Source organism: Micromonospora sp. NPDC005161, assembly GCF_053599855.1.
The window spans coordinates 1-53,701 of sequence record NZ_JBSFYQ010000024.1; the positions used below are offsets into that span (position 1 = coordinate 1).

Below are 53,701 nucleotides of genomic sequence, written 5' to 3' on the forward strand. Positions count from 1 at the left end.
GCGACCGGCCAGCCCTCATCCACGATCAGACGCGCCAAGCGCAGACGTGCGCGAGGAGTCAAGGCAGCGTTAGCGTGGGACACGAAGGCCTCCTGGTTGGCGGAGCGGTTCCTCGACAGCTCCACTCCACAACCGGAGGCCTTCACCTACCTACGACATCAGATCGTGTCGTCACACAACCTCGACCAACATCCCTGGACAGCACACCTAGTACGTGCCGTCGAGCTGGCCGCGCAGCTTGGTGAGCGCCCGGGCCAGCAGCCGGGAGACGTGCATCTGCGAGACGCCGATCTGCTCGGCGATCTGCGACTGCGTCAGGTTGCCGTAGAACCGCAGGGTGAGGATCTTCTGCTCCCGCTCGTCGAGCGTGGCCAGCGCCGGGCCCAGGGCGACCCGCAGCTCAGCCAGCTCGAACTCCGCGTCCTCGCCGCCGAGCATGTCGCCCAGCTCGGTGGCGCGCTCGCCGTCGCCGGACGGGGTGGACAGCGACACCGCGTTGTATGCCCGGGCGCCTTCCAGACCCTCCAGCACCTCTTCCTCGGTGAGCCCGAGGTGGGTGGCGATGTCGGCGACCGTCGGCGACCGGCCGAGGGTCTGCAGGAGTGAGCTGTTGGCGTCGGAGATGGACAGCCGCAGCTCCTGGAGCCGGCGGGGCACCCGGATGTCCCAGGTGCGGTCGCGGAAGTGCCGCTTGAGCTCGCCGATGATCGTGGGGATGGCGTACCCGGCGAAGTCGACGCCGCGGGACGGGTCGAACTTGTCGATGGCCTTGATCAGGCCGACCGCGGCGGTCTGTGCCAGATCGTCGGTGGGCTCGCCCCGCCCGCTGTAGCGGTGGGCGAGGTGGTTGGCCAGCGGCAGCCACGCCTCGATCGCCCGGTCCCGCAGCGCGGCGCGCGACGGGTGGGTGGTCGGCAGTGCGGCCATGGCGTTGAGCAGATCCGTGGCGCTGTCGGTGAGCGCCCGCGGGTCGAGCTTCACGCTCTTGGCGGTGCCACTCGGCTGCTCGCTGATCGTTGGCGCGGTCATTGGGTGGTCCTCCCTGCACCTCGTCCGCGGACAAAAAGACGTGACGCTTTGGTTTAGCTTCGTATGGGCCGTTCGGGACTCACCTTAACCTGATCGTCTCCCCGAAATCTAGCCGAAAGGCTGATGTACTTAAGCCGTTTCTGGTCGCAAAACGTACAAAATGGGTGACTGTTCTGACTGTTGTGAGGTCTCTTACGGGTTGCGGCACCCATTGCTCGGCCGCCCGGCCACCCCGCGCCGGCCTGACCGGTCGGCCCACGGCAGCCGGCCAAGCGGTCAACATGAAATCCGACATCTGGGCCGAGGTTGTCTACTATCCGTCGTTGTCCCGCCGGTGGGACTGGCCGTAACGTCGCCTCTACATACCCGGTTCGGAGGCACCGTGCTCGATCCAGCCGCTCCCCAGCTAGTCGTGAACAGCCGCACGCTCTACTTCAGCTGGTTGCCGGCGGATCCGGACGCGGTGGCCGCTCTGGTCCCGGCCGGCCTGCGGCCCCGCCCGGACCGGCAGGTGTTCCTCAACCAGTACATCGTCGACGACGAGACGCAGACCTCCGGCTTCGGCGCCTACTCGCTGACCTACCTCGGCGTCTCGCTGACCGGCGTGGACGCCCCCGGCGGCCTCAGCCCCGGCGGCTGGTGGACCCACTACGTGGCGTCCAGCCGCACCGTCCGGGAGTACGCCGCCGCGCGCGGCGCTCCGGCGATCACCGGCCGCACCAGTATCGAGGTGCGCGGCGGCGACCTGGTCTCGGTGACCGAGGCCGACGGGGCGCCGCTGATCCGGGCCCGCTGCCAGGTCGGCGAGACCGGCCATGTGATCAACAGCGGGCACCACCGCTACTTCACCCGCCGCGACGGTCAACTGCTCAGCGCCGTCTACCCGTTCGTGGCGGAGCCGGTCGCACCGTTCGAGATCGAGTCGGTCGAGTTCCTGGAGCCCGGCCACCCGATGTACGCGCTACGGCCGGCCAACCCGCTGACCATCGGCTTCGGCTACTACTCGCCACGCTCCTCGTTCGCCTACCCCGGCGGGCTGAGCGTGTATCCGGGCGCGAGCGGCCCGCCACCGGCGACGGCCCGGCCGGCTCACCATGTGCCGGCCAACCTGGCCCGCAGCGGCCTGCCGTCCGGGTCGTAGACCAGCCGGTACACCGGCAACGCCCAAATGCGGGTGTACCGGGGCAGTCGATCGGGACGATGCGGGCGTAACCGGCCGGGAGGACGGGTGCCCACCTGGCCGCCGTCGTACCACTGTTGCAGCGCGTCGGCAGCGGCCGTGACGGCCGCGACGGCGTCGGTGGGGTCGAGCAGGTCCGTGTCGTCCGCGCCGCCCGGGTCGCGGTCCAGGTGTTCGCGCCAGAGCCGCAGCCGCAACTCCCGGGCGAAGACCCGTGCCCCGTCGCCCTGCCCGGCCGGGTCGGTGGGCTCCCGTTGGTCGCGGGTGTCGTCGAGCACCGCACAGGACAACTCGCTGTCGTGCGTCCACGAGCGGCGGTTGAAGTTGTCGCTGCCCACGCTGGCCCAGACGTCGTCGACCACGCAGATCTTCGCGTGCACGTAGACCGGGTCGCCGGCGTGGTTCTCCACGTCGAAGACGTGCACCCGGTCCGGCGCTGCCCGCTCGCACAGCGACAACGCCTGCTCACGGCCGACCGTGTTCGGTGGCAGCGCGAGCCTGCCGTCCACGTCCGGGTGCCGGGGCACCACGGCGATCAGGTGCAGCTCCGGGTTGTCACGCAGGGCGTGCGCGAACAGGTCCGCCACCTCGCTCGACCAGAGGTACTGGTCCTCCAGGTAGATGAGCCGGCGGGCACGGCGTACCGCCTTGGTGTAGCCCCGGGCCACGGACCGTTCGCCGTGCGGCGCGAAGGAGTAGCGCGGTCGGACGGCGGGGTAGGTGCGCAGCACCTGGATCTGGTGCGGACCGCAGGGCTGCGGGTCGGCCGGCTGCTCGGGCAGCGGGTCGGGGCGCAGGTCCGCGCCGCGCAGTCGGTCCCGCAGGTAGGCCATCGGGTTCTCCGAGTCCAGCGGCATCGGGTCGGTCCAGCGCTCCCGGAACACGGTGTCCAGTGCACCGACCACCGGGCCGCGCACCGCGAGCTGCACGTCGTGCCAGGGCGGGTTGGGGCCGTACCGGGGAGACATCCGCACCGGCTGCGGGTCGCCGTGGTGCCCGGCGTCGTCCCGCCGGCTGTGGCACAGGTCGATTCCGCCGGCGAACGCGATGTCCCGTTCCGGGGCGCTCGGATGCCGCAGCACCACCAGCTTCTGGTGGTGCGAGCCGCCACGGCGGACCCGCTGGTCGAGCAGCACCTCCCCACCGGCCGCGGAGATCACCTCGCTGAGGTCGCGGTTCTCCGCTTCGCTGTAGGCCAGCGCGTCGAGGTGCGAGCGCCAGATCAGCCCCTTGACCACCACCCCGCGCTGCGCGGCCTGGGCGAAGAGCTGGGCCACGGTCGGGCCGTCCGGGCGTAGCCGCTGGTCCGGATCGCCCCGCCAGTCGGTGAAGAAGAGGTGGTCGCCGGCCGTCAGCGCCTCCACCTCGTCGACCAGCCGGTCGAAGTACGCCGCACCGTGAATTAGTGGCTCGGCGAGGTTTCCGCTGGCCCAGACGGGTAACCCAGAGATTGGGTTGGCCCGTTCCTGCGCGGTGAGGAACCAGTCCTGCAACGGCAACGTCCAGCCCCCCGGAGGTCGGCAACGTCCTCACCGTAGGACCCCCGACCCGGGTCCGCACGCCAGGGCCGGCAGACCGGCGACCTGGCCGACGCGACAACAACCGAGGAGGCCACACCATGCCCCGCGAGACGACGAACCCCGTGACCGAGTACCGCGAGCCGGCGGTGGAGAGCGAACGGGGGGCGTTGGTAGCGGTGTTGCTCATGGTGATTCTCGGCGTGGCTGGGATTTTCGCCGTCTCCTGAGGCGGCGCCGGCGCCCCGGGTGTACGGGGGCGCCGGCGCCGATCTCAGCGGTTGACCGTGGTCAGGGCCGGGCGCCCTGGCCGCCGGTGTGCGGCAGCCGCTCGGTGGGAATCACGCCGAGCCGACCGGCCTGGTAGTCCTCGAACGCCTGGACCAGCTCGTCCCGGGTGTTCATCACGAACGGGCCGTACTGTGCCACCGGCTCCCGGATCGGCTGGCCACCCATGATGTAGAGGTCCAGTGCAGGGGTGTTGCTGTCCTGCGTGGTGTCCGCGCTGAAGCGCAGCGCGTCGCCCGGACCGTGCACCGCGAGCTGCCCGGTCCGTACCGGCCGACGGTCGGCGCCGACGGTGCCGCGCCCGCCGAGCACGTACACCAGGGCGTTGAACTCCGGCTGCCACGGCAGGTCGACCTGCGCTCCCGGCTGCACGGTGACGTGCGTGATGGTGATCGGGGTGAAGGTGGAGCCCGGGCCGCGGTGCCCGGCCACCTCACCGGCGATGACCCGGATCAGCGCACCGCCGTCGGCCGTCGTGAGCAGCGCCGACTCCCGGCCCCGGATGTCCTGGTAGCGCGGCGGGTTCATTTTGGCCGCGCGGGGCAGGTTGACCCAGAGCTGGGTGCCGTGGAAGAGCCCACCGCTCATCACGAGGTGCTCCGGCGGGGCCTCGATGTGCAGCAGTCCACTGCCGGCGGTCATCCACTGGGTGTCGCCGTCGGTGATGGTGCCGCCGCCACCGTGCGAGTCCTGGTGGTCGAAGACGCCGTCGATGATGTAGGTGACGGTCTCGAAGCCACGGTGCGGGTGCCAGGGGGTGCCCTTCGGCTCGCCCGGCGCGTAGTCCACCTCACCCATCTGGTCGAGGTGGATGAACGGGTCCAGGTCGGTCGTCGGCACCCCCGCGAAGGCCCGGCGGACCGGGAAGCCCTCGCCCTCGAAGCCGCTGGGCGCGGTGGTCACCGTGCGGACCGGGCGGATCTTGGCGGACTCGTCGAGCTGCGGCAGGCGGGGCAGGACGAGGACGTTCTCAACGGTGATCGCGGGCATCGAAGGCTCCTAGTTCGTGGCGTGGGTGGTCGACGTGGCCCGGGCCGCCCGCAGGCGGTCGCCGAGCCGGCCGAAGACCCGGGTGAGGCAGGCGACCTCGGCGTCGTCGAGGTCGTCCATCAGGTGGGTGCGCACCGACGCCAGATGGTGCGGCGCGGCTTCCCGTAGAGCGAGCAGCCCAGCGGCGGTGAGCACCGCCTCGCTGCCCCGTCGGTCGTCCGGGCAGGACTCCTTGCTGACCAGGCCGCGGCGTTGCATTGAGGAGATCTGGTACGTCAACCGGCTGGGTGAGAAGACGAGTCGGCCGGCCAGCTCACCCATCCGCAGCCGCTGCCCCGGTGCCTCGGAGAGCAGGACCAGCACGTGGTAGTCGGCGAAGCTGAGATCGCTGTCGGCCCGAAGGTCGTCTTCCAGCTGGGTGTAGAGGCGCTGGCTGGCCTCGATGTAGGCGCGCCAGGCGGCCTCTCGGGTGCTGTCCAGGCTCTCTGTCACGTCCACGACGATAGCACTCTTTCAAAATTTAACTAGTGCCCTTGAGCGTCGTCTGGATCACGTCCACGCCGCCCTGGTACAGCGCTCGTACAGCTTTGAAAGGAGTCGTCGGTGGTCCGGCGGTGGAGCCGGCGGGTGATGTGCCAGACTCCGCCCTCGTGGAACACGTGGAGCTCACCGCCGCCGACCTGTTGCTGCGCCCGTGGCGGGACGCGGACGCCCCCTCGGTGCGCGACGCCCTGCGCGACCCGGCCATCGCCCAGTGGAACCCACACCGCGGCGGCCCGATCGACGACGAGGCCGCCCTGTCGTGGGTACGCCACCGGGCCGACTGGTCCGGCGGCGACCACGCCTCGATGGCGGTAACGGCCGCGGTCGGCGGGGAACTGCTGGGCTCGGTGTCCCTGTACCACATCCACCATGGCGACGCGTCCATCGGCTACTGGACGGTGCCGGCGGCGCGCGGGCGCGGGGTGGCGGTGCGGGCGGTCGTTCGGCTCACCGACTGGGCGTTCGCCGACCTCGGGCTGCACCGGGTGGAGCTGTGCCACGCGGTGGCCAACCAGGCGTCCTGCCGGGTCGCCCACCGGGCCGGCTACCTCGCGGAAGGGACGCTGCGCGAGTCGTACCGGTACGGCGACGGCCGCCGCCACGACGAGCACCTGCACGCCCGCCTGTCCACCGACCGATAGGCCCTCGGTGGACGGCGGCTCACTCGATCACCCTCCGCAGGAACGCGCCGAGGGTGGTCGTCGTGCGGTCGATCTTCTCCTCCAGGGTGATCGTCTCGTCCAGGCGGCGCCCGGCGTCCTTCTTGCCCCGCAGGTAGTACGAGCAGGCCAGGTCGGAGCAGATGTAAACGCCGACGGAGTTGCCCTGCCGCCCGTCCCGGCCGGCTCTGCGGGCCGTCATCAGCGCGACGCCGTCCCCGGTGTGCGTGGTCAGGCACAGCGAGCACATGCTGCGCCGGGCGCGCCCGGTGTGCGGGGCCACCCGCAACGCCACCCCGACCAACCCGCTGTCGGACTCGGCGACCAGGTAGGCCCGCTGCGGGGCGGCGCCGTCCCGCCACCCGAAGAAGTCGAGGTCGTCCCACGGTCGCACTTCGAGATCGTTCGGTACGGCCAGCCGCTTCGCCTCGCCCTGGGTGCAGTTGACGAAGGCCGCGCGGATGGCGCGCTCGGTTATCGCTAGCATAGGTAGTAGCCTAGCTCTCCTAGGCAAGCAAATAACACGACTAGGTTGGGAGTGTGCGGCATGGCACGTGCGGGGGTGACCGCCGAGCGCCTGACCCTGGCCGCGGCCGAGCTGGCCGACGAGATCGGCATGGAGAACGTGACCGTCGCCGCGCTCGCCCGGCGCTTCGGCGTCAAGGACGCGAGCCTGTACTTCCACATCAGGAACGCACACGACCTGCGGGTAAGGGTGGCGCTGCTGGCGCTCGCGGAACTTGCCGACCGGGTCGCCGCCGCCCTCGCCGGCCGCGCGGGCAAGGACGCGCTGGTGGCCTTCGCCAACGCGTACCGGGACTACGCGACGCGGCACCCGGGCCGGTACGCCGCGATGCAGATCGACCTCGACCCGGAGACGGCCGCCGCGAGCGCCGGCGTCCGGCACGCGGAGATGACGCGAGCGATCCTGCGTGGCTACCGGCTCTCCGAACCCGACCAGACCGACGCGGTACGGATGATGCACAGCACGTTCCACGGATTCGTGAGCCTGGAGAAGACCGGCGGCTTCCGGCACACCCCCCGGACGACGGACGCCTCCTGGGCTCGAACGCTGGACGCTCTCGACGCGGTCCTCAGCAACTGGCCGTCCACGGGGAGCACCGGTGCGGAGACCGCTCGGTGACGGACGGCGACCGCCTAGGCTCGACGGCGTGGACGAACTGGAGCTGGCCGACTGGCGGGAACGGATAGCCCGGCTGTACCTGTCCGACGTCGACCTGGCCGGGTTCCGCGCCGGTCGTGATCAGCTCTTCGCCACCCACCCGCAGAGCCCGATCCCGCCGGCGGAGCGACCCGGCTTCACCGGAGTGCGCTACTTTCCGCCCAACCCGGCCTCCGTGGTGGAAGCACCCCTGCGCCCGGCCAGCGGCGAGCTGCGGATCGACACCGGCGGCCCGGACGGGGTGGTCGCGTACCGGCGGGTCGCGGTCGCGCAGACGTCGTGGGGGCCGCTGACCCTGTGGTGGATCGAGGCGTACGGGGGCGGGCTGTTCGTGCCGCTGCGCGACGGGACCTGCGGACAGGACACCTACGGCGGAGGTCGGTACCTCACCGACACGGTGAAGGGCACCTTCGGCCGGGGCGTCGAGCTGCTGCCCGGCGACCGGGTCCGGCTGGACGCCAACTATCTCTACAACCCGAGCTGCGCGTACGACGACCGCTGGGCGTGTCCGTTGGCGCCGCCCGAGAACCGGCTCGACGTGCCGCTGCGGGCCGGCGAGCTGGCGTACCACGACTGAACGGCCGTCCCGGCGTGCTGCCGGGACGGCCGTTCGAACCGCTCTCAGCCGGCGTTCGTCGCCGAACCGGACATCTGCATCCGACCCAGCAGCTGCCGGGCCTGGTCGGCGAGCTGCGCGTCGACGATCACCGCGTACTGGCCGGCGCGGAGCGAACTGGCCGAGGTGAAGTCCCGCTGCCCGCCGGTCATCGCGTGCGCGACCGCGCCGAACACCGCACCCCAGATCGCGCCGATGACCAGCCCGACCAGGATCACCGCCAGCCAGTTGCCCACGGTGAAGATGCCGAACAGCAGGCCGATGAAGAGCCCGAACCAGGCGCCGGTGCCGGCGCCGAGCAGGGCGGACCGACCGGTGGTCATCCGCCCGAGCACCGTCTCCACCAGCGTGAGGTTGGTCCCGACGATCGCACTGTGCTCCACCGGGAAGCGGTTGTCGGCGAGATAGTCGACCACCCGCTGTGCGGCCGGATAGTCCGGATACGAGCCGATCGTCACGGTGGGTGGGCCGGTCTCCGGTCCGTGCCCGTCACCGGACGGTGCCGACGGACGGCCGGCCGGGCCGGACGGCAGCAGATCGCCACCCTGTGTGCCGGGCCGCCACGCGGCGGCCGGCCCCGAAGCTGACGTCATGAGCATCCTCCCTCGTCAAGTCGTCCGGGTTCCCGCCCGCGCCGGCCGGTAACGCCAGCAACCAGGGTGGATGCCGTGCCGCCCGCCAGGAATGCGCATGGATGCCCCGGGTAGGTAACCGGGTGCGGAGCGGACAGATCAGCGACCACGGCTTCCTCGCCGACGGCCGCAGCGCGGCGCTGGTGGACCGCTCGGGCTCGGTGAACTGGTGGTGCCCGGGCCGGTTCGACGCGCCGTCGGTGTTCGGGCGACTGCTCGACGACGACGCCGGGCACTGGTCGATCCGGCCGGAGGGCGATTTCAGCGTCGATCGCTGCTACCTCGACGACACCCTGGTGCTGCGGACCGTCTTCCGCACCGGGCAGGGGGAGGTGGCGCTGACCGACGCGCTCGCCTTCGAGCCCGGGGCGCGCGGCCACGACATCGGGATGCGCTCGCCGCAGGTGCTGGTCCGCAGCGTGCGGGGCCTCTCCGGCGAGGTCCCGATGCGGGTGCACTACCGGCCACGCTTCGAGTACGGGCGGACCACCGCGTTCCTCGTGGAGCGGGGCGGCATGCTGGATGCCGTCGCCGGGGCGGCGCGGCTCACCCTGCGGGGAAGTGTGCCGCTGTGCTGTGGCGAGGGCGAGGCCACCGGCACCTTCACCGCCCGCGCCGGTTCGATCCACAACTTCACGCTCGGGTACGCCCCGACCTACGACGCGCCGGCGCCGGAGGTGCCGGACGCCGATCGGACGATCACCGACACGGCCGCCGGGTGGCGGTCCTGGGTCGAACAGCACGAATACCGGGGGTGTTACTCCGAACAGGTGCGACGCAGCGCGCTGGTGGTGCAGGGCATGACGTACCGGCCCAGCGGAGCCGTGGTGGCCGCGGCGACCACCTCGCTGCCGGAGAAGCTCGGCGGAAACCGGAACTACGACTACCGCTACGTCTGGGTGCGCGACTTCAGTCTCACCCTGCGGGCGCTGTGGCGCTCGGCCTGCTTCCACGAGGTGCAGCGGCAGTTCTCCTGGGTGAGCCGGGCGATGGGCCGGATCGGCGACGAACCGGTGCCGATCATGTACGGGGTGCAGGGGGAGCGGGACCTCACCGAGCACCGCCTGGAGCACCTCGCCGGGTACCGCGGCAGCCCGCCGGTGCTCATCGGCAACGACGCGTGGCGGCAGCGGCAGACCGACATCTTCGGCGAGGCGCTGGACGCCGCCTGGCTGATGCGCGACAAGTTGGAGCCGATGGAGCCGGACGTGCGCAACGTGCTGCGGGTGCTCGCCGACCAGGCCGTGGTGGACTGGCGGAAACCGGACGCGGGCATGTGGGAGGAGCGCGGGATCGAACACCACCACGTGTCCTCGAAGGTGCAGTGCTGGGTCGCGCTGGACCGCGCGGTCCGCTTCGGTGACGAGCTCGGTGGACCGGAGGACGTGGAACGCTGGGCGGCCGCCCGCGACGAGGTGCGCGCGACGGTGCTGGAGCAGGGGTGGAGCGACCAGCTCGGTGCGTACAGCGGGAGTTTCGGATCCGACGACCTGGACGCCTCGGTGCTGGTGATGCCACTGGTGGGTTTCCTGGCGGCCGACGACCCACGGATGCGCGCGACGGTCCGAGCGGTGGAGCGGCGGTTGTCCCACGACGGCCTGCTGCGACGCTGGGACGGCGACCCGGCGGGCTTCGTCATCTGCTCGTTCTGGCTGGTGGGCTGCCTGGCGATGGGAGGGGAACTGGACCGGGCGCACGGGTTGTTCCGCCGGCTGGCCGGGCGGGTCAACGACCTCGGCCTGTTCGCCGAGCAGATCGACCCGCTGACCGGCGAGCAGATGGGCAACTTCCCCCAGGCGTTCTCGCACATCGGCCTGATCAACGCCGCCGGTCAGCTCACGGACGTCGAACGGGACCCGGCGCTGCGGCATCGTGGCGTGCCACCGCCGCACTTCACCCCGACGCGGTCCTGAGCGGGCTGGGGGACAATGCCGGGATGCGGCTGGTGCTCACGGCGGACACCCACCTACCGAAGCGGGCCCGGGATCTGCCCGGGCCGCTCTGGCAGGCGATCGAGGCGGCGGACGTGGTGCTGCACGCCGGCGACTGGGTGGACGAGTCGCTGCTCGACGCGATGACCGCGCGCTCCCGTCGGCTGATCGGGGTGTACGGCAACAACGACGGCCCGGCGCTGCGCGCCCGGCTGCCGGAGGTGGCCCGGGCTGACCTCGACGGCCTGCGGGTGGCCGTGGTGCACGAGACCGGCCCCCGGGCCGGTCGCGAGCAGCGCTGCGCGGCCCGCTTCCCCGACGTCGATTTGCTCCTCTTCGGGCATTCGCACATCCCCTGGGACACCGAAGCCCCCGGTGGCCTACGCCTGCTCAACCCCGGCTCACCCACCGACCGCCGCGCCCAGCCCCACGCCACCTATCTCACGGCCGAGGTGGACGCCGGCCGCCTGACCCGGGTCGAGCTGCACCGGCTGCCCCGCCGCTGACCCCGGTCGCGCTTGGTTGGTGCGGTCCGTCAGCGTCATCACCCTCTCTTCGAACAAGCGTGCCAATACCCGGATCTTCGCGCGTTCATGCCTGCTCGGCGCGTCCGCCGGCACCTACGATCACCCGATGAGCGTGGACCGGTCAGGTGTGGTGGTGGTCGGGGCGGGCATCGCCGGAGTGGCCTGCGCCGTGGAGCTGGCCGCGGCCGGGGTGCCGGTGCAGGTCCGGGAGCGGGGGCACGTCCGCGGCGGCCGGATGGCCAGCAAACGCTTCGACGGCCGCCCTGCCGACATCGGCGCCGCATACTTCACCGCCAGCGATCCCGACTTCGCCGCGCTGGTCGAGCAGTGGCGCGCCGCCGGCCTGGTCCGCGAATGGACCGACACCTTCCAGGCGTACGACCGGGACGGGCGCCGCGACGTGCCCGGGCCGATGCGCTTCGCCGCGCCGCGCGGACTGCGTTCACTGGTCGAACACCTGGCCGGCGCGGTGCCGGTGACCGTCGACCGGTTGGTGCTCACCGTGGAACCCGGGCCGGTCGTGGACGGCCAGCCGTGCGCGGCGGTCGCCCTGGCCATGCCGGGCCCGCAGGCCGCCCTGCTGCTCGACCCGGCCCTGGCCGACGCCACCCGCGTCGCGCAGGCGCAGCGCTGGTCGCCCTCGCTGGCCGCGGTGCTGCGCTTCCCGACCCGGCGCTGGCCGGACTTCCGGGGCGCGTTCGTCAACGACCACCCGGTGCTCAGCCTGGTCTGCGACGACGGCGACCGGCGGGGCGACGGCGCCCCGGTGCTGGTCGCGCACACCGTGCCGGAGTTCGCCGCCGGGCACCTCGCCCAGCCCACCGGAGCCGGCCCGGTGATCGAGCAGGCGGTCCGGGACCTGCTGGGGTTGCCCGAGGTGGCGGCCGACGTGCACGTGCACCGATGGACGTACGCGAAGCCCACCACCGCCGGGGGCGGCACCCATCACCTGGACGCCGACGGGATCGGCCTGGCCGGCGACGCGTTCGGCAAGCCCCGGGTGCAGAGCGCCTGGCGCTCCGGTCGGGACCTCGGCCGTGCCCTGGTGGCCCGCCTCAGCTGAGGACGCCGACCGCCGGCTGGCCGCCGGTTTCCGATGGGCCGGGGCTCAGGCGTGGCCGGCGACGCGCTGGGCGGGCACGCCTCGTTCGGCCGGGTCGCTGGTCCGTGCGCCCTTACGGTCCAGCAACTGCATGACCGGGGTCGCCGCGACGCCGTGCACCACCACGGAGACGAGCACCACCAGCCCGACCGTGGCCCAGAGCAGCTCCGCCTGCGGGAAGTCCGCCTTCGTGGTCGCGTACGCCAGGTAGTAGAACGAGCCCACACCGCGGATGCCGAACAACGAGATGACCCAGTGCTCGGCCGGCCGGCCCGGCGCGCCCCGCAGCGACAACCAGCCGACCAGCGGCCGGACCAGGAACACCAGCGCCACCCCGACGGCCGCAGCCGGCCAGGTCAGCGGAGCGAGCAGGCCCCCGACGATGGCGCCGCCGAGCAGCAGCAGCAGCACCAGGGTGAGCAGCCGTTCGATCTGCTCCGCGAAGTCGTGCAGCACCGAGTGGAACTCGTGGGTCCGCTCGGCGGCCCGGATCGCGCGGGCGGCCACGAACACCGCCAGGAACCCGTACCCGCCGACCACCTCCACCAGCCCGTACGCCAGGAAGGTGGCGGCCAACGCCAGGAAACCCTCGGCGTGCCGGGCCAGCCGCAGATGGCTGGGCGCCCGGAAGAACAGCTTGCCGAGCAACCAACCGATGAGCAGGCCGCCGCCGACCCCGACGCCGACCTTCCAGAGCACATCGACGGTGAACCAGTCGACCAGCCAGTCCCGCGGCGCGAGGCTGGTCGAGGCGATGGCGATGGCCGCGTAGACGAACGGGAACGCCAGCCCGTCGTTGAGGCCCGCCTCGGAGGTCAACGCGAAACGGACCTCATCCTCGGAGTCCTCCACGTCGGTCGGCTCGCCGACCTGCACGTCGGCCGCGAGCACCGGGTCGGTCGGGGCCAGGGCGGCGCCCAGCAGCAGCGCACCGGCCGGCACCAGCCCGGCCCACCACCAGCCGAGCAGCGCCACCGCCGCGATGCACAGCGGCATCGCGATGACCAGCAGGCGCCACGTGGACGACCACTTCGCCCAGCTCAACGGTCGGTCGATCTTGAGCCCGGCGCCCATCAGGGCGACGATCACCCCGATCTCGGTCAGGTGGGTGGTCAGCTCGGGGTGGGCCAGCGGGTCCGGTGTGGGCAGTCCGACCGGCAGCAGGAAGACCAGCATCCCCAGGGCGAGGAAGGCGATCGGCATGGACAGCGGCCGCCGCTCCAGCACCCGGGGCAGGATCCCCGCGAGCAGGGCGCCCAGGCCCACCAGCGCGAACGCCACGTCTACCGGCTCCACCGTGCCACCCTCCGGCCGCGCCCACGGGTTGCGGGCAGGTGGTGACACACCATGCCCCGCGAGTCGTACGGGTAAGCCTCCGCGACGAGCCGAACGGGAGGGTCCTCAGCGCGGGCGGGTGACCGGCGAATCGTCCAACGTGGCCAACAGCGCGGCCGGGTCGTCGTACACCGCCACCGCGCCGGCGCCGGCCAGCTCGCCCCGGCTGGTGCCGCCGCAGGTCAACCCGACGCACGGAATGTCCAGCTTGCCGGCCGCCGCGACGTCCCAGACGGAGTCGCCGACGAAGACCACCCGCTCGGCGGCCAACTCGGACTGCTGAAGCGCGGCGACCAGGATGTCCGGGGCCGGTTTGCTCTGCTGGGCGTCCGCCGACGAGGTGACCGTGTCGACCACGTCGTCGGCGTTCAGCGCGCGGCGCAGCGCGCCGACCTCGTGTTCCGCGGCGGAGGTGGCCAGCACCACCCGCAGACCCCGCTCGGCGCAGGCCCGCAGCAGGTCCGCCGCCCCGGGCAGCGGCGTCAGCCGTTCCCAGTACTCGGCGTACAGGGTGTCGTGCGCGTCGCGCAGCTTCGCGTCGGCGTCGCGGTCCCGCTCCGGGCCGAGCAGGTGGTCGAGGAGCTTGTCCGAACCCATCCCGATCGACCGGTGCACGGTCGCCATCGGCACCGGCTGGTCGGACTGGCGCAGCGCCTCCCACCAGCTCACGGTGTGCAGATAGTTGGTGTCGACGAGCGTGCCATCGACGTCGAAGAGGACCCCGGCGGGTCGGTCGGTGCGCATGGGCGTCCTCCTACCCGTTCGGTGGCCGGCCGACCCTCCGGCCCTGGCGCGTTCGACCCGGGTCTCAGTGACCCTCGGTCGGCGGGACGAGGATCTCGAACCAGACCGTGGAGCCGCGGACCGACGGGTCGGTGCCCCAGGCGTCGCTGAGCTGCTCGATCAGGCCGAGCCCTCGCCCGCGACTGCTCAACGTGTCGGTGCGGGCCCGGGTCACGGTGCCCCGGGTGCCGGAGTCGGCGACCGAGACCAGCAGCCGCTCGGGGCTGAGGTCGATCTCCACCCGGGCGGCGGTGCCGGCGTGCAGCAGCGCGTTGGTGGTCAGCTCGCTGGTGCACAGGACCGCCGCGCCGATCACCGCCTCGGGCACCTGCCACTCGGCGAGCTGGCCGGTCATCCAGTGCCGGACGCGGCTGGGGGCGGTCGGCTCCGCCGGCACCTCCATGCTCGCCGAGCGGCTCGGCTTGAGCGCGTGCTCGACCGCCAGCACGGCCACGTCGTCCTCGGTGCCGCCGGGGACCGCGGCGGTGGCCACGGCGCAGAGCGCACGGGGGTCGCTGCCGCCGGCCTTGGCGACCGCGTCGCCGAGCGCGTCCAGCCCGACGGTGAGGCTCTGCCTGCGGCGCTCCACCACACCGTCGCTGAACAGCAGCAGGGTGTCGCCGGGGCGGAACGCGACGGTGGTGGTGGCCGGCCGGCCGCCGAGCCCGAGCGGGGGGCCGATCGGCATCTCCACGTACTCCGCGTGTGAGCGACCGTCCGGGGTGCAGCGGCGGATCAACGGCGCCGGGTGCCCGGCGCTGGCCAGCGTGAACTCGCGCCGATCGGCGTCGACCACCCCGAACACCACGGTGACGAACAGTTCATGCGTGCCGGCCTCCGCGCCCAGGCTGGTCACCAGCCGGTCCAGCCCGGCCAGCACCGCGTCCGGCGCCGGGTCGGCCAGGGCCAGCGCGCGCAGCGCCGCCCGGACCTGTCCCATCCGTGCGGCGGCCTGTACGTCGTGCCCCGCGACGTCGCCCAGCACGACACCGAGCCCGCCGGTGTGCAGCAGGAACGCGTCGTAGAAGTCCCCGCCGGCCGCGTTGCCGTCCACGCCCGGGTCGTAGCGGGCCGCGATCCGCAGCCGGGGCAGGTCCGGCAGGTTCGCCGGCAGCATGCTGCGTTGCAGCAACTGGGCGGTGCCGTGCTGAGTCTCGAACCGTCGGGCCCGCTCCGCCGCCTGGCCGATCAACTCGGCCGAGGCGGCCAGCAGCGCCCGCTCGGCGGCCGACCAGGTGTGCGGCACCTGGTAGCCGACCGCCAACCCGCCGCGGACCACCGAGGTGCCCAGCGGCACCGCGGCCAGCGAGCGGATCTTCTGGTCGTGGCGGTCCACCGCGGTCTCCCGCAGCGGCTGCCCGTCCCGGGTGAACGACGGACCGCCGGAGCGGGCCGCCTCCACCACCGGGGTCGACCAGTCCGCCGGGATGCGCCGCCAGAGCGGTGGCAGGCGCTCGTCGGCCTCGTCCATCAACTCACCGCGCACCCGGCGCACCATCCGCCATCCGCCGCCGCCCTCATCGACCGCGAACGCGATCTGGTCGGCGTCGAAGGTGGTGATCGCGTAGCGCAGCGCCACCCGGGCCACGTCGTCGAGGGTGAGGGTGCCGGCGAGCGCGGCGGCGACCTCGCTGAGGCTCTGCAGCTGCCTGGTGACGGGGGTGGTTTCGGCGGCGACCGTCAGCATCCCGACGATCTGTCCGGTGCTGTCGCGGACCGGGGAGAAGCTCCGGGTGAAGACAGCCTGCTCGGCGACGCCGGAGCGGCCACGGACCATCGGGAGGGCGCTCTCCTTCTCCAGGGACGGCACGCCCTGCCGGTAGGCGTGCTCGATCACCTCGCCGACACCGGGCAGCGCCCAGATCTCGGCGTACACCTCGGCGGAGGGGCGGCCGAGGGCCGTGGGGTGCTTACTGCCCAGCAGTTCGGCGTACCCGTCGTTGTAGAGCAGGACGAGGTCGTCGCCGTACGCCAGCGCCATCGGCATCGGGGCGGCGAGGATCAGATCGACCACGGCCCGGATCGCCGGGTCCCACCGCTCGGGCGGGCCGAGCGAGGTGCCAGCCCAGTCATGGCCGAGCACGGCGGCAGCGCCCCGTCCGGTGGATGCCCCCGGCACCGGAGTTGCTGGCGTGGGGACTCGCCCGACCGTTCCTGGCATGTTCGCAGCCTAGCCGGCTGCCGGAGAGCCGCATCCGATCATGGCCGCGGGGCGTGGCGAGCGCCGACGCGGTGCCTGTTCGAGCAGTTCACAGCCCCTGTCCGGCGACTTGTCGGAAAAAACGTGGCGACCCGCGCGGACTGCCGCACCGGTGGCCGGGTATGCGCCCGACGCAGTCCATGCGACAGGAGGGACATCATGCTGAAAACCCTCGCGGTCGGGCAGGCCGACATCGGTGACGCCATCGCCGACACCTGGAGGTCGGTGCTGCTCTTCATCCCGAAGGCCGTGGCCTTCATCGTGATCCTCGTGGTCGGCTGGCTCATCGCCAGAGCGGTCCTGAAGATCGTGGACACGGTGCTGGAACGGGTGCGCTTCGACGACGCGGTCGAACGCGGCGGCATCAAACGGGCACTGGAGAGAACGAAGTACGACGCGAGCGACATCCTCGCCAGACTGGCGTACTACGCGGTACTGCTGTTCACGCTGCAGTTCGCGTTCGGAGTCTGGGGACCCAACGCGATCAGTGACCTGATCAGCGGCGTGGTGGCCTGGCTGCCGCGCGCGTTCGTGGCGATCGTCATCGTGGTGGTGGCGGCCGCGATCGCGAACGCCGTCCGGGATCTGGTCACCGGGGCGCTGGGCGGGCTCTCGTACGGCAAGGTCCTGGCCGACCTGACGGCGATCTTCATCATCGCGCTCGGCGTGATCGCCGCGCTGAACCAGGTGGGTATCGCCACCACGGTGACCACGCCGGTGCTGATCGCCGTGCTCGCCACGGTCGCCGGCATCCTGATCATCGGTGTCGGTGGTGGCCTGGTGCGGCCCATGCAGAACAGATGGGAGGGCTGGCTGAACCGGGCGGCCGAGGAAGCTCGGGCGGTGCAGGAGAACCGGCGGGCGACCACGGCCGGTCGCGGTGACATGGAGCGGCAGATGGCCGACCGTGCGGGCGACCGCACCCAGGCCATGCCGCAGGTCGAGGAGCAGGCGACGCAGTACCGCCCGTAGCGGGGTGGAGCAGCACGCGGTCGATGGGAGGGTGTTCCGCGCACGGTGCGGGCGCCCTCCCCGCGCGCTACCGGTCGGTGCCCGGTGCTGCGGCCGGTCGACCCTGCGGCAGCGGCCGGCCCGTTCGGCAGATCGTCAGGTTCGGTCCAGCGCGCGAGCCAGGGCGCAGACCGCGACCAGCCGGGTGAGCGGCCACTCCGGCTCGCTCCAGTCCACCGGGCCGCTCGGCGGCACCCACCCGTGCTCGTCGGCGGCGGCGCGGACCCCCTCCGCGTAGCCGGCGAGCGCCGCGGCCGTCAGCGGGCGGCGGTCCCCGTCGAGGCTGTCCCGCACGGCGGCGGCGTGCTGGTCGACCAGCGCCAGCAGCCCGGGGCGCGCGGCGGCGGCGGCGAGCCCGGCGGTGCCCACGGAGACGGTGAGAGCGGCCAGGGTGGACCGCGCCGAGTCGACGGCGGTACGGGAGGCGACCCGGTTGAACGGCACACGCATGGTGACCGAGGCTAACCGACCGGTGACCGGGCCGACCTCGGCCGCTCGGCGGGTGTCGGCTGCGCCACCGGCCGACTCGGGCTGACCGCGAGGGTTGATCCGGCACAGACGGGGCAGCAGGAGAACCACGGCACACGGCGGCACAGAGCACCGGAGGAACGGATGGGACAGCAGGCGGACGGGCCGGACGAGCAGCACCGCCGGCCGGCCGGGGTGAGCGACGCGACGGTCGCCGCGCTCGGCAAGCTCAGCGAGGCGCTGGAGTGCGTCGAGCGGGCCCGGGGGCACCTGTACTCGCTGCACCAGCTGATCGGGCACGCCGACCTGATGCTCGACGACGCGGTGCAGCAGTTCCGCGCCGCCGGACATCCGCGGCTCGCCGACCGGATCGACACCGAGCTGCTGGGCCGCAACGTCATCGCCGGCCGGTGGACGTTCCAGATCGTCGAGGACTTCGACGACGGATACCACGCGCTATTCCGGGAGCTGGACCGGCAGGCCCGCGAGGAGCTGGTGGGCGGGAGGCGCCACCTCTACGAGGCGGAGATGAAGGAGCGACGCCGCAGCCGGGGCCGGCCAGGGCACGAGGCCCGGCCGGGCAGCGAAGGCTAGTCCCCGGCCGTGTCCGCCGGTCGGCGCCGCGCCGCGTCGTCGGCGATGATCACGGTGGCCACCATCAGCGCGACGCAGAGGCTGAACAGCCAGGACTCGTCGGCGACGAGCCAGGCGGAGACCGGTGCCTGCAGTGCGGCGAGCAGAAAGCCGAGCCAGGCGAGTCGGCGCTGACGCGTGGAGAGGATTCCGGAGCCTTGATGCATCCCGAAAGTCTTGCGCGATCCGGTCGGCTTGCCGTCGTCCGATCGGCCGATTCTGGATGAGCTGTCCGTTTTCTCGACCGTCCGGGCACCACTTCTTGTCACCGCGGGCGACCGGCCGGAGCTGGCGGTAGGGTGCGGCTGCGGCAGGATGATGTTCCGTGTCCACCGCACCTGCGCCACCCCGCGCCTCGCTGCTCCTGCTGGCCTATCTCGCCTTCGTCAGTCTCGGCCTGCCCGACAGCCTGCTCGGCGTCGGCTGGCCCTCGATCAGCGCCGACTTCGGCGTACCGACCGAGGCGGTCGGTCTGCTGCTCACCGCGGGCACCGTCGGCTACCTGACCTCCAGCGTGCTGGCCGGGTTCACGCTGGCCCGGGTCGGGGTGGGCGCGCTGCTCGCCGGTAGCACCCTGCTGTCGAGCCTGGCGCTGACCGGGTACGCCACGAGCCCCGGGCTGGCCGTGCTGGTGGGCTGCGCGCTGGTGCTCGGTCTGGGCTCCGGCGCGATCGATTCCGGGCTCAACGCGTACGCCGCCGGGGCCTTCGGTCCGCGCCACATGAACTGGATGCACGCCTTCTTCGGGCTGGGGGTGGCGATCGGCCCGCTGATCATGACGGCGGTGCTGAGCGCGGGGCTGGCCTGGCGGTGGGGGTACGGCATCGTGGCCGCCGCCCAGCTCGCCCTCGCCACCGCGTTCGCCCTCACCGTGCGGGCCTGGCGGCGCCGCGTTCCAGGCCCCACCGAGCCGGGTGCCGCGCCCGCCCCGCCAGCCGTGAAGGTCCCGATCCGGGCCACGCTGCGGCTGCCCGCGGTCTGGTCGGGGGCGCTCGCCTTCGCGCTGTACGTGGCCATCGAGGTGTCCGCCGGGCTGTGGGCGTTCCTGCTCCTGACCGAGGGGCGCGGGCTGAGCGCCGTGGTGGCCGGTGGCTGCGTCTCCGCGTACTGGGGCAGTCTCTTCGTCGGCCGGGTGGTGCAGGGCGTGGTGGCCGAGCGGCTGGGGGCCCGGTTGGTGCTGCGCGGCAGCCTGGCCGGGATGGCGGCGGGTGCGGTGCTGATCGCCGTACCCGGGCCGGGCGCGTTGGCCGTGCTCGGTCTGGTCGTGGTCGGTTTCGCCGCCGCGCCGGTGTTCCCGCTGCTCACCCTCACCACCGCCGACCGGGTCGGTGCGGCGCACGCGGACCAGGCCATCGGGCTCCAGATCGGCGCGGCCGGCCTGGGCGCCGCGTTCGTTCCGGCCGCGCTCGGCGTGCTGATCGGCAACGTGTCGGTGCAGGTGCTCGGCCCGGCCCTGCTGGTGCTAGCGCTGGCCCTGATCGTGCTCTACGAGTTGGGCGCCGGCCGGCCCGGCCCGGAGCGGCCGGTGCCCGCCGTGGCCGGGCCGGATCAGCCCACGTCGCCCGCTCCGGCCGGAACCGGTACGGCGGCCGGTGCAGCCGGTGAGGCCAGTGGGGCTGGTCAGCCGGTGTCCGGTCCGGTCCTGCCGGTGGTGGAGGGGCGGTAGGCGCGGTCCGGGTCGGTCGGCTCCCGGCCGGCGCCCCTGGCCTGACCGCCGCGGTCCGCTGCCGCCGGCCCGTGCCCGAACGCGGCCTCCTCGCCGGCGTCGTTGCCGGTCACGTCGTCGGCCTGCCCGTCGATGCTGGAGCCCGCCACGGCCCGTTCCAGTTCCTCCAGCGGAATCCGTTCCTCGTCGCGCCACACCCTGTCGTCGGTCATGCCTTCAGCGGTACCCGGGCGCGATGATCGCAAACGGATGGTGCTTGGTCCGAGACACGGCGATGGCCGCCGGGGACTCCGGCGGCCATCGGATATCGGTGCTGGGGATCACGGCTGCGGGCGGTCCACCCTGCCGCGCCAGGCGCCGGTCTCCTGACCGCGCCGCTCGATGTAGGTCTTGAACCGTTCCAGGTCGCCCTTGGCCCGCCGGTCGACGATGCCGAGCTTGTCACCGGCCTGCTCGACCACCCCGTGCGGCTCGAACTCGAGCTGGAGGGTGACCCGGGTCTTGTCCTCGTCCAGCCGGTGGAAGGTCACCACGCCGGCCTGCTGGGTGCCGCCGGTGGAACGCCAGGCGACCCGCTCGTCCGGCAGTTGCTCGGTGATCTCCGCGTCGAACTCGCGCTTCACCCCGGCGATGTCCACCGTCCAGTGGGTCATCGTCTCGGAGAGCTGCCGGACCTCCTGCACACCCTCCATGAACTCGGGGAACTCCTCGAACTGCGTCCACTGGTCGTACGCGGTGCGAACGGGGACTGACACGTCGACATGTTCGGTAACGCCACTCATCAGAAATCCTCCTTCGGCCGCCGGTCGTACGGATCGGGGGACGATCCGGTCACCAGCGGGTTGTCTCGTTCTTGTTGCCGAGCGCGGCCCACACCTCGGAGACCGTCTGGTAGCGGGTGCCGTCGGGCAGCCGCTCCAGCGCGGCCACGATGTCGTCCGGCGCGTCGTTGTCGCGCGCGTTGGCGACCAGCGTTTCCCGGTCGCCGGGCAGGGCGCTCATCGTGATGAACCGGCCCAGCCGGCTGCGCTGTTCGACGTCCTCGGAGCTCATCCCCTGCGGGGAGCCGGTGCGCAGTTCACCGGCCGGGGCGGTGGTCGCCTCGGGCTGGTCCTCGCCGGCCGGTTCCGGCACGCGGGACTCGTCGACCCGAGAGCCGCCGGTCCCCGGCCCCTGCACGAGGCCGCTGACCTCCTGGCTCATCTGCTCGTCGATTCTCGGTCCGTGCTTGCTGTTGCCACGCTCCATGCCTTCTGCGCTACCCGGCACCCCGGCCGGTAAACCGGCACCGGGTCACGAACGGGCCCTCGGGCCGGCCCCGGATCGGACACGAGGCCCGGTACGGCGCTCAGGACTCGGCCGGCTTCCGCGGCGGCAGCACCGGCTCGTCCGGGTCCGGGTCGCCGGCCTGCAACCGCCGACCACGTTGCACCTCGGCGTTGATCTGCACGCCCAGCATCAGGGCCGAGTTGGACAGGTAGAGCCAGACCAGGAACGCGATGGCCGCTCCCAGGCTGCCGTAGGTGGCGTCGTACGAGCCGAAGTTGGCGACGTAGAGGCCGAAGCCGAGGGAGGCCACCGCCCAGGCGAACAGGGCCACCGCGCCGCCCGGGGTGAGCCAGCGGAACCGGGGCTGCCGCACGTTCGGGGCGATCCAGAACAGCAGTGACAGCAGCACCATCATGATCAGGGCGAGCACCGGCCACTTCGCCACGCTCCACACCGTGCGGGCCAGGCCACCGGCGTTGATCAGGTCGCCGACCGCGTCGGTGACCGGACCGCTGACGATCAGCCCGAGGGCGACCACCGCGAGCAGCACCAGCGTGATCGCGGCCAGGCCGATCTGCAACGGCCGCAGCCTCCAGACCGGCCGGCCCTCGGTCACGCCGTAGATGGCGTTGGAGGCGCGGGTGAACGCGCCGATGAAGCCCGACGCGGACCAGAGCGCGCCGAGCAGGCCGAAGCTCAGCAGCACCTTGGCGTTGCTCTGCTCGACCACCACGGCCCGGATCACCCCGACCACGCCGTCGTCAGCCACGATCGACCCGGCGCCCATCTGCTTGGCCAGGTCGACCACCGTGTCCACGGTCCGCTCCCCGGTGGAGACCAGGCCGACCAGGGCCACCACCACGATGGCGGACGGAAAGAGCGCGAGCACGCCGTAGTAGGTCAGCGCGGCGGCCCAGTCGGAGCAGTTGTCGGTGACGAAGTTCTGCGCGCTACGGACCACCACCCCACGCCAGGTTCGCCAGCTCAGCTGCCGTATCCGCCGGGGTACCCGCGTGCCGAGTGTGCCGCCGAGCGTCGTACCGGGACCCGTGGTCGTCATGCCCGCTCCCTGCGCCCCGGCCGCCGGATGACCGGTCATCCGGTCGGGCCTGGCCCGGCCGGTACCCGCGCGGGGAAATCGACAAACCCGCCCTCCGTCGGCTGGCCGCCGCGTATGGTTTGCCGCCCCGTCACCGGGGAACGGTCATGGGTGATCCTGTCGACACGGAGGAGGACGAGATGCCCGGGCGCGAGGACCTGCCCAGCACGCTGCGACGCTCCCCGGACAAGGCGCAGCGCACCTGGGAGAAGACGCACGACTCGGCGGTGGAGACCTACGGCGAGGGGGAGCGGTCGCACCGCACCGCCTTCGCCGCGGTGAAGCACCAGTTCGAGAAGGTGGGCGACCACTGGGAACCGAAGGGCCGCAAGGGCCCGAGCGATCGCCAGGCGGCCGGCGGCGGGCCGGAACGGCGGGCTCCCACCGCGGGTGGGGTGGACGCCAACGCCAGCAAGGACCACCTGATGTCGGTGGCCCGCGAGCTGGACGTGGCCGGCCGGTCCAGCATGTCCAAGCCGGAGCTGGTCAAGGCGATCGAGAAGGCCAACGATCGGGCCACCCGCAAGGCCCGCGGCGACTGACCACCGCGACGCGGCGCGGCCCGCACCGGAGGCACACGCATGCGGTACGGGCGGACGCGGCGACCCCGCGCCCGCCCGTGCCGTTCACCAGTGCCCGCCGCCCGGCGCCTCGATGTGCACGGCCTTCGTGGCGGTGAACTCGTCCAGCAGCTCCGGGCCGTACCCGAAGCCCTGCCCACTGGCCCGGCGCGGGTGCGCGGCGCCGCCCGGTGCGCCCCCGAACACGGAATTGATCTTCACGGTGCCCACCGGCAGCTCACGCCAGGCCCGCTGTGCGTGGCTCATCGACGCGGTCAGCACCGTGGCGGCCAGCCCGTACGGGGAATCCGCGGCGCAGCGCAGAGCCTCGTGGAACGAGTCGACCACCACCACCGGGGCGACCGGCCCGAACGTCTCATCCCGCACCAGCGGCATGTCGTGCCGGCAGTCGGCGACCACGGTGGCCGGATAGAACGCGCCCGGACCGTCCGGCAGCTCACCGCCGGTGCGGAGCCGCGCGCCCGCCGCCACCGCCGCGGTGACCTGACCGTGCACGTGGTCGCGGTGCCGCCGGTCGACCAGCGGACCCAGGTCGGTCCCCGGGTCGCGGCCCGGGCCCATCCGCAGCGCCTCGGCCCGCTCCACCAGCGCGGCCACGAACTCCTCGGCCACGTCCCGGTGCACGTAGATCCTCTCCACCGCGACGCAGATCTGCCCGGCATTGGCGAACGCGCCCCGCGCCGCCTGCTCCGCCGCCCAGATCGGGTCCACGTTGGCGTCGATCACCAGCGGGTCGCTGCCGCCGTTCTCCAGCAGCGCCTTCGCGCCGGTGCCGGCGCAGGCCGCGGCGATGGCCCGGCCGGTCGCCGTGGACCCGACGTGCGCCACCAGGTCCACCTCCTGGCCGGACAGCGCCGCGCCGACCTCGGGGCCGCCGGTGAGCAGGGACAGCACCCCGGCCGGCAGGGCCTGGTCCAGCGCCCGGGCCAGCAGCCAGCCGGTCGCCGGGGTGCGCTCGCTGGGCTTGTAGAGCACCACGTTGCCGGTGACCAGGGCCGCGCCGAGCAGCCCGCAGGACACCGCCACCGGGTCGTTCCACGGGGTGATCGCGGCCACCACGCCACGCGGCTGCGGGGTCATGAAGTCCAGCGCGTCCGCTACGCCGTGCAGCGTCCGCCCGCCGCGCAGCGGGGCCAGCTCGGCGTACTGTCGCAGGGTGCCAATGCCCGCCTCGACACCGCCGCGGGCATCCGCCAGTGGCTTGCCCATCTCCGCGGTGACCGCCGCGGCCAGGTCCTCGGTCACCGCCGCCACCGCGTCCGCGGCCCGGTGCACCGCCGCCGCCCGCGCGGCCGGGGCGGTCGCCGCCCACTCCGCCGCCGCTTCGCGCGCCGCCCCCACCGCCTTGGCGACCTCGTCGGCCGTCGCCACCGGCACCGAGCTGACCGGCGAACCGTCCGCCGGGTCATGGACGACCAGCTCACCACCACCGCCGCCGGCGCCCCACACCCCGCCTATCAACTGCGCAACCGTGTACATGCGGCGCTGGATGCCCCGGCCCCGGCGAGGCAAACGCGTTTCGCCCGGTTCCACGCCGGGTAGGCGGATCGGATGACCACCACCGGCGCGGAGAGCGCGGACGCCGTCGTCGTCGGCGCCGGCCACAACGGCCTGGTAGCGGCCAACCTGCTGGCGGACGCCGGATGGGACGTCGTGGTGCTGGAGGCGACCGCCGTGCCCGGCGGCGCGGTCCGCTCCGCCGAGGTGACCGCGCCCGGCTACCTCAGCGACCTCTACAGCTCCTTCTACCCCCTCGGGTACTCCTCGCCGGTGCTGGCGGGGCTCGACCTCGACCGGTACGGGCTGTCCTGGCGGCACTCGCCGGATGTGCTGGCGCACCTGCTGCCGGACGGCCGCGCCGCGGTGGTCAACCGGGACCCGGACGTCACCGCCGCCTCGCTGGAGCAGTTCGCGCCCGGCGACGGCAAGCGTTGGCTCAACGCGTACACCGACTGGCTCGACGTGGCCGAGCCGATGCTGACGACCATCACCGCGCCGTTCCCGCCGGTGCGGGGCGGGCTGGCTCTGCTGCGGCGGTTGCGGGTCGCAGGAGCGCTGCGGCTGGCCCGGCGGCTGGTGGTACCGGTCCGCAAGCTCGGCGACGAGCTCTTCGACGGCGACGGTGGGCCGGCGCTGCTCGCCGGCTGCTCCCTGCACACCGACCTGTCCCCGGAGGAGGCCGGCTCCGGGGTGTACGGCTGGCTGCTGGCCATGCTCGGTCAGCAGGTCGGCTGGCCGGTGCCCGACGGCGGCGCGCAGCAGATCACCAACGCGCTGGTGGCCCGGCTGCAGGAGCGGGGCGGCAGGATCGTCTACGGGGCACGGGTCGACCGGGTGCTCACCGCCCGGGGCCGGGCGATGGGGGTACGCACGGAGGGCGGCCTCCTGTGGCGGGCCCGGCGAGCCGTGCTCGCGGACGTGCCCGCGCCGGCGCTCTACCTCGACCTGGTCGGCGCGGCCGCGCTGCCGTCGCGCCTGGTGGAGGACCTGGCGCACTTCCGGTGGGACGGCTCGACGCTGAAGGTCGACTGGGCGCTCAGCGCGCCGGTGCCGTGGACGAACCGGGAGGTGGCCGGCGCCGGCACCGTGCACCTGGGCGCGGACCTGGACGGGCTCACCCGGTACTCCGGTGAGCTGGCCCGCGGCGAGCTGCCGCGCGACCCGTTCCTGCTGCTCGGGCAGATGTCGGTGGCCGACCCCAGCCACTCCCCGCCGGGCACCGAGTCGCTCTGGTCGTACACCCACCTGCCGTTCCGCCGGGACTGGCGGGCCGAGGAGGTCGCCGGGCACGTCCAGCGGATGGAGGACGTGCTGGAGGCGGCCGCGCCGGGTTTCCGGCAGCTCGTCGTCGGCCGGCACGTGGCCGGTCCGGCCGACCTGGAGAAGGGCAATCCGAGCCTGGTCGGCGGCACGCTCGGCGGTGGCACCGCCGCCGCGTACCAGCAGCTGTTCCTGCGCCCGATCCCCGGCCTGGGCCGGGCGGACACCCCGGTGGACCGGCTCTTTCTGGCCAGCTCGTCGGCGCATCCCGGCGGCGGGGTGCACGGCGCGCCCGGCGCGAACGCGGCCCGTGCGGCGCTCGCACGCGACCATGCGCTGACCGGCCGCGCCTACGCCGCCACCATCGCCACCGCGCACCGGGCCGTCTACCCCGACTGACCCGCCGCGCCCTGGCCGGCCCGCCCCGTGAAGGGGCGGGCCGGAGGCCAGGTCAGCTGGTGATGTTGCGGTGCTTGCTGCGCAGGCGGAACGGCATCAGAGCACTCTCGATCTTGGTTGCCGTGGTCATCTTGGATTCGCCGTCGCGCCGCTCCTCGAAGCGGATCGGCACCTCCAGGATCGTGTGCCCCAGCTTGGTGGCCAGGTAGTGCATCTCCACCTGGAAGCTGTAGCCGTTGGACTGCACCCGGGTCAGGCCGATGTCCCGCAGCGCGTCGGCCCGCCAGATCTTGAAGCCGGCGGTCAGGTCCCGGATCCGCACCCTCAGCAGCGTGTGCACGTAGAGGTTCGCCCAACCGCTCAGCGCCCGGCGGTACAGCGGCCAGTTCTCGTCCAGCTCGCCGCCCGGCACGTACCGGGAACCGATCACCACGCCGGCCTGGGTGGAGAGCAGCGCGCCCAGCATCCCCGGCAGTGCCTCCGGCGGGTGGGACAGGTCCGCGTCCATCTGCGCCACGTACTCGGCGGCGCCGTCGAGCGCCCGCCCCATTCCGTCCACGTAGGCGCGGCCCAGGCCCTCCTTGCCAGCCCGGTGCACCACCTCGATCCGGTCCGGGTGCTCGATGGCCAACTTGTCGGCCACCTCGCCCGTGCCGTCGGGAGAGTTGTCGTCGGCAACGAGGATGCGCAGCCCCGGCAGCGGCAGTGCGAGCAGCCGCTCGACCAGCGCCGGGAGGTTGCCCGCCTCGTTGTAGGTGGGCACCACGACGGTCAGGCGCGCGTCCCGCCACGGCGACGGCAGCTGCACGGGCTCGATCATGTCGGACATCCTCGGTTTGCGGACAGGGCTACCTGAGAGGGTAGCCAGTTGCCACGTCCGGCTTGGAAAGGCTCCCCTTCCGGGCGTTGCGGACGGTGTCCCTCCGCTGGGTGCGAGCCCTGCTCCGCTGCTCCGGGCGCAGGTCAGCGAGGGCGTCGGGCGGCGGCGGCGAGGGCCAGCGCCACGCCGACGAGCGCGAAACCGGACAGCGCCGGCTTGTGGGTGCCAACCCAGAGCGCCGCCGAGCGACCGCGCGCCCGGTCGGTGAAGACGCCCGCTGCGCCCCGGTCGCGGTCCTCGTCGCCGGGGTGGTCGAGATTGTCCCGCCAGGTGGCCGGGTCGATCTCGTCGCCGGTCTGCTGGCTGTCGTACCCGTCCCGGGCAAGCTTGCGGTCCAGCAGGCCGGGGATCAGGATGTCGCCCAGGCGGGCCCGCCAGGTCGGGCCGCCCACGTTCAGCTCCCGGGTGCCGTGATCGGCGGCCCAGACGATCGCCCGCGCGGCCAGCTCCGGCGTGAAGATCGGCGGCACCGGCTGCGGATGCCGGGGCAGCCGGGTGCGGACCCAGGAGAACTGTGGCGTGTTCACCGCGGGCAGCTGCACCATCGACAGCTTCACCCCCGGGCAGTCGTGCAGCAGCTCGGCCCGCAGCGAGTCGTTGAACCCCTGGACGGCGTGCTTGCTGGCGCAGTACGCCGACTGCAGCGGGATCCCCCGGTAGGCCAGCGCCGAGCCCACCTGCACGATCGCGCCGCAGCCGTGCGCCCGCATGTGCCGCAGCGCCGCCAGCGTGCCGTGCACCGTGCCCAGGTAGGTGACCTCGGTGACCCGGCGGAACTCGCGCGCCGGGATCTCCCACGCCGGTGCGAACACCGACACCATCGCGTTGTTGATCCACACGTCGATGCGGCCCCACCGGTGCACCACGTCGTCGGCGGCCTGCAGCACGGCACCCGCGTCGGCGACGTCGACCCGGTACACCCGTACGTCGGTGGCGCCGCGCCGCCGGCACTCCCGCTCGGCCGCCGCCAGGCCCGCCTCGCCCCGGGCCAGCAGCGCCAGCCGGGCGCCCCGGGCCGCGTACGCGTGTGCGACGGCCCGTCCGACGCCGGCGCTCGCGCCGGTCACCACCACGGTCTGCGTCACGGCGCACCCTTCTGCCGGGTGGCGATGTCGGACAGCCGGTTCAGCGTCTCCCGGTTACGCAGGTGCAGCACGAGATCATTGACCTTGTTTTGGACCCAGCGCAGCGGACCGGCGGCGAAGTCCTCCCCGATGCGGACCCGGGTGGCGCCCGCGCCGACCGGTTCCAGGGTGAAGGCCACGATCGCCTCGCCGGCCGGCCAGAGACCGGCCCGGAGGACGAGCCGGTGCGGTGGCTCGCAGGCCAGCACGGTGGAGGCGTCCTGCAACGAGAACGGCCACGGCCCGGCCCGGTGGTGCAGCTGGCTGCCCACCCGCGGCCAGGCCTCGTCCACGTCCCGGACGTGCGCCGTGCCGACCACCCAGTCGCTGTACGTCCACCCGTCGGACAGCACGTCGAAAACCTGCTGCGGGGGAGCTTCGATCACTTTCTCCACAATCGCCACTGGACTCCCATACCCCGCGGGAAAGGTGGCTAACGGCCCGGCGGGTTAGCTTCTCGGGGGCGGCGGGTAAGGCCGACGCGGGGCACCGCCGGCGGCGCTGGCCCACCGCGCCGACGACCACGTTTACTCCCCGGGGCGCAGGGAACCCGCCGCCTGTGCGACAGGACCAGGAGGATCCGGATCAGCGCAGGTCAGCCCGGGTGTACGCCGGTGCTGGCCGGGCCGGTTCCGGGCCTGTCGAGGGCACCCGCCCCGTCCTGTACGACGCGGTGCTGCTGGACCGGGACGGCACCCTGATCGAGGACGTGCCGTACAACGGTGATCCGGAGAAGGTGCGGCCGGTGCCGGGGGCGCGAGCGGCGCTTGACCGGCTGCGGGCCGCCGGGCTGCGGCTGGCGGTGGTGACGAACCAGTCCGGCCTGGCCCGGGGCTACTTCGGCGACGAGCAGATGCGGGCGGTGCACGCCCGGATCGAGGAGCTGCTGGGGCGCTTCGACGCGTGGTTGGTCTGTCCGCACGACGACGCCGACGGCTGCGACTGCCGCAAGCCCGCCCCCGGCCTGGTGCACGCCGCGGCACGGGAGCTCGGCACGCGCGCGTCGCGCTGCGTGCTGGTGGGCGACATCGGTCGGGACGTGGCCGCCGCGCTGGCGGCGGGGGCGGCCGGTGTGCTGGTGCCCACCCCGGTGACCCGGCCGGAGGAGGTCGCCGCCGCCGGGTGGCTGGCCAGCGACCTGCCGGCGGCGGTGGATGAGATCCTGCGCCGCCAGCAGGCGGTGCACACCGTGCCGGGTCGGGTCGGCGAGCGGGTGGGCACAGCGCTGGTGGTGCGGTCGGACTCGGCGGGGGACGTGCTGGTCACCGGGCCGGCGATCCGCGCCGTCGCGGCCGGCGCGCAGCGGGTGGTGCTGCTGTGCGGGCCACGCGGGCGGGCGGCCGCCGACCTGCTGCCCGGCGTCGACGAGATCCTCGAACATCCGCTGCCGTGGATCGATCCCACTCCGGCGCCGGTCGACCCGGACGCCATGCGGACCCTGGCCGCGCGCCTCGCCGCTATAGGCGCGGACGAGGCGGTGGTCTTCACGTCGTTCCACCAGTCCGCGCTGCCGCTGGCGCTGCTGCTGCGGATGGCGGGGATCCGCCGGATCTCCGCGATCAGCGACGACTACCCGGGTTCCCTGCTGGACGTCCGCCACCGGGTGCCCGTCGGCGTCCCCGAACCCGAACGTGCCCTCTCCCTCGCCGCCGCCGCCGGCCACCGGCTGCCCGGCGACGACGAGCCCGTGCTCCGGCTGCGGCCGGACGCCCTGCCGCCCCGCCCGGCCGACCTCGGTGACCCTGGCTACGTGGTGCTGCACCCCGGCTCGGCCGCGTCGAGCCGGGCCTGCCCGCCCGAGCTGGCGGCCCGGATCGCCGGGTCGCTGACCGCCGCCGGGCACCGGGTGCTGGTCACCGGCGGCTCCGACGAGCGCGACGTCACCGCCCGGGTCGCGGCGGCCGGCGGCACCGATCTGGGTGGCCGGACGGACCTGCCGGGGCTGGCCGCGATCGTCGCCGACGCCGGCGCGGTGGTGGTGGGCAACACCGGGCCGGCACACCTCGCCGCGGCGGCCGGGGTGCCGGTGGTGAGTCTCTTCGCGCCGACCGTCCCGTTTGGGCAGTGGGGGCCCTACCGGGTGCCCACAGTCCGGCTCGGCAACGCCGACGCGCCCTGCCGGGACACCCGGGCGGCCAGTTGCCCGGTGCCCGCGCACCCCTGCCTGAGCGGCATCGACCCGGCCGAGGTGGTCGAGGCGTTGCGGGTGCTGGCCGTCAGCGGTGGTGGCGGCCGATGAACGTCCTGCTCTGGCACGTGCACGGTTCCTGGACCACGTCCTTCGTGCACGGCAGCCACCGCTACCTGATCCCCACCACACCCGACCGTGGCCCCAACGGCCTCGGCCGTGCCCGCACCTACCCCTGGCCGGACAGCGCCGTCGAGGTCGCCCCCGCCGACCTGCCCGGCGCCGGCGTCGACCTGGTGATCCTGCAACGCCCCGAGGAGGTCGACCTCGCCGAGGAGTGGCTGGGCCGCCGCCCCGGCCGCGATGTCCCGGCCATCTACGTCGAACACAACACGCCCAAGGGCGACGTGCCGAACACCCGGCATCCGATGGCCGACCGCGACGACCTGCTCATCGCCCACGTCACCGGTTTCAACCAGATCTTCTGGGACACCGGTGGCACCCGCACCACAGTGGTCGATCACGGGATCGTCGCCCCCGCCGTGTCGTACACCGGTGAGCTGGACCGGCTCGCCGTGGTGATCAACGAGCCGGTACGGCGGGGCCGGGTCACCGGCACCGACCTGCTGCCCCGGTTCGCCGAGATCGCTCCGCTGGACGTGTTCGGCATGGGCGTCGCCGGCCTCGCCGACCACCTCGGCCTGCCCGCCGAGCGGCTCACCAGCCACGACGACGTACCTCAGGACCGGATGCACGCCGAACTGGCCCGGCGGCGCGCGTACCTGCACCTGTGCCGGTGGACCTCGCTGGGGCTCAGCCTGATCGAGGCGATGGCGATCGGCATGCCGGTCGTCGCGCTCGCCACCACCGAGGCGGTGACGGCGGTGCCCCCGGCGGCGGGGGCCCTCGCCACCCGGATGGACACCCTGCTCGACGCCGCCCGCCGGTTCATCACCGAGCCGGAGGCCGCGCGTCAGGCCGGCGCGGCGGCACGGACGGCCGCGCGGGACAGGTACGGCCTCGACCGTTTCCTCGCTGACTGGGACCGGCTGCTGGAGGAGGAAGTATGCGGATCGCGATGATCTCGGAGCACGCCAGCCCGCTCGCCATCCTCGGAGGGGAGGACGCCGGTGGCCAGAACACGCACGTCGCGGAGCTGTCCGCCGCGCTCGCCGACGCCGGGCACGAGGTGCGGGTCTACACCCGCCGGGACGCGCTCGACCTGCCGGTGACCGTCCGCAGCCCGGACGGGTACGACGTGGTGCACGTGCCGGCCGGTCCGGCCGAGCCGGTGGCCAAGGACGCGCTGCTGCCGCACATGCGGGAGTTCAGCCGGTGGCTGGTGGAGCGGTGGCGGGGCGGGGACTGGATGCCCGAGGTGATCCACGCGCACTTCTGGATGAGTGGCCTGGCCGCGCTGAACGCCGGCCGGCAGACTGGCGTGCCGGTGGTGCAGACGTACCACGCGCTGGGCACCGTGAAGCGCCGCTACCAGGGCGTGCAGGACACCAGTCCGGCGCGGCGGATCTCCTACGAGCGGGAGTTGGGCCGCTCGGTGGACCGGGTGGTCGCGCAGTGCCGCGACGAGGTCGGTGAGCTGGTCCGGATGGGAGTGCCCCGGTCCCGGATGACAGTCGTTCCGTCCGGGGTCAACCTCGCCTCGTTCGCCCCGCTCGGGCCGGCCGCGGACCGGGAGCCGGGTCGGCCCCGGATCCTGACCGTGGGCCGGTTGGTGGAGCGCAAGGGCTTCCAGACCGTGATCCGCGCGATGGCGCTGGTGCCGGACGCCGAGTGTGTGGTGGTGGGCGGGCCGCCCGAGGGGCTGCTGGAGACCGACCCGTACGCCCGGCGGTTGCGGGCGCTGGCCGAGACCTGCGGGGTGGCCGACCGGGTACGGCTGGTCGGCGCGGTGCCCCGGGAGGAGATGGGCCGCTGGTACCGCTCGGCGGACCTGCTGGTCGCCGCCCCCTGGTACGAGCCCTTCGGGTTGACGCCGCTGGAGGCGATGGCCTGTGGGGTGCCGGTGGTAGGCACCGCCGTGGGCGGCATCCGGGACACGGTGGTCGACGGGACGACCGGCGATCTCGTGCCGGCCCGCGATCCACGTGCCCTGGCCACCGCGATCCAGCGGCTGCTCGACGACCGCATCCGGCGCTTCCGGTACGCCACCGCCGCGCGTGAGCGGGTCCGGTCGCGGTACTCGTGGGCGGCCACGGCCGAGCGGCTGGCGGAGGTCTACGGCGAGGTGGCCGCGGTGCGCCGGCCGACCCGGGTGGTGGCCTGATGCCGGCGGGCAGCCCGCTCGACACCCACCTGACGAACCTCGCCGCGGCGCTGGTGCCCTACCGACGGTGCGAGTCGCAGCTGGCGCGCTGGGGTGCGCAGCTGGCGCACCGGCTGGCGGGCGGCGGACGGTTGCTGGTCGCCGGCAACGGTGGCAGCGCGGCGGAGGCCCAACACCTCACCGCCGAACTCGTCGGCAAGCTCCACGACGACCGGCAGCCGCTGTCCGCCATCGCCCTGCACGCCGAGACCAGCGCCGTGACCGCGATCGCCAACGATTACGGCTACGCCGACGTCTACGCCCGCCAGGTGCGCGCCCACGGCCGACCCGGCGACATCCTGCTGCTGCTCAGCACCAGCGGCACCAGCGCCAACCTGCTCACCGCCGCGCACGCCGCCCGGGACGGCGGCCTCACCACCTGGGCGCTCACCGGGCCCGCCCCTAACCCCCTCGCCGACGCCTGCGCCGACGCCCTCGCCGTCGCGTCCCCCGACTCCCAGGTCGTCCAGGAACTGCACCTCGTCACCAGCCACCTGCTCTGCGAATACCTCGAGCAGGAGTTGCCCGCCGCGCTGGCCGCGTCCACCCGGCATGCGCCGGCCGAGCCCGCACCGGCCGGTCGGCTCCCGTCCGGGCCGGTGCGTACCGGGGTCGAGGTGGTGCTCGACGGCGGGACCGGACAGCAGGTCGACGCGTGAGGATGAGGAGGTAAGCGTGAGGGGACCCGTGGTGGTGGTCGGGGACACCCTGCTCGACCGGGACGTGGAAGGGGTCGTGAACCGGCTCTGTCCGGACTCCCCGGTGCCCGTGCTCGACGAGACCGCGGCCGCTGACCGGCCCGGTGGCGCCGGCCTGGCGGCGGTCTTCGCCGCCGCGCAGGGCGCCGAGGTGGTGCTGGTGACGGCGCTCGCCGACGACGCCGGCGGCGCCCGGCTGAGCGCGTTGCTCGCCGCCGCCGGTGTGCAGGTGTACCCGCTGACCCTGTCCGGGGCGACGCCGGAGAAGGTCCGGCTGCGGGCCCGCGGCCGGGTGCTGCTGCGCCACGACCGCGGCGGCGTACCCGGCGAACCGGGCCAGCCCTCCGACGAGGTGCTGCGGGTGATCGGTGCGGCGTCGGCGGTGCTGGTCAGCGACTACGGCCGGGGGGTCGCCCGCCAGCCCGCGCTGCGCGCCGCGCTGGCCGCGACCCGCGCCCCGGTGGTGTGGGACCCGCATCCGCGTGGACCGGCGGCGGTGCCCGGCGTGCATCTGGCCACACCGAACGAGTCGGAGGTGCGCGAGCTGGTCCCCACGCTGCCCGGGGCGTCCCGCCTGGCGACCGCTTCCCGGGGCGCGCAGGGTCTGCGCCGACGCTGGCGGGCCGGTGCCGTCGCGGTGACGCTGGGCGGGGACGGCGCGCTGCTCTGCCACGCCGGGTCGACGCCGCTGGTGGTGCCGACCCCGGGCAGCGCCGAGGGGGACACCTGCGGCGCCGGCGACCGGTTCGCGGCCAGCGCCAGCCTTGCGCTGGCCCAGGGCGCGCTGGTCTCCGAGGCGGTGCAGGCGGCGGTCGCCGACGCGTCCGCGTACGTGGCGGGCGGGGGAGTGGCCGCGGCCCTCCCACCGCCTGTGAAGTCGGCGCCTACCGGCGTGGTCGGCCTGGGTGGTGACCGGGTGGGCGTGGCGGCGGTCGCCACGCTGCTCGCCGACGTACGCGCGGCGGGCGGCACGGTGGTGGCCACCGGAGGCTGCTTCGACCTGCTGCACGCCGGGCACGTGGCCACCCTGCAGGCCGCCCGTCAGCTCGGCGACTGCCTGATCGTCTGCCTCAACTCCGACGCCAGCGTCGCCGGGTTGAAGGGGCCGGACCGGCCGGTGATGTCCGAGGGTGACCGCGCACGGCTGCTGGCCGCGCTGAGCTGTGTGGACGCGGTCATGATCTTCGACGAGTCGACCCCGGAGGCGGCGCTGTCCTGGCTGCGTCCGGACATCTGGGTCAAGGGCGGGGACTACGCCAGTGGTGGCGGGGACGCCGCGGCGCTGCCCGAGGCGGAGGTCCTGCGTCGCTGGGACGGGCACACGGTGGTGGTGCCGTACCTGGACGGCCGGTCCACCACCGACATGATCGCCCGCTCCGGCCAAGGGCACGCCACCGGCGCGTGCTGCGCGACCGGCGACCCGACGGAGCCGGCCCGCACCGCCGTGCCGTCGTCGGTGACGCCCGGCGGGGAGCGGACCCGATGAGCGCCGCGTCACCCGGCGCCGGGCCCACCGTCCTGGTCACCGGCGGTTCCAGCGGTCTCGGCGCGGCGGTGGTCGCCGCGGTGACCGCCTCCGGTGGCCGGCCGCTCGTGCTGGACCGGCAGCCGCCGGTCGACGGGGTGTCCTGGACCGAGTGCGACCTGGCCGACACCCGGGCCGCCGAGGTGGCCACGCAACACCTCGCCGAGCAGGCCGGCGGCCTGGACGCGGTGGTCACCGCCGCCGGCATGGACGTGCCGGGCCGGCTCGCCGACGTGCCGGGGGAGACCTGGGACCGGATCGTCGCGGTAGACCTGCTGGCCACCGCCGCGGTGATCCGGGCCGCCCTGCCGTTCCTGCAGACCTCCCGCGGTCGCATCGTCACGGTCGCCTCCACCCTCGGTGTCAAGGCGGTCAGCGACGCCACCGCGTACTGCGCGGCGAAGTTCGGCGTGGTCGGCTTCACCCGCGCCCTCGCCGCCGAACTCGCCGGCCAGGTCGGCGTCACCCTGCTCATCCCCGGCGGGATGCGTACCGCGTTCTTCGACGAGCGTGACCCGCAGTACAAGCCGGGGCCGGACGCCATCCTCAACGATCCTGTCGACACCGCCGCGGCGATCATGTACGCGCTCAACCAGCCGCCCGGCTGCGCCGTACGCGAGATGGTCGTCTGCGCCGAGCAGGAGACCTCGTACCCGTGATCCTCGTCCTGCGCGCCCTCGGCGTCGGCGACTTGGTCACCGCGGTGCCCGCGCTGCGGGCGCTGCGGGTCGCGTACCCCGGTCGGGAGCTGGCGCTCGCCGCGCCCGCCTGGCTGGCCCCGCTGGTCGACCTGGTCGGCGGCGTCGACCGGCTGGTGGACACCGCCGGGCTGGATGGCCCGGCCTGGCCCGGCCCGGCCCCGCAGGTCGCGGTCAACCTGCACGGGCAGGGCCCGCAGTCGCACCGGCTGCTCGCCGCCGCCCGCCCCGGACGCCTGCTCGCCTTCGCCAACACCGACGCCGGGTTCGTCGACGGCCCGCCGTGGGCCGCCGACGAGCACGAGGTGGACCGGTGGTGCGGGCTGCTGTCGTGGTACGACATCCCGGCCGACCGCACCGACCTCGCTCTGCGCCGTCCCGAGGCGCCCCGGCTGCCCACCGGGGCGACCGTGCTGCATCCCGGCGGCAAGATCCCCGCGAAGCGCTGGCCGGCCGAGCGGTTCGCCGCGCTGGCCCGGGCGCTCACCGACCGGGGGCACCGGGTGCTGCTCACCGGCTCGGCCGACGAACGCGCGCTGGCCGCCGGGGTGGCCGACGCGGCCGGCCTGCCGCCGACCTCCGTGCTGGCCGGCCGGACCGACCTCGGGGCGCTCGCCGCGCTGGTCGCCAACGCCCGGTTGGTGATCAGCGGGGACACCGGGGTGGCGCACCTGGCCACCGGGTACGGCACCGCCTCGGTGGTGCTCTTCGGGCCGGTGCCGCCGGCCCACTGGGGGCCGCCGCCGGACCGGCCCCGGCACCGGGTGCTCTGGGCCGGTGCCGGCGGTTGGCGCCGGTGGGACGGGGTAGGAAGCCACCCGACGTTGGCGGCTCTGCGGCTCGACGAGGTGCTGGCCGCCGTGGACGAGGTGGAACGGGTGGTGCGGGTCTCCGGTGCGATTGCGGCGTAGTGATCCGGGCCGGCCGGGGTACGGGCGCCGACGGCGCGGCAAGGGCTGGCACTTCGTCGATCCGGGCGGCGCTCCGGTCCGGGATCCCGACCAGCTGGCCCGACTGCGGGAGCTGGTCATCCCGCCCGCGTGGGAGGACGTCTGGATCTCGCCGTACCCGAACGGCCACATCCAGGCGATCGGCATCGACGCGGCGGGGCGCAAGCAGTACCTCTACCACCCGTTGTGGCGGGAGAAGCAGGACGAGGCGAAGTTCGACCACATGCTGGAGGTGGCCCGGCGGCTGCCGGTGCTGCGGGAGCGGGTGGGGCACGACCTGGGCGGCCGGGGCCTGGGCCGGGACCGGGTGCTGGCCACGGTGGCCCGCTTGCTGGACATGGGGATGTTCCGGGTCGGCAGCGACCAGTACGCGGCCGGCGACGAGCCGACGTTCGGGGTGTCCACCCTGCGCCCCGAGCACGCCCGGTCCCGGGGCGGCTGCGTGGTCTTCGAGTTCCCGGCGAAGGGCGGCATCGAGCAGGTGCGCCGGATCGAGGACCCGGAGCTGTGCCAGGTGCTGACGGACCTGCGCCGCCGGCGTCGGCAGGCGGACCGGCTGTTCGGCTACTGGGACGGCCGGGAGTGGCGGGACGTGCGTAGCGACGAGGTCAACGGGTACCTGCGCGACGCCAGTGGCGGGGAGATGACCGCCAAGGACTTCCGCACCTGGCACGCCACCGTGCTCGCCGCGACCGAGTTGGCCACCGCCGGCCCGGGGCGCTCGATGACCGCCCGGCGCAAGGCGGTGGTCGCGGTGATGCGCGAGGTCGCCGAGCTGCTGGGCAACACCCCTACCGTGGCGCGCACATCCTATGTGGACCCTCGGGTGGTGGACCTCTACCACGACGGGGTGGTGGCGCCGGTGGACCCGCAGGCGCCACGGGAGGAGGCCGAACGGGTCGTATTGGAGCTGCTCGAGAAGGCCTGACCGGCCCCGCCTACGGTCCTGGGGGGAGAGTGACGGGACCGGAGCTTCAGTCCGCGGTCGGGGGGCACCGGGCGGCCGCCCGCCGCGTCTGGCGGCGGGCGCCTCGCCACGGCCCCCGTTGGCGACCTGCCGCGGCCGCCTGGGCGGGCCGCGGGTCGACCGCGTTGATCGTCAGTCTGCCCGGGACGAGTTGACCATGGATGCCGGGCGGTTGACGATCCGCGCCGGATCCGTGTGGCCCTCCCGGTCCGCCTGCGGGCTCATCCCGTACGCCGCCCGGAACGCCCGGCTGAAGTGCGCCTTGTCGGTGAACCCCCAGCGGGCGGCGATCATCTGCACGGGCTGGGTGCGCAGCGCGGGGTCGGTCAGGTCGCGCCGGCACCGGGCCAGCCGCAGGTCCCGGATGTAGGACGCGACGGTGGACTCCTCGGCCTCGAACAACCGGTGCAGCGAGCGTAGTGAGATGTGGTGGGCGTCCGCGACGGTCTGCGGGCTGAGCGTCGCGTCGCCGAGGTTGCGGTGGACGTACGCCTGCACCTGGGTGACCAGCGCCCGGCGGCGGACCTCGGTCGGCACCGCGTCCTCGGCGACCAGGTGCCGGCCGAGCATGGTGGTGGCCAGGTCCAGCCCGACCGCGCCGAGCCGGCTGGCGTCGGCGGCATGGTACTGCTCGGGATGCCTGGTGACCTGGAGCAGGAACTGCGCCAGCAACGCGCCGACGCCCTCGCTGCCGGACATCCGGCCGCCGTAGAGGGCGGCCATCCGCTGCGGCGGCAGTGGCAGCGCCGCGTGCGGGATCATCACGATGACTGAGCTGGCCTGGTCCCGCTCGGGCTCGATGGCGTGGTGGCCGACGTCATGCGGGCGGGAGGCGTCGTAGAAGGTGAACTCCCCGGCCAGAATCTCGCTGCGGCGACCGTCCTGGCTGGACGTGCCGACACCGCCGGTCGTAAGGGCGAGCATGTAGAGCTCCGGATCCGACTGGCGGACGAGCTTGCGGGTCCGGGTGGCGTCCAGCGACGGATAGCGGTAATTGATCAGCTGGATCGCTCCGAGATCGATGAAGTCGGCCCGGGCGGCGAAATCGCCGGCGTGCGCGGACTGGATCCGCATCGGTGCCGAGGTGCGCGCCACGAGGTCCAGCCACATCCCGAACCGTTCACCCGGCGGCAGGACGGTGGTGTCGACGGTGTCCCGGTGCAGCATCCGGTGCTCCTCAGACCGCTCGCCGGCGGATCAGGGCCTCGATGCCGTCGAGGATCCGGTCGAGGCCGAAGGTGAACTCCTCGTCCGGGTCGTCGTCCTGGCCCAGCACTCCGGAGGTCAGCACCCGGTGCAGCGCCGGGAAGCGGGCAGGGTCGATGAGCCGGCTGAGCATCCGGCCGTACGCCGGCATCATCTCGCCCGGCTTCATGCCGGCGGCCCGGCTGCCCTCGGCGATCTGCGTGGTGAGGGTGGCCTCGTTGCGGACGTACCCGGTGATCAGCAGCATTGCCGACATCTGCTCGCTCTCGGCCAGCGCGGTGCCGTCGAGGCAGCGCAGCCCGTCCTCCAGCCAGCCGAGCGTCTGGGGGGTGATCGGCGGGCCGGTGATCGGCACGTGCAGCAGCCAGGGCCGCCGCCGCAGCACGTCGTGCTCGGCCCAGGCCCAGCGGGTGAGGCCGGCGCGCCAGTCGGCGTCCGGTGCGGCGGGACCGGGCGGTGGGCCGTACCCGGTGTCGACCATGAGCATCAGCAGCTCGTCCTTGGAGCCGATGTGCCGGTAGAGGGCCATGGTGGCGGCGCCCAGCTCCTTGGCCACCCGGCTCATCGAGACGGCCGCTAGCCCGTCGGCGTCGGCCACCCGCACGGCGGCGTCCACGATGCCGCTCACGGTCAGCCCCGGCCGGGGCCCCTTGGGTGGCCGCTCACGCAACCCCCAGGCGCTCTCGATGGCCGGCGGGATCGCCGGGCCGTTGTCGTCTGTCCTCGCCGCCACATTTTCCTCCTTGCCCCGTCATCCTAGTTCTGCGTATGGTCTACGCATAAGAGCGTACGCCATACGCAGAAGGAGTTCTCCCATGACGACGACGACCGCACCGGCCCCCCGAGCGGGCCGACGGGAGTGGATCGGGTTCACGGTGCTGATGCTGCCGCTGCTCCTGGTCTCGATGGACGTGTCGGTGCTCTACTTCGCCGTCCCGTTCATCAGCGAGGAACTGCGCCCCACCGGCACCCAGCAGCTCTGGATCTTCGACATCTACGGCTTCGTGCTGGCCGGACTGCTGATCACCATGGGCGCCCTGGGTGACCGGATCGGCCGGCGTCGGCTGCTGCTGTTCGGCGCGGCCGCGTTCGGCGCGGCGTCCCTGCTGGCCGCGTACGCCGACAGCGCCGCCACGCTGATCGCCGCCCGCGCCGTGCTCGGCGTCGGCGGGGCCACCCTGATGCCGTCCACGCTCGCCCTGGTCCGCAACATGTTCCACGACGCCAAGCAGCGCGGCACCGCGATCGGCATCTGGACCGCCACGCTCACCGGTGGCATCGCGATCGGTCCGGTGCTCAGCGGCGTCCTGCTGGAGCACTTCTGGTGGGGCTCGATCTTCCTGATCAACATTCCGGCGATGGTGCTGCTGCTCCTGCTCGCCCCGATCCTGGTGCCCGAGTTCCGCAACCCCGGCGCCGGCCGGTTCGACCTGGTCAGCGCGCTGTTGTCGCTCGGCGCGCTGCTGCCGGTGATCTACGGCATCAAGGAGATGGCCCGCGACGGCGTCAGCCCCGCACGGGTGTTGGCCATCGTCGCCGGCCTGCTCGTCGGGGCGCTGTTCCTGCACCGGCAGCGGACCCGGGCGTACCCGATGATCGACCTGGCGCTGTTTCGCCGCCGCGGCTTCGCGGGGTCCCTCGCGGTCAACCTGCTGGCGATGTTCGCCCTGGTCGGCTTCGCCATCTTCACCACCCAGCACCTCCAGTTGGTGCTCGGCCTGAGCCCGCTGCGGGCGGCACTGTGGAGCCTGGTGCCGTCCCTGGCGGTTGGCGGGATCGCTCCGGCCGCCGCCGCGCTCGCCCAGCGCATCGATCGGTCGTACCTGATCGGCACCGGTTTCGGGATCGCCGTGCTCGGCTTCCTGGTGCTGACGCGGGTCACGCCCGAGTCGCCGCTCTGGCTGCTGCTGCTCGGCGCCAGCATCTACGCGGCCGGGTTGGTGATGGTGATGTCGCTGGTCACCGAGCTGGTCCTCGGTGCGGCGCCGCCCGAGCAGGCCGGTGTCGCCTCGGCGCTGACCGAGTCCAGCAGTGAGCTGGGCGGCGCGCTGGGGATGGCGATCCTGGGCAGCGTCGGCGCGGCGGTCTACCGCCGGGAGGTCCTCGACGGCCTGCCCGCCGACCTGCCGGCCGACGCCCGCGACGCGGCCCGTGAGACGTTGGGCGGTGCGCTGGCCGTGGCCGAGGGGCTGCCGGCCGATCTGGGCGACGCCGTGCTGCACGCCGCCCGACTCGCGTTCGCCGACGGGCTGCACCTCGCCGCGATCGCCGCCACGGTGGCGATGCTGCTGGGCGCGGTGACCGCGCTGGCCGCGCTGCGCGGCGTCCGGCCGGCCGACCCCGCGGCGGTGGCCGCCGAGCCGACCGGTCCGGCCGGTACGCCGATGTCGTCGGTCAATCGTTGAGCACGTGCGCGAGCCGGTCGCGGAAACGCCGCTCGGAGTCGCTGACCGGCTCGCCGCCCAGCCCGAGCAGCCCACCGCTGGAGGCGGCGCCGACCACCTGCTCGGCGATGTCCACCAGCCAGTGCTTGTACGCGCCAGCGGCACCCTCGTCGACCCGGACGGCCAGCAGCGCGGCGGCCTCCCCGGCCCGCACCAGCACGTCGTCGATCATCGCCCGGGGGTCGGCGGACGCGATGACCGGCAGCTCCTCGCCGGTCTCCGGGTCGCCGACCCGGGTCACGATCTCGCCGGCCACGGCGGCGACCAGCGGGCTGGCCGACTCCCGGCCCGCCGAGATGGTCTCCAACCCGGCCGCGTTCTCCGCCATGGTCCGGCGGGTGCCGTCGGACTCGGCGGCGCTCGCGGCGGTCAGCACCGACTGCGGCAGGCCGACCAGCAGCCCCCACTCCTCGTCGGAGAAACCGAAACCGGTGTACGCCGGCTGCTCGATCACGGCAACGCCCCTTCCGCCCTGCTTTGCTCGGTCAATCGGTGGGCCCCGCGCTGGCGCCCGGCTCAGGCTAGTCCAGCGTCAGCAGGCCCTGTTCGGACACCACGCGCACGGACAGCGTCTTGTACCCCACCTCGTCGAAGAGAACCGTCATCTTGTCCTCCTCGTACCCGAGCACCAGGCCCTGCCCCCACTCCGGGTGACGTACCTGGCTGTGCACGGGGAACGGCCCGACCGCGCCGTCGTCGGCGACGCTGGTGCCGGCATGACAGTTGTCGCAGTGCCCGCAGATCTCGGTCATCTGCTCGCCGAAGTAGGCCAGCAGGGTCTGCCCCCGGCAGGCGGTGGTCTCGGCGAAGGCCCGCATCATGTCGGTCCGCGACCGGGTCACCGTCTGCTGCCGCTCCGCCTCGGCCAGCGCCGCCGCGGCGGCGTCCACCGGGGTCGGGGCGTAGCGGGGCGCGGCGATGCGCTGCCGGGCGCGCGGCTCGGCGGCCCCGACCTGCTCCAGAAGGGAGAGGTACTGGCCCAGCTTGCGTGGCCCGAGACCGGTGGCCTCGCGTAGCTCGGTCTTGGTGGCCGGCTTGCGACGCAGCAGCGCCGCGAGGTCGCGCAGCTCGTTCTCGTCCGGCAGGCCACCACTGAAGAACCGTTGCAGGCCCACGTCCTCGGCCCGCCAGAGCAGCAGGACCCGGGCCGGCTGCCCGTCGCGGCCGGCCCGGCCGATCTCCTGGAAATAGCTGTCCGGCGAGTCGGGCAGCGCCATGTGCACCACCCAGGCGATGTTCGGCTTGTCGATGCCCATCCCGAACGCCGACGTGGCCACCATGATCGGCACCTGGTCGGCGAGGAACGCCTCGTGCAGCTCGGCGCGTGCACCGGCCGACATCCCGCCGTGGTAGCACTGCGCCGGGAAACCGGCGCCGGTCAACCGGGTGGCCAGCTCCTCCGCGGAGCGGCGGGTCGGCACGTAGATGATCCCCGGTCGCTCGTCGTCGCGCAGCAGCGCCACCAGGCGGCGCCACCGGTAGTCCTCGGTGGGACAGTGCGCCACCTCCAGGAACAGGTTGGGCCGGTCCAGCCCCGAGACCACCACCTCGGGCTTCCGCAGCCGCAGCCGGGCGATGATGTCGTCGCGTACCGGTGGTGACGCGGTGGCGGTCAGCGCGACCACCGGCGGCCGGCCGATGCCCTCGATCAGGTGCCCGAGCGCCAGGTAGTCGGGACGGAAGTCGTGCCCCCAGGCCGAGATGCAGTGCGCCTCGTCGATCGCCACCAGTGCCGGCCTGAGCGAGGCGACCTCGGCCATCCGGTCGGGGTTGCTCAGCTGCTCCGGGGTGATGAACAGGAACTCCGCCCGGCCCTCGCGTATCTCGGTGATCGCCTCGGCCTGCTGGGCGGCCGACTCGTTCGAGCTGATCCGGACGGCCCGCAGCTCCGGGCGCTGGCGCTCGTTGAGGGCCGCGATCTGGTCCTGCTGAAGGGCCAGCAGCGGCGAGATCACCACGGTGGGGCCGGGGATCAGGCTGGCCGGGATCTGGTAGATGGCCGACTTGCCCGCGCCGGTGGGCAGCACCACCAGGGCGTCACGTCGCTTCATCACCGCGCGCATGGCGGCCAGCTGGTTGGGCCGCAGCGCGGTCCAGCCAAAGAGGCTCCGCGCCGCGCGGCGCAACGTCATCGAGTGCGTGGACAGTTTCATCGAGGGCCGGAGGTACCCGACCCGATCACCGCCGAAACCGTCTCCGGCTGTGGCGGTCTTCAACCGCCGCCCGGGCTCAGCGTAGGCGGGGCAGGACCTCGCGTTGGTAGAGGTCGAACAGACCCTGGTGGTGCGGACCGACGTTGGCCAGGTACACCTCGTCGAAGCCGGCCTTGGCGAACTTGTCGATCATCTCCAGGTGCGCGTCGGCGCTGTTGCCGCAGACGAACGCCTCCTTCATCATCTCCGGCCTGACCAACTCGGCGACCTGCTCGAAGTGGCGCGGCGACGGGAGCACCTGGGACAGCTCACCGGGAACCCCGGCGTTGGGCCAGCGCTCGTACGCGATCCGCATGCCCTCGTCCTCGCTGGCCGCGTACGCCGCCTTGAAGCCGGCCTGGCACGGCTTGTCGCCGCCGCCGTTCTCCCGGAAGCGCCGGACCATCTCGGCGTCCGGCCTGGTGCTCACGTAGCCGTCGCCGATGCGTGCGGCCAGGTCGATGGCCTTCGGGCCGAAGCCGGAGACGTAGATCGGCGGGGGAGTGTCGGGCAGCGTGTAGATGCGGGCGTGCTCGACGGTGTAGTGCTTCCCGTGATGGTTGACGAAGTCACCCGTCCACAGTTTCCGCAGCACCTCGACGGCCTCCTCCAGCATCTCCAGCCGGACGTCGGTCTGCGGCCAGGCATCGCCGAAGATGTGCTCGTTGAGCGCCTCGCCGCTGCCGACGCCGAGCACGAACCGGCCGCCGTGCAGCACCGCGCTGGTCGCCGCCGCCTGGGCGATCACGGCCGGGTGGATTCGCACGGTCGGGCAGGTCACCGCGGTGGTCACCGGCAGCGAACAGACCTGGCTGAGCGCGCCGATCATCGACCAGACGAACGGGCTCTGCCCCTGCGCGTCCGTCCACGGGTGGTAGTGGTCGGAGATCCACAGCGCCTCGAAGCCAGCCTGCTCGGCGCCGCGCGCCTGTTCCAGGAGCTCAGCCGGCGTGAACTCCTCACTGGACAGAATGTAACCGATCTTCATCATTCCCCCTCGGCACGCGTACCCGGTGACGGGGAAGCCGTACCCCGGTGACGGTCGGCCACACGCGGGCCAGGTGCTCGACCGGGTGGTCGCTCAGCGCCGGCCGAACATCGCCCGGATCGCGGCGAGCAGCAGCAGAGCGCCGACCACCAGGCCGAGCAGGCGTACGCCGGGGATGTCGGCCGGGCTCGTCGCGTCGGCCAGCAGGGCGGGATCCATCCCCGAACTCTCCCCGGGACCCTGCCGTCCGGCAACTGTAAGGTTTATTGACTATTGAATCGCCCGGTGTGACCATGGCAGCACCGCCTGCCGGTGGCGGTGCGCCGACGGGGCGCGAGAGATGGGGTACGGGGGCCGCATGAGCGAGCGCAACCAGCGGGTCGGCGCGGACGCGCCGGCACCGGCGGCCGACGCCGACCGCCACGAGGGGGCGGCGTGACCGCGCCCACCGGGCACCTCCCGGCGTTGGCCGCGGCCGTCCTGCAACCTGGGTTCGTCGGCACCACCCCGCCACCGTGGGTGTGCCGCTGGCTCGGCGAGGGGCTCGGCTCGGTGGTGCTCTTCGCCCGCAACGTCGTCGACTCCGCCCAGGTGGCGGCGCTCACCGCGACCCTGCGCGCCGAGCGGCCCGACGTCATCGTGGCGATCGACGAGGAGGCCGGCGACGTCACCCGGATCGAGTCGGTCCACGGCAGCTCCCGGCCCGGCAACTTCGCCCTCGGCGCGGTCGACGACCCGGAGCTGACCGAGGCGGTCGCCCAGGACCTCGGCGTGGAGCTGGCGGCCGCCGGGATCACCCTCAACTACGCCCCGGACGCCGACGTCAACTCCAACCCGGCCAACCCGGTGATCGGCGTCCGCTCGTTCGGGGCCGACCCGACTCTGGTCGCGCGGCACACCGCCGCCTGGGTCCGTGGGCTCCAGGCCGGCGGGGTCGCCGCGTGCGCCAAGCACTTCCCCGGGCACGGCGACACCCGCGTCGACTCACATCACGACCTGCCCCGGATCACCGCCGACCGGGACCGGCTGGACGCCTGCGAGCTGGCCCCGTTCCGGGCCGCCGTGACGGCCGGGGTGCAGGCCGTGATGACCGGCCACCTGCTGGTGCCCGCGCTCGACCCGCAGCTGCCGGCCACACTGAGCCAGCGCATCCTGGGCGGGCTGCTCCGCGACGAGCTGGGCTTCTCCGGCGTGGTGGTGACCGACGCGGTGGAGATGCGCGCCGTCGCCGACCGGTACGGCTTCGCCGGCGCGACGGTCCGCGCGCTCGCCGCCGGGGCCGACGCGATCTGCATTGGCGGCGAACGGGCCGACGAGCAGGCGGCCCGGGAGCTGCGCGACGCCATCGTGGCCGCGGTCGTCTCCGGCGAGCTGCCCGAGGAGCGTCTCGCCGAGGCGGCCAAGCGGGTCGGTCAGCTCGCCGCCTGGACCGTGGCCGCCCGCACCGCCCGGTCGGCCGCGGCGCGCGACGCCACCGACGTCGGGCTGGTCGCCGCACGCCGTGCCATCCGGGTCACCGCGGAGCACGCCGTCGCGCTGCCGCTGACCCGCGCGGCGCACGTGGTCGAGTTCGAGCCGCCACGCAACATCGCCATCGGCGCGGAGACGCCCTGGGGGATCGGTGCGCCACTGGCCGAGCTGCTGCCCGGCACGAGCACGGTCCGCTACGCCGAACCGGACGTGCCGGGTGATCCGGGCGCCGGTGCGGACGGGCGTCCCCTGGTGCTGGTGGTCCGCGACCTGCACCGGCACGACTGGATGCGCGCGGCGGTGCAGCGGGCGCTGGCCGCCCGTCCGGACGCGGTCGTGGTCGAGCTGGGTGTGCCCGAGCTGGTCACCGGCGCGGTGCACCTGGCCACCCACGGCGCCACCCGGGCCAGCGGACAGGCCGCGGCCGAGGTGCTGACCGGCGCCGGTTCGGTCAGGCCCTAGGAGGGCTCAGCGACCAGGTCGGCGTACTCGGGGTGCTTGTCGATGTACGCGGCCATGAACGGGCATCGCGGCACCACCCTGGCGCCCCGGGCCCGGACCTGGTCCAGGGTGCCCCGGATCAACGCCCCGCCCACGCCCATGTTCTGAAAGCGCGGGTCCACCTCGGTGTGGGTGAAGACCAGCACCCCGCCACGGACCAGGTACGCGGTGAAGCCGGCCAGCGCGTCGTCGACCAGGATCTCGAAACGGTGCTTGGCGGGGTTGTCCTCGACCAGGTTGCTCACCGGCCCATTCTCCCCGCAGCGTCGACCAGCACATCCAGTTCGGCGAGCAACCGGTCCACCTCGTCCGCCGTGTTGTAGTGGTAGATGCTGGCCCGGACCGCGCCGCCGCTGTCGCGCAGCCCCATCATCTGGAAGTATTCGTAGGCGTAGTAGTCGCCGGCGGAGAGGCAGAACCCGGCGGCGCCCAGCGCCTCCTGGGTGGCCACCGGCGACATCCCCGCGACCCGGAAGGAGACCGTCGGGCAGCGCCGGGCCGGCGAGCCGTAGACGGTGATCGCGGGCCGCTCGGCCAGCCCGGCGAGCAGCCGGTCCAGCAGCGCCTCCTCGTGCGCCTGGGCGGCAGCCAGCCCGGCCCGCAGCCGGGCCCGCCGGTCGCCCACCGCGTCCGGGTCCAGCCCGGCCAGGTGGTCCACCGCGGCGGCCACGCCGGCCAGTAACGGGAAGCTGGGAGTGCCGTACTCGAACCGGTCCGGCACCGCGTCGGAGGACGGCACCAGCTTCGCCGGGCGCAGCGCCGCCCACCGGGCCGGGTCGGCGACCATCGCCGCCAGGTGCGGGCCGGACCATTTGTAGGCGCTGGTGACCAGTACGTCGGCGCCGAGCGAGGCCAGGTCGGTCGGCCCGTGCGGCACCGAGTGCACCCCGTCGACGCAGACCAGCGCGCCGACGGCGTGCGCCGTCTTCGCGATCGCCGGAACGTCCGGAACGGTGCCGATGGCGTTGCTGCCGGCGGTCACCGCGACCAGTCGGGTGCGCTCGCCGACCAGCTCGGCGTACTGGCTGGCGGGCAGCTCGCCGGTGCGCCGGTCGACCTCGGCCCACCGCACCGTCGCGCCGGCCGCCTCGGCGGCCTGCACCCACGGCCGCACGTTGGCGTCGTGGTCGAGCCGGGAGACCACCACCTCGTCGCCGGGACGCCAGCCCGCGCCGAGCGTGCGCGCCAGGGTGTACGTCAGCGCGGTGGCGCTCGGGCCCAGCACCACCCCGGCCGGGTCGGCGTCGAGCAGGTCGGCCACGGCCGAGCGGGCGGCGGCCACCAGCTCCAGCGACCGGCGACCCGGCACGAAGGCGGCGCTGCGGTTGCCGACCGCGCTGCGCATGGCGTCGGCGACCGCGTCGATCACACCTTCCGCGGTCTGGGTGCCCCCGGCCCCGTCGAAGTGGACGAAGCCCTCGGTCAGGGCGGGGTAGGCGGCCCGGGTGCGGGCGATGTCGAACGGCATGTTCCGGACCCTAGCCGGTGCCCGGGCCGGTCCCGCCCGCCCCCATGAGGGCCGCCGTCCCCGATGATCACCAACCGGCGCCGTTCTCGCGGGCGTCTCGTACTCTTGGCGAGGTGACGAACCGACCCGCCACCATTCCGTTGCCCCCCGTCCGTCGCGCCGCCGGCCTGTTCGCCGGTCTGGCGCTCGGCCTCGCCGTGCTCGCCGGCTGCAGTTCGCAGGGCGCCTCCACCGACTGCGGGCTGGACGCCTGCACCGTCACCTTCGAGCGGGGTGTCGACGCGAGCGCCTCCATCCTGGGCGTCGACGCCAAGCTGGTCGGCGCAGAGGGCGACCAGGTGACCGTCGAGGTCGCCGGCGAGCAGCTCACGCTCACCACCGGGCAGCAGGCCACCGAGGCCGGCGGTTTCGCGGTCACCCTGGACAGCGTCACCGACCAACAGGTCAAGATTCGCGTTTCGCGCAACCCGGGCAACTGACCGGGCGGGCGGCGGTGGCCGACGTTTGGGGATCTCCGCAATCGGAGATTGTGGCGCCATGTCACTCACCCGTAACGCCGAAGCCACCGCCTCCCGCACGGCGGACAGCCGGTGGCTGGAACTCCTCGCCCGGGCCGGTTTCATCGGCTACGGCATCGTGCACCTGCTCTTCGCCTGGCTGGCGTTGCAGATCGCATTCGGGACGTCGTCCGACGACGGCGACCAGTCCGGCGCCCTTCGGACCCTCTCCGCGCAGCCGCTGGGCAAGTTCCTGGTCATCGCCACCGCGGTGGGCCTGCTCGCGATGGCGATCTGGCAGGCGCTGGAGGCGGCGGTGGGCCACCGCGCCGAGCGGGGCCGGGAGCGGGTCATGGAACGGCTCGCCTCGGCCGGCCGCACCATCGTCTACCTCTACTTCGCCTGGACCGCGTTCAAGGTCTTCAAGGACGCCGGGTCGAACAGCGCCGACCAGCAGGAGGCGTTGACCGGCAAGCTGATGACCTCCAGCGGTGGCCGCTGGCTGGTCGGCCTGGCCGGGCTGGTGCTCGCCGCGATCGGCGTGGGTCTGGTGATCTACGGCCTGGTCAAGCGGTTCGAGAAGCACCTGAAGACGGGCGAGATGAGCCCGAAGACCCGCACGCTGGCCCGCCGGCTGGGCATCGCCGGGTACGTCGCCAAGGGCGTCGCGTACGGCATCGCCGGTCTGCTCGTCATCGTGGCGGCGGTGAACTACGACCCGGAGAAGGCCCGTGGGCTGGACGCCGCGCTGCGCACGCTGCGCGAGCAGTCGTACGGCACGCTCCTGCTGAGCCTGGTCGCCCTGGGCATCGCCGCCTTCGGCCTCTACTGCTTCCTCCAGTCCCGGTACCGCAAGGTCTGACCTGGTCGATTCCGGAAGACGCCGGGCACTGGTGGGCTTCTGCCCGAAGGATCGCCGCCCGGCCGGAGGGGAGCAGCAAACACGTGCGGAGTTATCTCGAAACGGCCGTCGCCGCGCTCACCGCGGCGGCGGTCGCCCTGTTCCTGGTTGAGGTCGTCCACCGGATCACCCGGCGGTTCGGCCGCCGGTCGCTGCTGATGACCGAGCTGACCGACCACGCGCGCCGGCCGTTCCAGGTCGCCGCGACGGTGCTCGCGGTGCAGTTCGCCGCCCGGTTCAGCACCGGGTACGCGGTCGGCGAGGGCTGGCGTCGGCTGCTGCTGCACCTGCTCGTCCTCGGCGTCATCGCCACCGTGGCCTGGCTGGTGGCCGCCCTGCTGGTCGTCGTGGAGGACACCGCGCTGGCCCGGTTCCGGGTCGACGTGCCGGACAACCGGCACGCCCGCCGGGTACGGACCCAGGTGGTGATGCTGCGCCGGTTGACCATCGCGGTGATCGTGATCCTGGCCGTCGGCGTGATGCTGATGAGGTTCCCGAGTGTGCGCGGCATCGGCGCCGGCGTGCTGACCTCCGCCGGCGTGGTCGGTGTGGTCGCCGCGCTGGCCGCGCAGAGCCTGCTCGGCAACGTGTTCGCCGGCCTCCAGCTCGCCTTCAGCGACGCGGTCCGGCTCGACGACGTGGTGGTCGTCGAGGGGGAGTGGGGCCGGATCGAGGAGCTGACCCTCAGCTACGTGGTGGTGCAGATCTGGGACGACCGGAGGCTGATCCTGCCCACCTCGTACTTCACCAGCAAGCCGTTCCAGAACTGGACCCGGACCGAGGCGGCGGTGCTCGGCACCGCCGAGTTCGACGTGGACTGGGCGGTCCCGGTGCAGACCATGCGGGAGGAGCTGCGCCGCCTGGTGGAGGGCACCGAGCTGTGGGACGGCCGGGTTTGCGTGCTGCAGGTGACCGACGCCACCGGCGGGATGGTCCGGCTGCGCGCGCTGGTCAGCGCCGCCGACGCCGGCAGCCTGTGGGACCTGCGCTGCCTGGTCCGCGAGCACCTGGTGGCGTGGATCCGGGACAACCGCCCCACCGCGATGCCCCGGTTGCGCACCGAGCTGGGCGACGCCGGCAGCGACCTGCCCTGGCAGTGGGTGCAGCCACGCCGGCCGGCGCGCCGCACCGAGGTCCCCGACGACGCCCGCGTCTTCGGCGGCAGCGACGACGGCGACGCCCGCAGCGAAGCCTTCATCGGCCCCGAAGAAACCACCTCCCCCCGCCCCTGACCCCCCCCCCCCCCGGGCCTCCGGTCCCGGCGGTTCTCCCGGTTGATCATGAAGTGACGCCGATGACGGCGTGTCGTGCCGCTAACTCCATGCTCGACGGGGCGAGGGTGGGGGCCCGGGCGTGTCCGGGGGGCCGGGCGGGGCGTTGGTGGGGCGGGGAGAGGTTTGACCGGGCTTAGGCGGGGGACCTGCTGCCGGATGTCTCTACCGTGATCGGGGCGGACGGACGCCGCGCCGGGCGCGCAACCGGACGACAGGAACAGCGACCGGGTAGGCGCGCTTTAGGATTGACGAGCGCCGACTCCGGGCATACAGCGCGGTGATGAGGAAAGGAGGACAGCATGGCTGACGTGGCGAATGCCCGCACATCCCACAACGGGAGCGAGCCCTCCACCGCCGAATTGGTGCAGCGGGCCGCCGAGCAGGTCTCCCGTCTGGTGCGGGACGAACTGGCGCTGGCCCGGGCGGAGTTGACCCAGAAGGGCAAGCACGCCGGCATCGGGATCGGTCTGTTCGGCGCCGGCGGGGCGCTCGCCTTCTTCGGGCTGGGTGCCCTGGTCGCCACCGCGATCCTGCTGCTCGACCTGGTGCTGCCCGCCTGGGCCGCGGCGCTGATCGTGGCGGTGGCCCTCTTCCTGGTGGCCGGCATCCTCGCCCTGGTGGGCAAGAAGCAGGTCAGCCGTGCGGTCCCGCCGGTTCCGGCGGCCACGGTCCGCAGCCTCCGCGCTGACATGGACACCGTCGCCGCCGCGGTGAAGGACAGGGGGCGGGGATGACGGGAAACGGGACGGGCGACACGGAGGCGCTCCGCGAGGAGATCCGCCGCACCCGGGTCGAGTTGGGCGAGACGATGGAGGCGCTGGCCGCCAGGGCGGACGTCAAGGCGCGACTGAAGGAGTCCGCCGGGCAGGCCCGGGAGCGGATGCGCGAGCAGGCGGCGCAGACCGTGGCGCGGGTCCGCGGGCAGGCCGTACGCCGCGCGGAGTCGGCGCGGGCACAGGCGCACGAGAAGGGCGGGCTGGTGCGCGCGCAGGCCCACGAGAAGGGCGAACTGGTTCGACGCAACCCGGTGCCATGGGCGGCCATCGCCGCCGGTGCGGTGGCCACCGTGGTGGTACTGATGATCGTGCGGGGGAGGCGTAGGTGAGCAAGGGCATCAGCAGGGTCGCGTACCGACCGGCCGGCGTGCTGCTGGGTATCGCCGCCGGTGCGGTGGCCGGCGCGATCTTCCGGCAGGTCTGGAAGGTCACCGCCGGCGACGGCGAGGCGCCCAACGCCACCGACGAGGGCCGTGGCTGGGGCGAGATCCTGGCCGCCGCGGCGTTGCAGGGGGCCATCTTCGCGGTGGTCCGGGCCGCCGTGGACCGGGGCGGCGCGGTCGGCGTCCGCCGGATGACCGGCCACTGGCCGGACTGACCAGCGCAGAGACATCGGCCCCCTTCCCGCATCGACGGGAAGGGGGCCTTTCGCATGGCATTGCACGCCGCCCAGCGGATCTCGGGCATCCGTCAGGTCACATGTCGGAGAAATTCGTCGGAGAGGTCGTGCAGAGTTTTTGCGTACGTGATTTGCTGTTGCCGCTGTTGCGAGATGGCGTGGGTTGAGAGAAGTCTCCTTCGTGGGGCCGCCTCAGACGCCGCTGCTCGAAAACGGCCAATCGGCCGCACGGCGTGCACGGCCGCCAGTTTTAGAAGGAGATACACATGGCGCAGGGAACCGTGAAGTGGTTCAACGCTGACAAGGGCTTCGGCTTCATCACCGTCGACGGCGGGGGTGCTGACGTGTTCGTCCACTTCTCGGCCATCCAGTCCAGCGGCTACCGCACGCTGGAGGAGAACCAGCGGGTGGAGTTCGAGATCGCTCAGGGTCAGAAGGGCCCGCAGGCTGAGCAGGTCCGTCCCATCTGAGTAATGTGGCCGGCCCCCGCCGGCCAGTGGGACGATCCGGCCAGGGGTCGTTGTGTAGCCCCGCATCCCGTCCGGGATGCGGGGCTTTCCACGTACCCGGGACGGGTGCGTCTGCCCCCGCGCCACTGTGGAGACCGGGGTCAGGGTCGACGGCGGGAGCGCAGGCCGAACCAGAGCAGCACCAGCCCGGCCACGGCCACGATCGGGCCGAGCACCACCCAGAGCTGCTGGTCGGTCATCACACTGCCGCTGACGTAGCCCAGGCCCTGCACCGTCCACACCGCACCGATCACGACCGCCAACAGGCCGAGGGTGAGCGGAAGCCAACCCCTCATCGCGTCCCCTTCCCGCCGGATCGGGCGGCGCGCCGCCCCGCCCTGCCAGCATCGCCGGCCGGGCGAGGCGGTGCGAGCACCCGGGCCGCGCGGGTCACCACCGGTCGTGCACCTGCGGGCGGATCAGCTCGTCGTAGACCTCACGCACGCCGGCCAGCTGCCCGGCCAAGAGCGGCGGCAGGTCGGCCGCGGCCGCGTTGCGCCGGGCCTGATCGGCGTCGCGGGCGCCGGGGATGACGACGGTGACGCCCGGCTGGTCCAGCACCCAACGCAGCGCGAACTGCGCCATCGTGCGGTCCGCGTCGACCAGCGGCGCCAGCCGGCGAACGGCGGCCAACCCCCGCTCGAAGTCGACGCCGGAGAACGTCTCGCCGACGTCGAACGCCTCGCCGTGCCGGTTGAAGTTGCGGTGGTCATCGGCCGGGAACTCGGTGTGCTCGTCGTAACGGCCGGAGAGCAGACCGCTGGCCAGCGGCACCCGGGCGATGATGCCGACCCCGGCCGCCGCGGCGGCCGGCAGCACCTGCTCCAGCGGCTTGTGCCGGACCGCGTTGAGGATGATCTGGACGCTGGCCACCCCGGGCCGGGCGATCGCGGTGAGCGCCTGGTCGCAGGTCTCCACGCTGACGCCGTACCCGGCGATGGCCTTCTCGACGACGAGGGTGTCCAGGGCGTCGAAGACCGCGTCGTCGGCGAAGACGGCGGTGGGCGGGCAGTGCAGCTGGACCAGTTCCAGGGTGTCCATCCCCAGGTTGGCCCGGGACCGGTCGGTCCACTGCCGGAAGTTGGCCAGGGTGTACAACTCCGGCCGCTGCTCGACCCGGCGCCCCATCTTGGTGGCGACGGTCAGCCCGGCGTCGGGCCGG

Annotated in this window: 59 protein-coding genes (1 of these 59 cut by a window edge); 30 read left to right on the top strand and 29 right to left on the bottom strand. The window is 73.4% G+C overall.

What is annotated here, in order from left to right; genetic code table 11:
• Positions 1-207: 207 nt before the first annotated feature.
• A complete protein-coding gene (locus ACWD5O_RS22075; RefSeq protein ID WP_450086402.1) occupies positions 208-1,029 on the bottom strand; it encodes a SigB/SigF/SigG family RNA polymerase sigma factor in 822 nt (273 codons plus the stop codon).
• 382 nt (positions 1,030-1,411) lie between these two features.
• Between ACWD5O_RS22075 and ACWD5O_RS22080 the strand changes: the two genes are divergently transcribed.
• Positions 1,412-2,170, top strand: coding sequence for a hypothetical protein (locus ACWD5O_RS22080; protein ID WP_450086403.1), 759 nt, complete (start codon positions 1,412-1,414; stop codon positions 2,168-2,170).
• On the opposite strand, the gene ACWD5O_RS22085 is transcribed toward ACWD5O_RS22080, so the two are convergent.
• Positions 2,119-3,708 (bottom strand): phospholipase D family protein, encoded by a 1,590-nt coding sequence (locus ACWD5O_RS22085; RefSeq protein WP_450086404.1) that lies wholly within the window; start codon positions 3,706-3,708, stop codon positions 2,119-2,121. The two genes, ACWD5O_RS22080 and ACWD5O_RS22085, sit on opposite strands and share 52 nt — an antisense overlap.
• 119 nt (positions 3,709-3,827) lie before the next feature.
• Between ACWD5O_RS22085 and ACWD5O_RS22090 the strand changes: the two genes are divergently transcribed.
• Complete coding sequence (locus ACWD5O_RS22090; RefSeq protein ID WP_255787601.1) at positions 3,828-3,956, top strand: hypothetical protein; 129 nt, start codon at positions 3,828-3,830, stop codon at positions 3,954-3,956.
• 61 nt (positions 3,957-4,017) lie between these two features.
• On the opposite strand, the gene ACWD5O_RS22095 is transcribed toward ACWD5O_RS22090, so the two are convergent.
• Positions 4,018-5,004, bottom strand: a complete 987-nt coding sequence (locus ACWD5O_RS22095; RefSeq protein WP_354964095.1) for a pirin family protein — start codon at positions 5,002-5,004, stop codon at positions 4,018-4,020.
• A gap of 9 nt (positions 5,005-5,013) precedes the next feature.
• Positions 5,014-5,496: a MarR family winged helix-turn-helix transcriptional regulator gene (locus ACWD5O_RS22100; protein ID WP_449937624.1), complete on the bottom strand. Its 483-nt coding sequence runs from the start codon at positions 5,494-5,496 to the stop codon at positions 5,014-5,016.
• A 158-nt stretch (positions 5,497-5,654) separates the two neighbouring features.
• Between ACWD5O_RS22100 and ACWD5O_RS22105 the strand changes: the two genes are divergently transcribed.
• Positions 5,655-6,188 carry a GNAT family N-acetyltransferase gene (locus ACWD5O_RS22105; RefSeq protein ID WP_450086405.1) on the top strand — a complete coding sequence of 178 codons (534 nt, stop codon included), beginning with the start codon at positions 5,655-5,657 and terminating at the stop codon, positions 6,186-6,188.
• 19 nt (positions 6,189-6,207) lie between these two features.
• Here the strand turns inward: ACWD5O_RS22105 and ACWD5O_RS22110 are convergent, their stop codons facing one another.
• Entirely contained in the window at positions 6,208-6,693 is a 486-nt protein-coding gene (locus ACWD5O_RS22110) for an FBP domain-containing protein (RefSeq protein ID WP_450086406.1), read from the bottom strand.
• Positions 6,694-6,753: 60 nt separating this feature from the next.
• Between ACWD5O_RS22110 and ACWD5O_RS22115 the strand changes: the two genes are divergently transcribed.
• Together ACWD5O_RS22115 and ACWD5O_RS22120 are read left to right on the top strand one after the other, a co-directional pair.
• Complete coding sequence (locus ACWD5O_RS22115) at positions 6,754-7,350, top strand: TetR/AcrR family transcriptional regulator (RefSeq protein WP_450086407.1); 597 nt, start codon at positions 6,754-6,756, stop codon at positions 7,348-7,350.
• Positions 7,351-7,378: 28 nt separating this feature from the next.
• Positions 7,379-7,966: a DUF1684 domain-containing protein gene (locus ACWD5O_RS22120; protein ID WP_450086408.1), complete on the top strand. Its 588-nt coding sequence runs from the start codon at positions 7,379-7,381 to the stop codon at positions 7,964-7,966.
• A gap of 44 nt (positions 7,967-8,010) precedes the next feature.
• On the opposite strand, the gene ACWD5O_RS22125 is transcribed toward ACWD5O_RS22120, so the two are convergent.
• A complete protein-coding gene (locus tag ACWD5O_RS22125) occupies positions 8,011-8,598 on the bottom strand; it encodes a general stress protein (protein ID WP_450086409.1) in 588 nt (195 codons plus the stop codon).
• Positions 8,599-8,720: 122 nt separating this feature from the next.
• On the opposite strand from ACWD5O_RS22125, the gene ACWD5O_RS22130 reads away from it, so the two are divergent.
• The 3 genes from ACWD5O_RS22130 to ACWD5O_RS22140 all read left to right on the top strand — a co-directional run bounded on the left by ACWD5O_RS22130 (position 8,721) and on the right by ACWD5O_RS22140 (position 12,158).
• The gene (locus tag ACWD5O_RS22130) at positions 8,721-10,550 is read left to right on the top strand and encodes a glycoside hydrolase family 15 protein (RefSeq protein ID WP_450086410.1); all 1,830 of its coding nucleotides are present in this window, start codon (positions 8,721-8,723) and stop codon (positions 10,548-10,550) included.
• 23 nt (positions 10,551-10,573) lie between these two features.
• Positions 10,574-11,074, top strand: a complete 501-nt coding sequence (locus ACWD5O_RS22135; protein WP_354964103.1) for a metallophosphoesterase family protein — start codon at positions 10,574-10,576, stop codon at positions 11,072-11,074.
• A 148-nt stretch (positions 11,075-11,222) separates the two neighbouring features.
• Positions 11,223-12,158 (top strand): NAD(P)/FAD-dependent oxidoreductase, encoded by a 936-nt coding sequence (locus ACWD5O_RS22140; protein WP_450086473.1) that lies wholly within the window; start codon positions 11,223-11,225, stop codon positions 12,156-12,158.
• Positions 12,159-12,203: 45 nt separating this feature from the next.
• On the opposite strand, the gene ACWD5O_RS22145 is transcribed toward ACWD5O_RS22140, so the two are convergent.
• The 3 genes from ACWD5O_RS22145 to ACWD5O_RS22155 form a co-directional block, all read right to left on the bottom strand.
• Positions 12,204-13,493, bottom strand: coding sequence for a cation:proton antiporter domain-containing protein (locus ACWD5O_RS22145; RefSeq protein ID WP_354964105.1), 1,290 nt, complete (start codon positions 13,491-13,493; stop codon positions 12,204-12,206).
• Between the two features lie 105 nt (positions 13,494-13,598).
• A complete protein-coding gene (locus tag ACWD5O_RS22150; protein WP_450086411.1) occupies positions 13,599-14,276 on the bottom strand; it encodes an HAD family hydrolase in 678 nt (225 codons plus the stop codon).
• 64 nt (positions 14,277-14,340) lie between these two features.
• Positions 14,341-16,476 carry an ATP-binding SpoIIE family protein phosphatase gene (locus ACWD5O_RS22155; protein WP_450086412.1) on the bottom strand — a complete coding sequence of 712 codons (2,136 nt, stop codon included), beginning with the start codon at positions 16,474-16,476 and terminating at the stop codon, positions 14,341-14,343.
• Positions 16,477-16,674: 198 nt separating this feature from the next.
• Between ACWD5O_RS22155 and ACWD5O_RS22160 the strand changes: the two genes are divergently transcribed.
• Positions 16,675-17,487, top strand: coding sequence for a membrane protein (locus ACWD5O_RS22160; protein ID WP_450086413.1), 813 nt, complete (start codon positions 16,675-16,677; stop codon positions 17,485-17,487).
• Between the two features lie 135 nt (positions 17,488-17,622).
• On the opposite strand, the gene ACWD5O_RS22165 is transcribed toward ACWD5O_RS22160, so the two are convergent.
• Positions 17,623-17,976 (bottom strand): DUF6401 family natural product biosynthesis protein, encoded by a 354-nt coding sequence (locus tag ACWD5O_RS22165; protein ID WP_354964110.1) that lies wholly within the window; start codon positions 17,974-17,976, stop codon positions 17,623-17,625.
• Positions 17,977-18,138: 162 nt separating this feature from the next.
• Between ACWD5O_RS22165 and ACWD5O_RS22170 the strand changes: the two genes are divergently transcribed.
• The gene (locus ACWD5O_RS22170) at positions 18,139-18,588 is read left to right on the top strand and encodes a hypothetical protein (RefSeq protein ID WP_354964111.1); all 450 of its coding nucleotides are present in this window, start codon (positions 18,139-18,141) and stop codon (positions 18,586-18,588) included.
• On the opposite strand, the gene ACWD5O_RS22175 is transcribed toward ACWD5O_RS22170, so the two are convergent.
• Positions 18,585-18,794 carry a hypothetical protein gene (locus ACWD5O_RS22175; RefSeq protein ID WP_450086414.1) on the bottom strand — a complete coding sequence of 70 codons (210 nt, stop codon included), beginning with the start codon at positions 18,792-18,794 and terminating at the stop codon, positions 18,585-18,587. The genes ACWD5O_RS22170 and ACWD5O_RS22175 overlap by 4 nt on opposite strands.
• Positions 18,795-18,952: 158 nt before the next feature.
• Between ACWD5O_RS22175 and ACWD5O_RS22180 the strand changes: the two genes are divergently transcribed.
• Complete coding sequence (locus tag ACWD5O_RS22180) at positions 18,953-20,293, top strand: MFS transporter (protein WP_354964113.1); 1,341 nt, start codon at positions 18,953-18,955, stop codon at positions 20,291-20,293.
• On the opposite strand, the gene ACWD5O_RS22185 is transcribed toward ACWD5O_RS22180, so the two are convergent.
• The 4 genes from ACWD5O_RS22185 to ACWD5O_RS22200 all read right to left on the bottom strand — a co-directional run bounded on the left by ACWD5O_RS22185 (position 20,248) and on the right by ACWD5O_RS22200 (position 22,622).
• Positions 20,248-20,505: a hypothetical protein gene (locus ACWD5O_RS22185; protein WP_354964114.1), complete on the bottom strand. Its 258-nt coding sequence runs from the start codon at positions 20,503-20,505 to the stop codon at positions 20,248-20,250. The two genes, ACWD5O_RS22180 and ACWD5O_RS22185, sit on opposite strands and share 46 nt — an antisense overlap.
• Positions 20,506-20,613: 108 nt before the next feature.
• Complete coding sequence (locus ACWD5O_RS22190; RefSeq protein WP_354964115.1) at positions 20,614-21,075, bottom strand: SRPBCC family protein; 462 nt, start codon at positions 21,073-21,075, stop codon at positions 20,614-20,616.
• A 49-nt stretch (positions 21,076-21,124) separates the two neighbouring features.
• Positions 21,125-21,541 (bottom strand): DUF2795 domain-containing protein, encoded by a 417-nt coding sequence (locus tag ACWD5O_RS22195; protein WP_354964116.1) that lies wholly within the window; start codon positions 21,539-21,541, stop codon positions 21,125-21,127.
• 100 nt (positions 21,542-21,641) lie between these two features.
• Positions 21,642-22,622, bottom strand: a complete 981-nt coding sequence (locus tag ACWD5O_RS22200) for a YihY/virulence factor BrkB family protein (protein WP_354964117.1) — start codon at positions 22,620-22,622, stop codon at positions 21,642-21,644.
• 179 nt (positions 22,623-22,801) lie between these two features.
• On the opposite strand from ACWD5O_RS22200, the gene ACWD5O_RS22205 reads away from it, so the two are divergent.
• Positions 22,802-23,203, top strand: coding sequence for a ChaB family protein (locus ACWD5O_RS22205; RefSeq protein WP_354964331.1), 402 nt, complete (start codon positions 22,802-22,804; stop codon positions 23,201-23,203).
• An 84-nt stretch (positions 23,204-23,287) separates the two neighbouring features.
• Here the strand turns inward: ACWD5O_RS22205 and ACWD5O_RS22210 are convergent, their stop codons facing one another.
• Positions 23,288-24,721 (bottom strand): aldehyde dehydrogenase family protein, encoded by a 1,434-nt coding sequence (locus ACWD5O_RS22210; RefSeq protein WP_354964118.1) that lies wholly within the window; start codon positions 24,719-24,721, stop codon positions 23,288-23,290.
• A gap of 72 nt (positions 24,722-24,793) precedes the next feature.
• Here ACWD5O_RS22210 and ACWD5O_RS22215 point away from each other — a divergent pair, with 72 nt between their 5' ends.
• Entirely contained in the window at positions 24,794-26,401 is a 1,608-nt protein-coding gene (locus ACWD5O_RS22215; RefSeq protein ID WP_450086415.1) for a phytoene desaturase family protein, read from the top strand.
• 52 nt (positions 26,402-26,453) lie between these two features.
• Here the strand turns inward: ACWD5O_RS22215 and ACWD5O_RS22220 are convergent, their stop codons facing one another.
• The 3 genes from ACWD5O_RS22220 to ACWD5O_RS22230 form a co-directional block, all read right to left on the bottom strand.
• A complete protein-coding gene (locus ACWD5O_RS22220; protein WP_354964120.1) occupies positions 26,454-27,221 on the bottom strand; it encodes a polyprenol monophosphomannose synthase in 768 nt (255 codons plus the stop codon).
• A gap of 143 nt (positions 27,222-27,364) precedes the next feature.
• Complete coding sequence (locus ACWD5O_RS22225) at positions 27,365-28,366, bottom strand: SDR family oxidoreductase (protein WP_450086416.1); 1,002 nt, start codon at positions 28,364-28,366, stop codon at positions 27,365-27,367.
• Entirely contained in the window at positions 28,363-28,791 is a 429-nt protein-coding gene (locus ACWD5O_RS22230) for an SRPBCC family protein (RefSeq protein WP_450086417.1), read from the bottom strand. The genes ACWD5O_RS22225 and ACWD5O_RS22230 overlap by 4 nt, the downstream gene beginning before the upstream one ends.
• Before the next feature lie 173 nt (positions 28,792-28,964).
• Between ACWD5O_RS22230 and ACWD5O_RS22235 the strand changes: the two genes are divergently transcribed.
• The 8 genes from ACWD5O_RS22235 to ACWD5O_RS22270 are packed head-to-tail and all read left to right on the top strand — an operon-like array spanning position 28,965 to position 37,655.
• Entirely contained in the window at positions 28,965-30,644 is a 1,680-nt protein-coding gene (locus ACWD5O_RS22235) for an HAD-IIIA family hydrolase (RefSeq protein ID WP_450086418.1), read from the top strand.
• Positions 30,641-31,615, top strand: a complete 975-nt coding sequence (locus ACWD5O_RS22240; RefSeq protein WP_354964123.1) for a glycosyltransferase — start codon at positions 30,641-30,643, stop codon at positions 31,613-31,615. Before ACWD5O_RS22235 ends, ACWD5O_RS22240 begins: the two co-directional genes overlap by 4 nt.
• Complete coding sequence (locus tag ACWD5O_RS22245) at positions 31,600-32,817, top strand: glycosyltransferase (protein ID WP_449937690.1); 1,218 nt, start codon at positions 31,600-31,602, stop codon at positions 32,815-32,817. Before ACWD5O_RS22240 ends, ACWD5O_RS22245 begins: the two co-directional genes overlap by 16 nt.
• The gene (locus ACWD5O_RS22250; RefSeq protein ID WP_450086474.1) at positions 32,814-33,515 is read left to right on the top strand and encodes a D-sedoheptulose-7-phosphate isomerase; all 702 of its coding nucleotides are present in this window, start codon (positions 32,814-32,816) and stop codon (positions 33,513-33,515) included. Before ACWD5O_RS22245 ends, ACWD5O_RS22250 begins: the two co-directional genes overlap by 4 nt.
• Before the next feature lie 16 nt (positions 33,516-33,531).
• Positions 33,532-35,040, top strand: a complete 1,509-nt coding sequence (locus tag ACWD5O_RS22255) for a PfkB family carbohydrate kinase (RefSeq protein ID WP_450086419.1) — start codon at positions 33,532-33,534, stop codon at positions 35,038-35,040.
• Entirely contained in the window at positions 35,037-35,738 is a 702-nt protein-coding gene (locus tag ACWD5O_RS22260; protein ID WP_387325785.1) for an SDR family oxidoreductase, read from the top strand. Before ACWD5O_RS22255 ends, ACWD5O_RS22260 begins: the two co-directional genes overlap by 4 nt.
• Entirely contained in the window at positions 35,735-36,688 is a 954-nt protein-coding gene (locus ACWD5O_RS22265; RefSeq protein ID WP_450086420.1) for a glycosyltransferase family 9 protein, read from the top strand. Before ACWD5O_RS22260 ends, ACWD5O_RS22265 begins: the two co-directional genes overlap by 4 nt.
• Positions 36,672-37,655 (top strand): DNA topoisomerase IB, encoded by a 984-nt coding sequence (locus ACWD5O_RS22270; RefSeq protein ID WP_450086421.1) that lies wholly within the window; start codon positions 36,672-36,674, stop codon positions 37,653-37,655. The genes ACWD5O_RS22265 and ACWD5O_RS22270 overlap by 17 nt, the downstream gene beginning before the upstream one ends.
• Before the next feature lie 171 nt (positions 37,656-37,826).
• On the opposite strand, the gene ACWD5O_RS22275 is transcribed toward ACWD5O_RS22270, so the two are convergent.
• Both ACWD5O_RS22275 and ACWD5O_RS22280 read right to left on the bottom strand, forming a co-directional pair.
• Positions 37,827-38,861 (bottom strand): AraC-like ligand-binding domain-containing protein, encoded by a 1,035-nt coding sequence (locus tag ACWD5O_RS22275; protein WP_450086422.1) that lies wholly within the window; start codon positions 38,859-38,861, stop codon positions 37,827-37,829.
• A gap of 10 nt (positions 38,862-38,871) precedes the next feature.
• Complete coding sequence (locus ACWD5O_RS22280; RefSeq protein ID WP_354964130.1) at positions 38,872-39,633, bottom strand: TetR/AcrR family transcriptional regulator; 762 nt, start codon at positions 39,631-39,633, stop codon at positions 38,872-38,874.
• 82 nt (positions 39,634-39,715) lie between these two features.
• Here ACWD5O_RS22280 and ACWD5O_RS22285 point away from each other — a divergent pair, with 82 nt between their 5' ends.
• Positions 39,716-41,305, top strand: coding sequence for an MFS transporter (locus ACWD5O_RS22285; protein ID WP_450086423.1), 1,590 nt, complete (start codon positions 39,716-39,718; stop codon positions 41,303-41,305).
• Here ACWD5O_RS22285 and ACWD5O_RS22290 read toward each other — a convergent pair.
• The 4 genes from ACWD5O_RS22290 to ACWD5O_RS22305 form a co-directional block, all read right to left on the bottom strand.
• Complete coding sequence (locus ACWD5O_RS22290) at positions 41,295-41,798, bottom strand: hypothetical protein (protein WP_450086424.1); 504 nt, start codon at positions 41,796-41,798, stop codon at positions 41,295-41,297. The genes ACWD5O_RS22285 and ACWD5O_RS22290 overlap by 11 nt on opposite strands.
• A 67-nt stretch (positions 41,799-41,865) precedes the next feature.
• Entirely contained in the window at positions 41,866-43,497 is a 1,632-nt protein-coding gene (locus tag ACWD5O_RS22295) for a RecQ family ATP-dependent DNA helicase (protein WP_354964133.1), read from the bottom strand.
• Between the two features lie 76 nt (positions 43,498-43,573).
• Complete coding sequence (locus tag ACWD5O_RS22300) at positions 43,574-44,524, bottom strand: TIGR03557 family F420-dependent LLM class oxidoreductase (protein WP_450086425.1); 951 nt, start codon at positions 44,522-44,524, stop codon at positions 43,574-43,576.
• Positions 44,525-44,617: 93 nt separating this feature from the next.
• A complete protein-coding gene (locus tag ACWD5O_RS22305) occupies positions 44,618-44,743 on the bottom strand; it encodes a hypothetical protein (RefSeq protein ID WP_255421242.1) in 126 nt (41 codons plus the stop codon).
• Between the two features lie 216 nt (positions 44,744-44,959).
• Here ACWD5O_RS22305 and ACWD5O_RS22310 point away from each other — a divergent pair, with 216 nt between their 5' ends.
• Positions 44,960-46,456, top strand: coding sequence for a glycoside hydrolase family 3 protein (locus ACWD5O_RS22310; RefSeq protein ID WP_450086426.1), 1,497 nt, complete (start codon positions 44,960-44,962; stop codon positions 46,454-46,456).
• Here the strand turns inward: ACWD5O_RS22310 and ACWD5O_RS22315 are convergent.
• Positions 46,453-46,740, bottom strand: a complete 288-nt coding sequence (locus tag ACWD5O_RS22315) for a GNAT family N-acetyltransferase (RefSeq protein ID WP_354964136.1) — start codon at positions 46,738-46,740, stop codon at positions 46,453-46,455. The two genes, ACWD5O_RS22310 and ACWD5O_RS22315, sit on opposite strands and share 4 nt — an antisense overlap.
• The gene (locus ACWD5O_RS22320; RefSeq protein WP_450086427.1) at positions 46,737-47,963 is read right to left on the bottom strand and encodes a cysteine desulfurase-like protein; all 1,227 of its coding nucleotides are present in this window, start codon (positions 47,961-47,963) and stop codon (positions 46,737-46,739) included. The genes ACWD5O_RS22315 and ACWD5O_RS22320 overlap by 4 nt, the downstream gene beginning before the upstream one ends.
• A gap of 113 nt (positions 47,964-48,076) precedes the next feature.
• Between ACWD5O_RS22320 and ACWD5O_RS22325 the strand changes: the two genes are divergently transcribed.
• The 7 genes from ACWD5O_RS22325 to ACWD5O_RS22355 all read left to right on the top strand — a co-directional run bounded on the left by ACWD5O_RS22325 (position 48,077) and on the right by ACWD5O_RS22355 (position 52,500).
• Entirely contained in the window at positions 48,077-48,442 is a 366-nt protein-coding gene (locus ACWD5O_RS22325; RefSeq protein WP_354964138.1) for a hypothetical protein, read from the top strand.
• Between the two features lie 58 nt (positions 48,443-48,500).
• Complete coding sequence (locus ACWD5O_RS22330; protein WP_387325768.1) at positions 48,501-49,322, top strand: DUF1206 domain-containing protein; 822 nt, start codon at positions 48,501-48,503, stop codon at positions 49,320-49,322.
• A gap of 83 nt (positions 49,323-49,405) precedes the next feature.
• Positions 49,406-50,593, top strand: a complete 1,188-nt coding sequence (locus ACWD5O_RS22335) for a mechanosensitive ion channel family protein (RefSeq protein WP_450086428.1) — start codon at positions 49,406-49,408, stop codon at positions 50,591-50,593.
• A 341-nt stretch (positions 50,594-50,934) separates the two neighbouring features.
• Positions 50,935-51,369: a phage holin family protein gene (locus ACWD5O_RS22340; protein ID WP_354964141.1), complete on the top strand. Its 435-nt coding sequence runs from the start codon at positions 50,935-50,937 to the stop codon at positions 51,367-51,369.
• Positions 51,366-51,740 (top strand): DUF3618 domain-containing protein, encoded by a 375-nt coding sequence (locus ACWD5O_RS22345; RefSeq protein ID WP_354964142.1) that lies wholly within the window; start codon positions 51,366-51,368, stop codon positions 51,738-51,740. The genes ACWD5O_RS22340 and ACWD5O_RS22345 overlap by 4 nt, the downstream gene beginning before the upstream one ends.
• Positions 51,737-52,009, top strand: a complete 273-nt coding sequence (locus tag ACWD5O_RS22350) for a DUF4235 domain-containing protein (RefSeq protein WP_450086429.1) — start codon at positions 51,737-51,739, stop codon at positions 52,007-52,009. Before ACWD5O_RS22345 ends, ACWD5O_RS22350 begins: the two co-directional genes overlap by 4 nt.
• Positions 52,010-52,296: 287 nt before the next feature.
• The gene (locus ACWD5O_RS22355; RefSeq protein ID WP_091424054.1) at positions 52,297-52,500 is read left to right on the top strand and encodes a cold-shock protein; all 204 of its coding nucleotides are present in this window, start codon (positions 52,297-52,299) and stop codon (positions 52,498-52,500) included.
• Between the two features lie 140 nt (positions 52,501-52,640).
• Here ACWD5O_RS22355 and ACWD5O_RS22360 read toward each other — a convergent pair whose 3' ends face one another.
• Positions 52,641-52,835: a hypothetical protein gene (locus tag ACWD5O_RS22360; protein WP_354964143.1), complete on the bottom strand. Its 195-nt coding sequence runs from the start codon at positions 52,833-52,835 to the stop codon at positions 52,641-52,643.
• A gap of 94 nt (positions 52,836-52,929) precedes the next feature.
• A protein-coding gene (locus ACWD5O_RS22365) for an aldo/keto reductase (RefSeq protein WP_450086430.1) crosses the window boundary here: on the bottom strand, positions 52,930-53,701 show its 3' portion. It continues 212 nt past the right edge of the window; 772 of the gene's 984 nt are visible here — the last part of the coding sequence; the start codon falls outside the window, past its right edge; the stop codon is at positions 52,930-52,932.

What these genes read in the sequence shown, in the direction of transcription:
- ACWD5O_RS22275 (WP_450086422.1), bottom strand. Translation starts at nt 38,861, where the DNA reads ATGCTGCACCGGGACACCGTCGACACCACCGTCCTGCCGCCGGGTGAA.
- ACWD5O_RS22330 (WP_387325768.1), top strand. Translation starts at nt 48,501, where the DNA reads ATGTCACTCACCCGTAACGCCGAAGCCACCGCCTCCCGCACGGCGGAC.
- ACWD5O_RS22295 (WP_354964133.1), bottom strand. Translation starts at nt 43,497, where the DNA reads ATGAAACTGTCCACGCACTCGATGACGTTGCGCCGCGCGGCGCGGAGC.
- ACWD5O_RS22135 (WP_354964103.1), top strand. Translation starts at nt 10,574, where the DNA reads ATGCGGCTGGTGCTCACGGCGGACACCCACCTACCGAAGCGGGCCCGG.
- ACWD5O_RS22170 (WP_354964111.1), top strand. Translation starts at nt 18,139, where the DNA reads ATGGGACAGCAGGCGGACGGGCCGGACGAGCAGCACCGCCGGCCGGCC.
- ACWD5O_RS22200 (WP_354964117.1), bottom strand. Translation starts at nt 22,622, where the DNA reads ATGACGACCACGGGTCCCGGTACGACGCTCGGCGGCACACTCGGCACG.
- ACWD5O_RS22075 (WP_450086402.1), bottom strand. Translation starts at nt 1,029, where the DNA reads ATGACCGCGCCAACGATCAGCGAGCAGCCGAGTGGCACCGCCAAGAGC.
- ACWD5O_RS22115 (WP_450086407.1), top strand. Translation starts at nt 6,754, where the DNA reads ATGGCACGTGCGGGGGTGACCGCCGAGCGCCTGACCCTGGCCGCGGCC.
- ACWD5O_RS22260 (WP_387325785.1), top strand. Translation starts at nt 35,037, where the DNA reads ATGAGCGCCGCGTCACCCGGCGCCGGGCCCACCGTCCTGGTCACCGGC.
- ACWD5O_RS22190 (WP_354964115.1), bottom strand. Translation starts at nt 21,075, where the DNA reads ATGAGTGGCGTTACCGAACATGTCGACGTGTCAGTCCCCGTTCGCACC.
- ACWD5O_RS22110 (WP_450086406.1), bottom strand. Translation starts at nt 6,693, where the DNA reads ATGCTAGCGATAACCGAGCGCGCCATCCGCGCGGCCTTCGTCAACTGC.
- ACWD5O_RS22165 (WP_354964110.1), bottom strand. Translation starts at nt 17,976, where the DNA reads ATGCGTGTGCCGTTCAACCGGGTCGCCTCCCGTACCGCCGTCGACTCG.
- ACWD5O_RS22095 (WP_354964095.1), bottom strand. Translation starts at nt 5,004, where the DNA reads ATGCCCGCGATCACCGTTGAGAACGTCCTCGTCCTGCCCCGCCTGCCG.
- ACWD5O_RS22355 (WP_091424054.1), top strand. Translation starts at nt 52,297, where the DNA reads ATGGCGCAGGGAACCGTGAAGTGGTTCAACGCTGACAAGGGCTTCGGC.
- ACWD5O_RS22220 (WP_354964120.1), bottom strand. Translation starts at nt 27,221, where the DNA reads ATGATCGAGCCCGTGCAGCTGCCGTCGCCGTGGCGGGACGCGCGCCTG.
- ACWD5O_RS22125 (WP_450086409.1), bottom strand. Translation starts at nt 8,598, where the DNA reads ATGACGTCAGCTTCGGGGCCGGCCGCCGCGTGGCGGCCCGGCACACAG.
- ACWD5O_RS22195 (WP_354964116.1), bottom strand. Translation starts at nt 21,541, where the DNA reads ATGGAGCGTGGCAACAGCAAGCACGGACCGAGAATCGACGAGCAGATG.
- ACWD5O_RS22240 (WP_354964123.1), top strand. Translation starts at nt 30,641, where the DNA reads ATGAACGTCCTGCTCTGGCACGTGCACGGTTCCTGGACCACGTCCTTC.
- ACWD5O_RS22360 (WP_354964143.1), bottom strand. Translation starts at nt 52,835, where the DNA reads ATGAGGGGTTGGCTTCCGCTCACCCTCGGCCTGTTGGCGGTCGTGATC.
- ACWD5O_RS22215 (WP_450086415.1), top strand. Translation starts at nt 24,794, where the DNA reads ATGACCACCACCGGCGCGGAGAGCGCGGACGCCGTCGTCGTCGGCGCC.
- ACWD5O_RS22205 (WP_354964331.1), top strand. Translation starts at nt 22,802, where the DNA reads ATGCCCGGGCGCGAGGACCTGCCCAGCACGCTGCGACGCTCCCCGGAC.
- ACWD5O_RS22175 (WP_450086414.1), bottom strand. Translation starts at nt 18,794, where the DNA reads ATGCATCAAGGCTCCGGAATCCTCTCCACGCGTCAGCGCCGACTCGCC.
- ACWD5O_RS22340 (WP_354964141.1), top strand. Translation starts at nt 50,935, where the DNA reads ATGGCTGACGTGGCGAATGCCCGCACATCCCACAACGGGAGCGAGCCC.
- ACWD5O_RS22185 (WP_354964114.1), bottom strand. Translation starts at nt 20,505, where the DNA reads ATGACCGACGACAGGGTGTGGCGCGACGAGGAACGGATTCCGCTGGAG.
- ACWD5O_RS22300 (WP_450086425.1), bottom strand. Translation starts at nt 44,524, where the DNA reads ATGAAGATCGGTTACATTCTGTCCAGTGAGGAGTTCACGCCGGCTGAG.
- ACWD5O_RS22345 (WP_354964142.1), top strand. Translation starts at nt 51,366, where the DNA reads ATGACGGGAAACGGGACGGGCGACACGGAGGCGCTCCGCGAGGAGATC.
- ACWD5O_RS22210 (WP_354964118.1), bottom strand. Translation starts at nt 24,721, where the DNA reads ATGTACACGGTTGCGCAGTTGATAGGCGGGGTGTGGGGCGCCGGCGGC.
- ACWD5O_RS22155 (WP_450086412.1), bottom strand. Translation starts at nt 16,476, where the DNA reads ATGCCAGGAACGGTCGGGCGAGTCCCCACGCCAGCAACTCCGGTGCCG.
- ACWD5O_RS22285 (WP_450086423.1), top strand. Translation starts at nt 39,716, where the DNA reads ATGACGACGACGACCGCACCGGCCCCCCGAGCGGGCCGACGGGAGTGG.
- ACWD5O_RS22150 (WP_450086411.1), bottom strand. Translation starts at nt 14,276, where the DNA reads ATGCGCACCGACCGACCCGCCGGGGTCCTCTTCGACGTCGATGGCACG.
- ACWD5O_RS22305 (WP_255421242.1), bottom strand. Translation starts at nt 44,743, where the DNA reads ATGGATCCCGCCCTGCTGGCCGACGCGACGAGCCCGGCCGACATCCCC.
- ACWD5O_RS22245 (WP_449937690.1), top strand. Translation starts at nt 31,600, where the DNA reads ATGCGGATCGCGATGATCTCGGAGCACGCCAGCCCGCTCGCCATCCTC.
- ACWD5O_RS22090 (WP_255787601.1), top strand. Translation starts at nt 3,828, where the DNA reads ATGCCCCGCGAGACGACGAACCCCGTGACCGAGTACCGCGAGCCGGCG.
- ACWD5O_RS22160 (WP_450086413.1), top strand. Translation starts at nt 16,675, where the DNA reads ATGCTGAAAACCCTCGCGGTCGGGCAGGCCGACATCGGTGACGCCATC.
- ACWD5O_RS22320 (WP_450086427.1), bottom strand. Translation starts at nt 47,963, where the DNA reads ATGCCGTTCGACATCGCCCGCACCCGGGCCGCCTACCCCGCCCTGACC.